The following is a 57085-nucleotide window of genomic DNA, read 5'->3' as shown; positions in this document are numbered from 1 at the left end:
CCAGTCACTCGACATCGAGATTCTCGATCATATCATCGTGACCGCCGCGCATCTGCATCATATCGTAAAAGAGCCTCTGGCCCGAACGAAGATATGTCCCGCCGACGAGCTCACGCTGCGAAGCTTCGGGCGTAAGGCCGCGCCCGATGCTGTCCTCGAGAATGTCCGCAGCACGATCCGGCGCCGTATCCTTCGCAAGCAGCTCATCGGCACGCCCGACCTGTTCGGCGAGCCCGCATGGGAAATGCTTCTCGACCTCTTCCTCCACGAATGCGAAGGCAAGGATCTCTCGATCACTTCGCTCTGCGTTACCGCCAGCATCCCGATGAGCAGCGCACTCCGGCTCGCGCAGAAGCTTTGCGATGCGCAAATTCTCGTCCGTGCTCCCGACCCGCTCGACGGCCGTCGCAGCTTCGTCCGGCTCGAGCCTGAAATCAGGCATCGCATGCTCGCCTTCTTCGGCGAGGTGTCCGAATAATCCTTGAGGGCCAGGACGATGGACTTCAAGCCAAGCTATCGCAAGCCCGGCCCCTCGGAGCCGCGATCCAGGCCCCCGCGACCGCGATGGCCCGGAAAGGCTGGTCGGCGGCAGATCGATCGGGGTGCCGCGCGGGGTCCGGCCTTCCACACCTGTTTCGCCGGGAAGTGAATTTGGCGCATTGAGGGGAGCGAAATACGGCACCCGCCAGTGGCAGCGTCCGCCGCGCGCTTTCCAACTTCCCTCTGGCCTCGATCTTTCGAACTGCTGCAAGAACGTCGATCGGCTCGATCTATCGCCGTGGCCGGCGCCCGCGCCTTGTCACCATCGCGGCGGAGCTTGTAGCAATATTCCTTCTCGATTCCGGTGAAGATGTCTTCGGCCAAGACCTTTGCACGAAGCCTTTCCCGTTTCTTTTCATAGGCGGGGTCCGTGCCCTTGGAGCGGGTAGCGGGAATCGAACCCGCCTAGCTAGCTTGGAAGGCTAGAGCATTACCACTATGCTATACCCGCGTCTCCAAGGTGAGCGGCGATTGCCATTTTGCCCGCCCGCCGTCAAGCGCCCCCGTCATCGAGACCGTGGCACGGTATTGAGAACATCTTGGCAACATGCTATACCAATGCCGTGCAAGACGGCGATGACCAAGGCCCCGACGACGCGGCGGACACCCCGGTCCGCAAGATCATCCATGTCGATATGGATGCCTTCTATGCATCGGTCGAACAGCGCGACGACCCGGCACTGCGCGGCAAGCCGGTCGCGGTTGGCGGCTCGTCGCGGCGCGGCGTCGTCGCGGCCGCCAGCTATGAAGCGCGCAAATTCGGCGTCCGCTCGGCGATGCCGAGCATCACCGCGAAACGCCAATGTCCCGACCTGATCTTCGTCCCGCCCCGCTTCGAGGCCTATCGCGAGGTTTCGCATCAGATCCGTGCGATCTTCCACGACTATGCGGACGAGGTCGAACCGCTCTCGCTCGACGAAGCCTATCTCGACGTCAGCACCGACAAGGCCGGACTCGGCAGCGCGACAGCAACTGCGAGATTGATCCGCGAACGCATCCGCGCCGAAACCGGCCTTACTGCGTCGGCAGGTGTCTCGTACAACAAGTTCATCGCGAAGCTCGCGTCGGACCAGAACAAACCCGACGGGATCACGATCATTCCGCCGGGCAAAGGCGCCGCATTTGTCCAGACGCTCTCGATACGCCGCTTCCACGGCATCGGCCCGGTAACGGCAGCGAAAATGGAGGGGCTCGGGGTCTTTTCTGGCGCCGACCTCGCGGAAAAAGACCCGATGTGGCTTGCGGCCCATTTCGGTAACAGCGCCGAGTGGCTCCATAATCTGGCGCGGGGGATCGACCATCGCCGCGTCAAGTCGAACCGGCCGCTGAAATCGCTGGGCGGCGAGCGGACCTTCTTCAACGACCTGATCACCGATATCGAAATCCGCGAGGCGCTCGCGCATGTCTGCACTGTCGTCTGGGACCGCGCCGCCAAGAAAGGCGCGCGCGGACGCACCGTGACGCTGAAACTGCGCTACGCCGATTTCAGGACGATCACGCGGGCGAAGTCGGTGCCCTTGCCCATCCTCGACGGCACCTCGCTACTCGCCGCAGGCGAAGCGATCCTCGCACCCTTGCTCCCGACCGAACAGGGCATCCGCCTGCTCGGCGTGACCCTGAGCAAGTTCGAGGGCGAAGAAGATGACGAAGACGAAGCCGTGGCGCCCGCCGATCTGCTCAGCCTGATTTGATCACCAGCGGCATGGATCGGGGCCGCCCCTGCTGCCAGCTTAGCGCATGAGCAAGAGCATCTCCCCTCATCCCCTGCCGGCTTTCGATCCGGCAACCCTGCAATATTATGCCGAGTCGGCGCCGATCTATACCGCTAGCGGGCCGGGCGGGCGAAATCGTCACCTCGACCGTTTTCTCGACGGACTCGCACCCAAATCATATATTCTGGACGCGGGATGCGGCGGTGGACTGGATGCCCGCGCGATGCTGGATCGCGGCTTTGTCGTCGATGCGATAGAAGCCTCTCCCGCCATTGCAGCAACTGCTTGCAAACGCCTCGGCCAGAGCGTAGCCGTCAGGCGTTTCGATGAAATCGACGGAATCGACGTCTATGATGCCGTTTGGGCGAGCGCGAGCTTGATTCACATCCCGCGACCGGCACTGCCCGGCGTGCTGGCGCAGATATTCAGGGCACTGAAACCGGGAGGTCTCCATTTCGCGACCTACAAGAGTGGTGGGCAGGAAGGGCGCGACGGCGCAGGCCGCTATTACAACTATCCGTCGCTCTCCGAACTGCGGGCCTTTTACCTGTCATCCGCACCCTGGAAGATTACCGCAGTCGACGAATATATCAGCGGAGGTTTTGACAACGGCACGGGCCCATGGCTGGTCATCGAGACGGTTCGACCGCATCGCTAAAGGTCAGGTTACGGGAGCGAAGCGCCGTTCCTTGGTTGCGGTAAAGCGGATCGCGGGGTGGCGCTGGGTCACATAGCCGACTTCCCACGCGTCCTTCGCCATGAATACCGGCGCACCGTCGCGGTCGGTTGCGGCGGCGCCGCGGTGATCGGCCTGGAATGCCTTGAGCGCAGCGGCATCGTCGCTTGCGATCCAGCGCGCGGTGTCCCACGGCGACTGCTCCAGCTTCGCCTCGACCTTATATTCGGCGTCGAGCCGGCTGATCAGCACTTCCAGCTGCAGCTGCCCGACGACGCCGACGATCATGTTCGCACCGATTTCGGGGTAGAAGACCTGAATGATCCCCTCCTCCGCCATGTCGTCGAGCGCTTTCCTGAGCTGCTTGGTTTTCGTCGGGTCGACGAGCGCGACGCGGCGCAGCAGTTCGGGGGCGAAGTTCGGCAGGCCGGTGATCGTGATGTCGGTCCGCTCCGACAGCGTATCGCCGACGCGCAGCGTGCCGTGGTTCGGAATGCCGATGATGTCGCCGGGGAAGGCCTCCTCGGCCATTTCGCGGTCCTGCGCGAGGAACAGCATCGGGCGGCTGATCGCAATCGCCTTGCCCGTCCCGCCCTGCATCAACCGCATCCCGCGCTCGAACTTGCCCGAGCACAGCCGCATGAAAGCGATGCGGTCGCGGTGCGCGGGGTTCATATTCGCCTGCACCTTGAACACGAACCCGGTCACCGCATCGTCGCCCGGCTGCACCGGCGCGGGCTCGGCGGGCTGCGACTGCGGCCCCGGCGCATGGTTGGCCAGCGCCGAAAGCAGGTCGATGACGCCGAATTCCTTCAGCGCCGATCCGAAATAGACCGGCGTCAGGTCGCCATTGCGGTACGCCCCGGCATCGAACGGTGCGTAGCAGGCCGAGGCCAGCTCGGTCTCTTCCCTGAGCAGCGCCAGTGCGCGGTCCGAAAGCTCGGCCGCCAGCGCCGGGTCGTCGAGCCCCGCGACTTTGGCGCGGTGGCCTTCGTACATCCGCGAGGCGTCGCCGCTGGATTTCATGATCGCCGGGTCGACCAGATCGTAGATGCCCTCGAACTGACCGCCCATGCCCGCGGGCCAGTTCATCGGGCAGACGTCGAGCGCAAGCCGGTCGGCAACCTCGTCGAGCAGTTCGAACGGCGGCAGGCCCTCGCGGTCGACCTTGTTGATGAAGGTGATAATCGGTACCGAGCGCAGGCGGCACACTTCGAACAGCTTCAGCGTCTGCGGCTCGATGCCCTTCGCGGCGTCGATCACCATCACCGCGCTGTCGACCGCGGTCAGCGTGCGATAGGTGTCTTCGCTGAAATCCTCGTGCCCCGGCGTGTCGAGCAGGTTGAAGACGAGCCCTGCATGTTCGAAAGTCATCACCGACGAGGTCACCGAAATCCCGCGCTGCTGCTCGATCTTCATCCAGTCGGAGCGCGCGCGCCGCGCTTGCCCACGCGCCTTGACCTCGCCTGCGATATGGATTGCACCGCCCGCGACGAGCAATTTCTCGGTCAGCGTCGTTTTACCCGCGTCGGGATGCGAGATGATGGCGAAGGTACGGCGGTCGGGATGCTTCTGGGACATGGCGCGGGCGGTTAGCAGGTGGCAGGGCAAGTGGAAAGGGCTGGCGTCGGCGCCGTACCGGACGCATGATCCTCCCATGCGAAGCCTTCTCCTCGCCGCCGCGCTGATCGCCGCCCCTGCCACCGCGCAGGATTCGCCCTTTGTGGGCGAATATAGCCTCGCCGAAGGTCCCGATGTCGGTGGGGGATTGCTGATCCGGAGCGACGGCCGCTTCCGATATATGCTCGCGGCCGGTGCGCTCGACGAGCGCGCGGAGGGCCGCTGGGACGTGCGCGGCGAGATGGTCTGCCTGACGACCGACCCCAAGCCGGTGCCGCCCGCCCTCGAAAAAGGCGCGCTCCTCGAGGAGGAGGGCACCGTGCCCACCCTGCTCGTCACATGGCCCAACGGCAGGGGCATCCCCGGGGTCGATTTCACGATCGGCTTCGACAGCGGCGATCCGATCGACGACTATACCCAGGTTTACGGCTGGACGATGCCCGAGGACGACAAGCGGATCCCGCGCTGGATCGAGGTGCGCGAGCCGATCTACGGCATCGCCGCGCCGCGGTACGAACTGACCGAAGCCGACGGCGGCAAGCTGCGCATGATCATCGTTCCCAACGACATCGGCGTGGTCGATTTCGAGGGCGCCTGCATCGAAAAGACCGAACGCGGCGTGACGCTCCACCGCGCCGAGGGCGATATGCGGTTCGTGCGGCTGGGCAGGGAGTAGCAGCGGCTTTGGGGCGATAAACCGCCATTGCCTTCTTTCGTCATCCCGGGTTCGATCCGGGACTCGGTCGATGCATGGACCACGTCATAATTCCAAAGTTCAGGAAAGTTCAGCCCTGTGCATCGTCCGATTTGGGCCTCGCAGCGCGCTGGACGTGCTCGGCACGCCCCGCCGTGGCCCTACCCGCACGCCTGGCAGCGCCCCCATTTACCCACCAAATCAAAGAGCCGGGATGAAGGCTGGCACAGCCGGATAATGTAGGACAGCGATTTTTTGGAGGTGCCATGTCGGCTTGGGAGCGGCTGGTCGCTTCTTTCGCTTCGTCACCGCGGACTTGATCCGGGATCCATGGCTGCACCGTCGTCATGGACCCCCGATCAAGTCCGGGGTGACGATGGTCGATAGGTAGTGGCTGGACGCTTTCGGAAGCTTCCCGCGTCCGTTCGTGTCGAGCGAAGTCGAGACACCCTTCGTCCTTGTGCCGTGCCGATGGGCATCTCGACTTCGCTCGATGCGAACGGGCAAAGAGGTCGCCTTTCGGTCGTGAGCCGCCATATTGTTCCCCGGCGAAGGCCGGGGCCCAGAGCGTTAGTAAAGCAGATGTCTGCTGGTTGCGCCCTGGACCCCGGCCTTCGCCGGGGAACAGCAACTCTTGGTCCAATTCAGACCTTCGTCATCCCGGACTTGATCCGGGATCCATAGCTGCACCGTCGTCATAGATCCCGGATCAAGTCCGGGATGACGGGGAAAGGAAGATCCGCAACCGGTCGGGACCGGACGCCTCGCCGCCCCCCCTTCCCTCTTGCGCTCCCTCTTCAAATGAGTCACAACTTTACGTGAACGTAAAGGTAAAGCTGCCGCGAGAGGATTCTTCCCCATGACCGATATTCCGACCTTCGACACGATCAAGCTCGACATCGCCGACCATGTCGCGACGATCACGCTCAACCGGCCCGACCGGCTGAATTCGATGCCGCCGGCGATGGCCGACGATATCCGTTCGGCGCTCGACTATCTGCCGCTCCTCGGCGCGCGCGCGCTGTTGATCACCGGCGAGGGTCGCGGCTTCTGCTCGGGCGCCGATCTGGGCGGCGATCGCACCGCGTCGGCGGTCGGCGGCGGCGCGAACAGCCGCAAAGCACTCCGCAACCATTACAACCCGATGCTGCTCGCGCTCGCGAACCTCGACATTCCGGTGGTCACCGCGGTGAACGGCCCGGCGGCGGGCGTCGGGTGCAGCTTCGCGCTGTCGGGCGATTTCACCATCGCGGGCAAGAGCGCCTATTTCCTTCAGGCCTTCGTCAACATCGGCCTCGTCCCCGACGGCGGTTCGTCGTGGTTGCTGCCGCGCCTGATCGGCCTGCCGCGTGCGACGCAGATGATGATGCTGGGCGAGAAAATCTCGGGCGAGCAGGCGGCCGACTGGGGCATGGTCTATAAATGCGTCGACGATGCCGATCTCCTGACCGAGGCCCGCGCGCTCGCCGCGCGCCTTGCGAACGGCCCCACAGTCTCGCTCGGCACGATGCGCAAGATCCTGCGCGACGGTCTTTCGCAAAGCTATCCGGAGACACTCGACGCCGAGGCGAAGGGCCAGTTCATCGCGGGCAACAGCGCCGATGCGGTCGAAGGCATCATGGCCTTTGTCCAGAAGCGGAAGGTCGAATTCAAGGGGAAGTAATCACTTCTCGATCCGTTCGTGTCGAGCGAAGTCGAGACACCCCTCGTCGGCGCGCACCCGATGGGCATCTCGACTTCGCTCGATGCGAACGGAATTGAGATGCGTTCCGAAGTCAGCCTATTCCGCCGCTTCCTCGACCATCACCTTCTTGTAGATGCTGGTGCGCGGATAGGAGCAAAGCCGCATCACCATCGGCTCGAAAAATTCCAGCGGTTCGCTGGCATAATCGGGGTCGAACGCCGGCGCGTCATATTTCTCGCAGAATTCGGCGCATGCCGCATAATGCGGGCTGTCACGGAACTGGTCGCGCATGTCGCGGTCGAGCCCGAGATAGTGGAAGAAATAATGGCCCTGGAAAATCCCGTGGTGCTGGACGATCCACAAATTTTCCTCGGACAGGAAGGGTTTGAGGATCGCGGCTGCGACATCGGGATGGTTAAACGCGCCCAGCGTGTCGCCAATGTCGTGGAGCAGCGCCATCACGACATATTCCTCGTCGCGGCCGTCGCGGTGCGCGCGCGTCGCGGTTTGCAGGCAATGCTCGAGCCGGTCGACCGGAAAGCCGCCATAATCGCCGCCGAGCAGCTTCAGATGATCGAGGATCCGCTTGCCATTGTTCGGCGCGAACTCCTTCTGCTCGCGCGCGATAATGTCCCAATCTTCCTGTGTTCCGTCGATCATCGACCGGAACTTGGCGTGATCGTGCGTCATCTCGTTCATGGCAGCCTCTCCTGATTTTGGGAGCGAGCCTATCCTATTCGTTGTTATTTGCAACGTTATAGGTCTTGACCTCGGCCTGTGTCAGGCACCGCCGCGTCGACTTGTCCTCGGCGTTGGCCAGCGCCTTTTGCTGGTACATGACTTCGGTCAGCAACTTGCGCGACACCCCCATGCGAATCAGGAAATCATTGTCCTCACTCGCCAGCAAGGCGGCGTCCTGCTCGATGTCGCCGATCAGCTCCTTGGTCGCATCGGTGCCCATCGCGACGCTCATGTCGATCGCGCTGCGATCGCCGGTGCGCGTGAACATATGGACGATAAACAGCCCGCCCGGATCGATCACGCGCGGCTGGCCGCCCATGAAGATGAAGTTGCACGCACTGAAACACGCCCAGCCCGCCGGGATACGCGTCGTCAGGCCAAAATTCGAACGGATGATGCGCCCTGCCGCATTGCCCGCGCGCGCGTCGCCGCCGGGCGAGCGCAGCCACACTTCGCTCACATCAGGATTGGCCGTCAGTGCCGCCTTCAACCGGTCGGGCACGCCCGCGTCGATCCGCCCCTCCGCCAGCAGCACCTTGGTGCCGCCCTTCACGACGGGGGTCAGTTGCATCGTCGTATTGGCCGACCAGTCGGGGGTCAGCGGACAGGTCGGGTTCGCCGGGTCGACCTTGACCTTTGCGGCGCCGGTCAGGCTCGCCAGCAGGCCCGCCGCCAGCGCGGCACGCGCAAGTTTACGCGGCAAGGACATAGCGCGAAGCACCCGGTTCCTTGCACATCTTCTTGCTGACGCGCGTTTCCTCGCCCTCGACAATGACGATGTCGGTGACATTCATGCAGCGCGTCCCGTCGGACAGATCGTTCCGCGCCGCAATGGTCGACGATCCGCTCACTTCGGGGCGCGTCGCGCTGGTCCAGTTAGACGTCGCACCGACCTCTTCGCCGCGGGTCACCTCTTCGGTCGCCGCCGCTGCCTGCACCTGTTCGGCGGGATCGAGCTTGCACGCGATAGCGTCGGTCAGCGTCCCGCTGACCTCCGAAATCGGCACATAGCTGTAGACGCCGGCCTTGCTGGCGGCATCGCCGACCGCATCGTTCAGCACATTGCCCAATATATTGCGGCCGATGCTGCTGCCCTTCTTGCCCTTGGGACAGCCGCCATTGCCATCCTCGCTCGGCTTGGGTGCAGGCGTCGTCACCTTGCGGAGCAAACTGCCGAACTGTGCCTGTGCCGGCGCAACCGCGAGCAGGCAGGCCGCGATCACTGCGGGAGTCGCCAATATTTTACGCATCATATTATCCACCCTTGCGGCGCCCGAAACCGGGCAATGGCGCGACCGCTATAGGGATGGTTCATGCCATCCGCTGTGATTTTCATCAACCGTGCAAGATATGTCATCCAGACAGGTTGAATTAACGCTGAATATGTCACAGTAACGCCGCATGCTTTCGCAGAAAACCCGTTATACGATCCGTGCGTTCCAGCATCTTGCCGACCATTGGGGCAAGGGGCAGGTCCAGCTTGCGGATATTGCGGACGCGCAGAATATCCCGCCGAAATTCCTGACCGTGATCCTGTCGGAAATGGCGCGCGAGGGGCTGCTCATTTCGCAGCGCGGACGCGACGGCGGCTATCAGCTCGCGCTCCCTCCGATCGACATCAGCTATGGCGACCTCGTACGCCTGACGCGGGGCTCGCTCGCGCTCGTGCCCTGCGCCGCGCGCAACGCGCACGAACATTGCAAGAATTGCCTGCCCGAATCCGAATGCCGGATGCGCAGCTTGATGCTGAAAGTCCGCGACGACACCGCATCGATCCTCGACCGCATCACGCTGGCCGACCCGATCAAGATGGAACCGCTCTTCGAAAAGGAAGACGCGGCCGAATAGCAAGGGCCGCACCGGCCAGCATCCAAGGAGCATGGCATGAAGCGGATCGTCACCGGACTGGCGCTTGCCTTGCTGGCCCTGCCCCATGCCGCCAGCGCCGTCGCCGAAACCGTCCCGCTCTACGCCCGCACGCTGAGCTTCACGCTTCCCGCCGACATGGCGCGCGCGAACGACCAGGATAACGGCACCAACCGGCTGATCGAATATGTGCCGAAGGGTGAGACGGTCGCAAACTGGACGCGGCTGGTGACGATCCAGGCCTATCGCGGGCTCGGCACCTCGCCGCTGCCGACGGCGCAGATCGCGCGGCAGGCCTTTTATCCCGCAGCGTGCAAGGTCGGGCCGATCTATCAGGACAATGGCGAAAGACCGCTCGCCGGCCAGCTCAAGCGATCGCTGGTGATCAACGGCTGCGCCTCGTTGCCCCCGGGCGCCTATCCGAAAGCGCTCGCGGGGGCGGGCGAGCAGGACTTCATCCTGATCTTTCGCGACAGCGATACGATTTACACGCTCAACTATGCGGTGCGTGGCAAGCCCTTCGCGGACAAGGCGCCGCCGATTGCGCTCGCTACCGCCGAGACGCTGCTCAAGGACATCTTTGGAGAGATACGGCTGGAGCCGTGAAGGAAATGGTGGAGCCTAGCGGGATCGAACCGCTGACCTCCTGCATGCCATGCAGGCGCTCTCCCAGCTGAGCTAAGGCCCCGTACCATTTCTGCCGATCACCCTCTGGGTGGTGCGATCGGGTTGCCGCCTTTAACAGTGCGGGCGGTCTATGCAAGGGGCCAAATGCATCTTGCGATGCCTTTTTTGGCCCCTCACGAAAAATATCAGGTTTCGACGTCGTCGTCGTCCGCCGTCGCGACACCCAGATCGTCGTCGCCGCCGAGGTCGACGTCGTTGTCGGGCGAATCATTGTCCTCGTCGACATCGACGTCCAGATCCAGATCCTCGTCGACGACGATCTCTTCCTTGACGACCTTGCCGGGCTTTTCGATCTGCTCGAACGGCATCGGCTGCTTCGATTTCAGCACCGATTCCGGGATCCAGTTATAACCGCAGTTGATGCAGTTGATCGGATCATCCTTGGTCAAATCATAGAATCGGGTGGCACATTTCGGGCAGCTACGCTTCGTGCCCCATTCAGCCTTTATCATAAATTCCTCATAACCTTCTGGAAAGAGATTAGAATTTCTGGAAAGCGACGGTTACCTGCACGGCATCCATCAAATCGGCGTGCGCCTTGCCAGATTGCAAGGCCGCTGTCAAAAGCCCCACGCCATGATCGATCAAACCGCCACGCCGCGCAGCTTTTCCGCTTCCGTTCCGCTCAAAGGCAGGATCGCGATTCCCGGCGACAAGAGCATCTCGCACCGCTCGCTGATGCTTTCGGCTCTGGCGGTCGGCGAAAGCCGCGTCACCGGGCTGCTCGAGGGGCATGATGTGCTTGCCACCGCCGCGGCCATGCGGGCGATGGGCGCGACCATCGAACGCCGCGACGATGGCGAATGGCGCATCGATGGCGTCGGGGTCGGCGGACTGCTCCAGCCACGCGAAGCGCTCGACATGGGCAACAGCGGCACCTCGACCCGCTTGCTCATGGGCCTTGTCGCGAGCCACCCGATCACCGTGACCTTTGTCGGCGACGCCAGCCTGTCGGGCCGGCCGATGGGCCGCGTGATCGACCCGCTGAGCGCGATGGGCGCCGATATCAGCGCCTCGCCCGGGGGGCGCCTGCCCCTGATGGTGCGCGGCCTCGCCCCCGCCATCCCCCTCGCCTACCGCCTCCCCGTCGCCTCGGCGCAGGTCAAGAGCGCGGTACTGCTTGCGGGCCTCAACACGCCCGGCATCACCGAAGTGATCGAGCCCGTCCCGACCCGCGACCACAGCGAGCGCATGCTGCGCGGCTTCGGCGCCGACCTCAGCGTCGAAGTCGACGCCGACGGCACGCGCCATATTCGCATCCTTGGCGAGGCAGAACTGAAGCCCCAGACGATCGTCGTTCCCGGCGACCCCTCGTCCGCCGCCTTCTTCATCGTCGCGGCATTGCTCGTCCCCGGCTCGGATGTCGTCATCGCCAATGTCGGGCTTAACCCGACGCGCGCGGGCCTCGTCGACGTTCTCAAGCAGATGGGCGGCGACATCGAACTGCAGGATGCCCGCACCGTCGGCGGCGAACCCGTTGCCGACCTGCGCGTCCGTCACAGCATGCTGAGGGGAATCGACGTCGACCCCGCGGTCGTACCGAGCATGGTCGATGAATTCCCGGTCCTTTTCGTGGCCGCCGCGTTCGCCGAAGGGCGCACCGTCACAACCGGCCTCGACGAACTGCGGGTCAAGGAAAGCGACCGTATCGCGGTGATGGCGACCGGCCTGACCGCCATCGGCGCGCGCGTCGAAGAGACCGAAGACGGTCTGATCATCGACGGCACCGGCGGCGACCCGCTTGCGGGCGGCGCAACCATCGCCGGCCACCTCGACCATCGCATCTGCATGAGCTTCGCGGTCGCCGGCCTCGTCAGCAACGCGCCGGTCACGGTCGACGACATCGCTCCGGTGGCGACAAGCTTCCCCAATTTCGAAGCACTGCTGGCGCAGTTGCAGGGAAGCCTGTGATCATCGTCATCGACGAGACGCTTCGACCATGACAGGACGCAATCTCGATTCCGAGACTATTTTAGAGGTTTACGAGCAATGACATTCAAGCCCGTCGCAGCGATAGCCGCCGCCCTGTTCCTTGGCCTTGGTAGCGGGACCGCACAGGCCGACCAACGCATCGCCGATCCGTTCGACCGCGCCGATGCCAGCTTCTCGCGCTATCCGCTGAATCTGCCGGGCACACCGCAAGCGGTCGGGCGGCTGACTAACGGCGACGTTTGCGACGACGACGAGGGCATCGCCTGCGAGTGGGAGGATGAGGCCGGAGTGCACCATATTTTCGCGGGCGATACGCTGGCGATCAAGACGGTCGACGTCGCGATGCTTGGAAACCGCAATATCGCCGCGCTGAATATCGGCACCGCGCGGGCCCGGAGCGACGTCCTGACCAAAGTGCGCGCATTCCTGCCCGAAGTCGCGATCGATTGCCTCGAACCCGGCAAGGCCGGTGAAGGCGAAGGCATCGCCTCGTGCGGCGGCACTTTCGAAAATGGCGGCTGGATCAAATTGCTGTTCGGTGCCGGTAACCGTTTGACGAGCGCGCGCATCGACGCGTTCCAGATGAACTGATGATCATCGCCGTCGACGGCCCGACCGCGTCGGGAAAGGGCACCATCGCCAAGGCGCTCGCTGCGCATTTCGGCCTGCCTGTGCTCGATACCGGCCTGCTCTATCGCGCGGTCGGCTACCAGACACAGCTCAACCATGGCGACGCCGACAAGGCCGCCGATGCGCTGGCGGCGTGCGACTTCCCCGACGCGCTGCTGGACGATCCGGCGCTGCGTTACGAAACGACCGGCGGCCTCGCCAGCCGCGTGTCGATCCACCCGCAGGTTCGCGCCGCATTGTTCCAGCGTCAGGTCGATTTCGCCAATCAGCCGGGCGGCGCAGTGCTCGACGGACGCGACATCGGCACCGTCATCGCACCGCACGCCGATGCCAAGCTGTTCGTCACCGCAAACGCCGACGAACGCGCGCGCCGCCGGCATGCCGAGATGCAAGCGCGCGGCGTCGATGTTAGCTTCGACGCGGTGCTCGCCGACATCCATGCCCGCGACGCGCGCGATACCGGCCGTGCCGACGCGCCGTTGCTGCGGGCCACCGATGCGATGCTCCTCGACAACACGAACATGGACAAGGACACCGCGCTCGCCGCCGCCATCGCCTTCGTCGAAGAGCGCCGGAAGCCCCACGCCTAGACGGGCTTTCCACCTTGCTTTCGCGGGCCTTCCTGCCTATATGCGCGCCGTCCGACGGGCTTAATTGCAGGTCGAGGCATGGACAGACCGCCGCTCAAATTCGAGCGTCGGGCGTGACGGGACGCACCCGCCGCGCCCATTTTGGTTTGTCCATGGCTTGCCGGTTAAGGGTCCGAAGGATGCCGCGCTCCGCATCCGGCGGGCATGGCAGATCGGCCATTAAGACCAGCGGAACCAACCGCTTGGCCGGAACAAATGAAGTAAGGAAACACATCTATGGCCACTACGGCTTTCCCGACGCGCGACGATTTCGCCGCGATGCTCGATGAATCGCTTGGTGGTGCCGACGGCGGCTTTGAAGGCCGCGTCGTCAAGGGCACCGTGACCGCGATCGAAAACGACCTGGCAGTGATCGACATTGGTTTGAAGAGCGAAGGCCGCGTGCCGCTTCGCGAATTCGCCATGCCGGGCCAGAAGGCCGACATCAATGTCGGCGACGAAGTCGAAGTCTATGTCGACCGCGTCGAAAACGCCAATGGCGAAACCATGCTGTCCCGCGATCGCGCCCGCCGCGAAGCCGCCTGGGACCGCCTGGAAGAAGAATTCAACAAGGAAGCCCGCGTCGAAGGCGTCATCTTCGGCCGCGTCAAGGGCGGCTTCACCGTCGACCTCGGCGGCGCGGTGGCGTTCCTTCCGGGTTCGCAGGTCGATATCCGCCCCGTGCGCGACGTTGGCCCGCTCATGGACCTGCCGCAGCCCTTCCAGATCCTGAAGATGGATCGTCGCCGCGGCAACATCGTTGTGTCGCGCCGCGCCATCCTCGAAGAAACGCGCGCCGAACAGCGCTCGGGCCTGATCCTGAACCTCGAAGAAGGCCAGATCATCGAAGGCGCCGTCAAGAACATCACCGATTATGGTGCGTTCGTCGACCTCGGCGGCATCGACGGCCTGCTCCATGTCACCGACATGAGCTACAAGCGCGTCAACCACCCGAGCGAAGTCATCAACATCGGTGACACCGTCCGCGTCCAGATTATCCGCATCAACCGCGACACGCAGCGCATCAGCCTCGGCATGAAGCAGCTCGAAAGCGATCCTTGGGAAGGCGTTGCCGCCAAATATCCCGTCGGTGCGAAGCTGTCGGGTACGGTCACGAACATCACCGATTACGGTGCATTCGTCGAACTCGAAGCCGGCATCGAAGGCCTGGTCCACGTCAGCGAGATGTCGTGGGTCAAGAAGAACGTCCACCCCGGCAAGATCGTTTCGACCAGCCAGGAAGTCGACGTCATCGTCCTCGAAGTCGACAGCGACAAGCGCCGCATCTCGCTGGGCCTCAAGCAGGCTCAGTCGAACCCCTGGGGCGCGTTCGCTGACACGCATCCGGTCGGTTCGGTCGTCGAAGGCGAAGTCAAGAACGCAACCGAATTCGGTCTGTTCGTCGGCCTGCCGGGCGACGTCGACGGCATGGTTCACATGTCGGACATCGCTTGGGGCATCTCGGGCGAAGAAGCGCTGCACCTCCACCGCAAGGGCGAGGCCGTACAGGTCGTCGTTCTCGACGTCGACGTCGAGAAGGAACGCATCAGCCTCGGCATCAAGCAGCTTGAAAAGGGTGCTCCGGCCGTTGGCGGCGGCGCCGCTGCGACTGGCTCGGTGAAGAAGAACGACGTCATCACCGTTACCGTCCTCGAAGTTCGCGACAACGGCCTCGAAGTTCAGGCTGGCGACGATGGCGCCACCGGCTTCATCAAGCGCGCCGACCTTGGCCGCGACCGCGACGAGCAGCGCGCCGAGCGTTATCAGGTCGGCCAGAAGTTCGATGCGATGGTCATCGGCTTCGACCGTTCGAAAAAGCCGAACTTCTCGGTCAAGGCGATGCAGATCGCCGAAGAGAAGCAGGCTGTCGCGCAGTACGGTTCGTCGGACTCGGGTGCCTCGCTCGGCGACATCCTCGGCGAAGCGCTGAAGGCCGGCAAGAAGGACTAATCTCCTTCCGCCGCCAGGCAAAATGAAAGGCCCGCAGAGTGTCCCTCTGCGGGCCTTTTTCTTGTCCTGATATATTTTGACCGAAACGCGATTCATGATACCTTCTCCGCGCGTTGGGAGGGGTCTCACGCAAAATGGACCGGCAACGACCGGGCGCCTGCTTCGGTGGGAGAAGCGTGATTTATAATAGGGGAAGCAGATGATCCGGTCAGAACTGGTTCAAAAGATCGCGAACGAAAACAGCGATTTGAGGCTCGAGGAAATCGAGCGGATCGTTGACACTTTCTTCGATTCCATCGTCGACCAACTCGCAGCGGGTGGCCGCGTCGAACTCCGCGGTTTCGGGGCTTTCTCGACCCGGTCGCGCGACTCGCGCACCGGCCGCAATCCGCGGACGGGTGCCTCGGTCGACGTGAAGGCGAAAAACGTGCCCTATTTCAAACCGGGCAAGGAAATGCGCGAGCGCCTGAACGACTGATCGCTCGCCCGCGTCCCGACCATTGTCCGGGCGAAAGCCGGGATCTCATAATATCGTTTTGACTGCTCGTCGGGATTTCCGCCTTCGCTGAAATCTCGACGTCAGTCCGGCTGCCTGCACGCTCAGTTCTTGAGCCGGTACCCCGTCCGGAACATCCAGAAGATCACGCCGAGGCACAGCGTCAGGAACAGCGCCACCGCGCCCATGCTGACCTCGATCCCCACGTCGCCCTTGCCAAAGAAGGTCCAGCGGAACCCGCTGATCAGATAGACGACGGGATTGAACAAAGTCACCGTCCGCCATGCGGCGGGCAGCATGTCGAGCGAATAGAAGGCGCCCCCGAGGAAGGTCAGCGGATAGACGACGAGCAGCGGGATGACCTGCAACTGCTCGAAACTCTGCGCCCAGATGCCGATGATGAAGCCGAACAGGCAAAAGGTCACCGCCATCAGGATCGTGAAGGCGACCATCAACAGCGGGTGCGCAACCTGCACGTCGACGAAGAGGTGGGCGGTGGCGAAGATGATTGTTCCAATGATCACCGACTTCGTCGCGGCGGCGCCGACATAGGCGATCACCGTTTCGAGCGGCGAGAGCGGCGCCGACAGCATCTCGTAGATCGTGCCCGTCCATTTGGGCATATAGATGCCGAACGACGCGTTGCTGATGCTTTCGGTGAACATTGTCAACATCATCAAACCGGGCACGATGAAGGCGCCATAGGGCACATCGCCGACTTCGCTCATCCGGCTGCCGATCGCCGATCCGAAGACGACGAAATAGAGCGCCGTGGTGATCACCGGCAACATCAGGCTGGTCCAGAAGGTGCGGCCGAAGCGCGCCAGTTCGAAAGCGTAGATCGCGCGCACGCCGCGCCAGTTCGCGGTCATGCGGCCTCTCCCTTGGTTTCATGCACCAGCCCGACGAAAATATCCTCGAGCGAGCTTTGCTTCGTATGCAAATCCTTGAAGGCGACGCCGATGTCGCTCATCCGCCGCAGCAGCGACGGCACGCCCGTCGCTTCGGCCTGGCTGTCGAATTCATAGACGAGTTCGTGCCCGTCGCCTGCCAGCGCGAGCTTCCAGTCGGCGAGCTCGGCGGGCACCGCGCCCAGCGGTTCGGCGAGGTTGAGCGTCAACGTCTTGCGCCCCAGCTTCTTGATCAGCGCGTGCTTCTCTTCGACGAGGATCAGCCGCCCCTTGCTGATCACCCCGACGCGGTCGGCCATTTCTTCGGCCTCCTCGATATAATGGGTGGTCAGGATGATCGTCACGCCGCGCTCGCGCAGCCCGTGCACCATCTGCCACATATCGCGGCGCAATTCGACGTCGACGCCCGCGGTTGGCTCGTCGAGGAAGAGGATTTCGGGTTCGTGCGAAAGCGCCTTGGCGATCATCACGCGGCGCTTCATGCCGCCCGACAATTCCATGATCTTCGAATCGCGCTTGTCCCAAAGCGTCAGGTCGCGCAGCAATTGCTCGATAAACGCAGGATTGCGCGGCTTGCCGAACAATCCGCGCGAAAAACTCACCGTCGCCATCACCGTTTCGAACGAGTCGGTGTGCAATTCCTGCGGCACCAGCCCGATCATCGACCGCGCGGTGCGATAGTCGCGGGCATGATCGTGCCCCGCGACGGTCACTGTCCCCACGCTCGACGTCACGATCCCGCAAACGATGCTGATCAGCGTCGTCTTGCCCGCGCCATTCGGCCCGAGCAGCGCGAAAATCTCGCCTTTGTTAATGGTCAGGTCGACATCGCTCAGCGCTGTGTGACCGCTTTTATAGGTTTTCCCGAGGCCGGAAATTTCAAGGACTGCTGTCATGTCACGCCGTCTAGCCGAGCCGCCGGACGGCGTGAAGCGGCAAACATCGCTTGACCTCCATCGGCCCATCGGCTTGACCGATTGCGCCGTGCGGACGTGGCGAAATCGGTAGACGCAGCAGACTTAAAATCTGCCATCCTCTGGATATGCGGGTTCAAGTCCCGCCGTCCGCACCAGCTTTGCAGGATAAGGCATGCCCGACACACAGCGACCGGCCAGTTGCGAGATTCGGAAACAGTGGGGGGCGGCAGCATTCGCGTTCGCCGCGCTCTGGCTCGCGACGCCCGTAGCTGCGGCAGAAGGTAATTGCACGGTTGGCGTCTATCGCCTGCCCGACGGCGAAGTGATCGATATCGCACCGTCGGGGACGGATACGCTCCGCTGGCGGAAAATCGACGGAACAAGCGGGAAGCTGGTCAAGGCCGGCGAGACATGGGCGAGCAGCACCGGCTGGACCGATCGCGCCGATGGCCTGCAGATATCCTTTGGCGATTGCGCGTCGGGCACGATGCGGTTCGGCGATCGTATCGCACGGCGGATAACGCTCGAAACGCGCGATACGAGCTTTACCAGCCACGACACCCCGCTCGTCGGCCGCCTTGTTCTGCCGCCGGGCGACGGCCCCGTTCCGATCGTCGTGCTCCTTCACGGTGCCGAACCCGCTTCGGCGCGCGAAACCAACGCGCTGCAGCGCATGCTCCCCGCCGCGGGCATCGGCGCCTTCGTCTATGACAAGCGCGGCACGGGCGCCTCGGGCGACAAATATACCCAGGTCTTTTCACTCCTCGCCGACGATGCTGTCGCCGCGCTCGCCGAAGCGCGTCGCATGGCGGGCCCACGCGGCGTGCGCTTCGGCTTTCAGGGACCGAGCCAGGGCGGCTGGATCGCACCGCTCGCGGCGACCCGCACCAAGGTCGATTTCCTGATCGTCAGCTTCGGCCTCGCCGTGTCGGTCGCCGACGAGGATCGCGAGGCGATTGCGTTCCAGATGGGCCTCAAAGGCTATAGCCCCGACGTCATTGCCAAGGCGCAGGAGATCGGCGCTGCCGCAACGCGTATTTTCGCAAGCGGCATGAGCGACGGCATCGAGGAGTTCGACGCGGTGCGCGCCCGCTATCGCGGCGAACCCTGGTACAAGGATGTGTACGGCAACTTTACCCACATCATCCTTGCCATGACTGCCGACGAAATCCGGACCAAGGGGCAGGTCTATAAATTCGGCACGCCCGTCCACTATGATCCGATGCCGACGCTCCGCGCGGTGACCGTGCCGCAGCTCTGGGCGCTCGGCGGGCAGGATATCGACGCACCGGTCGGCGAAACCGCGCGGCGGATCAACGGCCTCATCGAGAGCGGCAAACCGATCACCCTCGCCGTCTTTCCCAAAGCCGAGCACGGGATGACCGAGTTCGAAGCGACACCCGACGGCCGCCGGGTTTCGACGCGCTTTACCCCGGGCTATTTCCGGCTGCTGATCGACTATGCCAAGGGTAGCAAACTCGCCGATGCCTATGGCGATGCCCAAATTGCGCGCCCTGCGGCGGGAAAGTAACGCCCCCATCCCGCATTGACCGGATCGCGCTGGTCAGCCGCGGATGAGCGCTTTTGCTTTTGCCTTCAGCCCGAAGCGGTCGAGGACATTTTTGCCGCGTGCGGCGAGGCTGTCGATGCCGGGCATTGCCATCACCGCGGCGCGATTGCGCAACGTCGGGCGTAATATCAGCACGTCGGCACATGCGACCGATGCGCGCCCGAACTGCGCCTTGTGTGCGCCGTCGCCTTCGGTGAAATCGAAGCCGCGAAAGCGCTCCTCGGCGTAGAGCATCCGCATCGCCTCGACATGCAGCACCGTCCCCGGCGAGAGCTCGGCGAATTCGGGATCATAACCGAGATGGGCGTAGACCAATATGCCGCGTTCGACCGGCAGATAGAGATAAGCAATCGCCCGTTCCCCGGCGAACAACAGGAAGGCGCGGACATTGTCCGCAGCCGCGGCAGCGACCGCCCGCGCGATATCGGCTTCGCCGGTGGGCAGCCCGGCCTGCATCAGTCTCGCCTGATAGGTACGATCGGACAGTGCGCCCGCAATGGCCATAAATTCGGCCACTTCCCCGGCCGCCCGATAGGGTCGCACGACAAATCCGCCGTCGAACTGCTCCGACAGCCGCCGCGCCTTGCGCGACAGCGTCGAGCGCGTCTTCGATGAAAAGCCCTGCCACCAGTCGTCGAAGCCCAGCTGCTCCATCGCGATGAAATGGCGCGGATAATCCTGGCGCACCACAACCAGCCAGCCTTTCAGTCGATCGCCCAGCGTCGCCAGCCGCGCCTTCGGCAGCGAGCGCAGGAGCCAGCCATCGCGTCCGGCGGGCGGCAAGTCGCCCTGCCCGCCGGTCAGCACCGCATCGAGATCGTGCGGAACGACACGCAACCGGCGCCGGAGATGGGCGAGCGGACGCCCGGCAACCTCGATGCGCAGCGCGATGGCTTCGCCTGCTTCCTGTTCGCGCTGACTGGTCATGACCCCTCAATATATTGCGATGCACCTATTCCGGTTTCGCAGCACATGGTTATGATTGGCTTACACGATTTGGAGGACAAGGCGCATAATGACGGGTCGAGGCAGATACGGACGCACCGCCACGGTGATGGCAGCGGCGGCCGCCCTTGCGCTCACCATGTCGAGCTGCGGCCTGTTCGGCGAACGCGGCCCGGTCAAAATTGCCGCGATCGGCCCGCTCAACGCTGCGGCCAACCCGATCAACGGCGAATTGTCGGCCGCCAATGCCGCTTTGCTCGACGCGACGTCGCAAGGTCTCGTCAGCTATGACGGCGAAGGACAGATCGACACCGGCCTTGCCGACCGCTGGACCGTCACCACCGACGGGCGCAGCTATATCTTCCGCCTTCGCGAGGCCAAATGGACGAACGGCCGCAAGGTCACCGCCGAAGACGTCGCGGCCATCCTGCGCGGCTATCTCGCGCCGGCCAGCCGCCACGTCCTGAAGGCCGATTTTCCGGAAATCGAGACGATCAAGGCGATGACCGACACGGTTATCGAAATCCGCCTCGCGGTACCGCAGCCCGCGATCCTCGAGCTGCTCGCCCAACCGTCGATGGCGATCGTGAACAAGGGCATGGGATGGGGACCGATGCGCGCGCGCAAGATCGGCCGCGCGGTGCTGCTTTCGCCCGTCCCCGATCCACTCGCCGAGGATCAGGAGGCCGCCGAAGCCGCCGCCAACGACCCGGCCGCCTCGATCGAACTGGTCGCCACCTCGCCTGCGGGCGCGCTCGCGCGCTTCAAGAACGGCTATGCCGACGGCGTTGTCGGCGGCCGCTTTTCGACCCTCCCCTATTTTGCTGCGTCGAACATCGGCCGCTCGCGGCTCGTCGTCGATCCGGTCCCCGGCCTGTTCGGCCTGTCGTTCGTCCGTGCCGAGGGTTTTCTTTCAACCGATGTGAATCGCGAGGCTCTCGTGCGCGCGATCCGGCGCGAGCGGCTGATCGAAGCCTTCGGACTCACCGAATGGCAGCCGCAGGTGACGCTGCGCCCGGCGCTCTACGCCCGCGATGGCGGCCCCGCGCCGCTCGTGCCCGCATGGACGCAATATGACGAAGCCTCGCGGCTCGCGCAGGCGAAGCGCGTCGTCGATGCCTGGCGCGGTACGGGGCGCGAGATCGAACCGCTCCGCATCGCCGTCCCCGACACCCCGGGCGGGCGTATCCTTTTTGCTTATGTCTCGGCCGATTTCGCCGCGATCGGGGTGCCGAGCCGCCGCGTCGGCATGGCGGCAGCCACCGACCTCCGCCTGATCGACGAAGTCGCGCCCAACGACGACGCCCTCTGGGCGCTCCGCCGCCTGTCGTGCCGGCGCGACACCCTGTGCAACCGGGAGGTGCAGGAGTTGCTCGATCTGGCGGTGCGCAACATCGACACCGGCCAGCGCGCGCAACAAGTGAGCGAGGCGGAGGGCGTTCTCGGCCGCTATGCGCCCTTCATCCCGCTTGCGACACCGCTGCGCTGGTCGGTCGCCTCGCAGCGCCTGACGGGCCTGCGCGCCAACGGCCGCGCGCAACACCCATTGAATCATCTGATCGCCTTACCTAACTAATACAGTGGCGCTGCACCTTCGAGCGCTTTTGAAAGGACCCGAATGGCCCCTTCGTCCCCCAATCCCGACGCGATTTTCGATGCGCTGATTTCCAATCGCAACGATCCCGCGGCGCTGCGCAAGCGCGTCGAGACGCTGGAAATCCTGCTCGAACGCGCCTTCATCATCCCCGGCATCAACCGTCCGGTCGGGCTCGACGCGATCGTCGGCCTTGTCCCCGTCGTCGGCGATATCATCGCCGCGACGATGGGCGCCTATCTGATCTGGGAGGCCCGCAACCTGGGTATGCCGAAATGGAAGATCTGGCGCATGGTCGGCAACCTCGGCGTCGACACCGCGCTCGGCGCCGTCCCGCTCGTCGGCGACGCCTTCGACTTTTTCTTCCGGTCGAACACGCGCAACCTCAAGATCATCAAGAAGCATCTCGACAAGCACCACCCCGGCACGATCATCATCGACCAGTAAGCGCTTCGCCGTCTTCCCCTGCGGTGTCCAATGCTGCTAGCACAGCGCCACCACACCCCAGGGGAGACTATCGAATGATCCGCGCCAGCCTTGCCGCGCTTGCCCTCAGCTGTTCGTTCACCGCCGTCGCGGCGGCCGCACAGGATGCGAAGGACCCGTATCTCTGGCTCGAGGATATCGAGGGCAAGGCAGCGCTCGACTGGGTCCGGAAAGAGAATGCCGCGACCGACAAGCTGATCACCGGCCGACCGGGTTTCGAAGCCGACCGCAAGCGCGCGCGCGAAATCCTCGACGACGACCGCCAGATCGCCGAACCCGGCGAGGTGATGGGCGACATGATCACCAACCTTTGGCGCGACGCCGCCAATCCGCGCGGTCTGTGGCGGCAAAGCCCGCTCGATGCGTATCTCGCGGGCAAACCCGTCTGGACGACGCTGATCGACGTCGACGCGCTCGGCAAAGCCGAAAAGCAGAGCTGGGTCTGGCACGGTGCCGACTGCCTTGCCCCCGATTATAAACGTTGCCTCGTCTCGCTGAGCCCCGGCGGCACCGATGCCGACATCGTGCGCGAATGGGACCGCACGACCAAAAGCTTCGTCGACGGCGGCTTTACGCTGCCGCAGGCGAAGAGCAGCGTGACGTGGGAAAGCGCCGACGCCCTGCTCGTCGCGACCGACTATGGCGCGGGCAGCATGACCGCGTCGGGTTATCCGCGCATCGTCAAGCGCTGGAAACGCGGCACGCCGCTGTCGGCCGCGACGACGGTGGCCGAGGGCGAGCAAGCGGATGTCGGCATGAATGTCTTCGCACTCGTCGACGGCGACAAGCGCTGGCCGATGATCAGCCGCGGCAAGACCTTCTACACAACCGACTATCTGATCCGCGTCGTCGGCGGCGAAACCTATCATCCGACGATCATTCCCGACACCGCGAGCCTTCGCGACGTGCTCGGCGGACAGGCGATCGTCTTCCTCAACAAGGAGCTCGGCGAGGGTTTTCCCGCGGGCTCTCTGATCTCGCTGTCGCTGGACGACATGGCGGCCGACCGGCAGGTGGCAGTCATTCCGGTCATGGCGCCGACGAAGGCGCAGGCGATCGAGGACGTCTCGGCGACCGACAATATCCTCTGGGTCAAGGCGCTCGACGATGTCGAGGGCAAGCTCTTTGCACTGCGCCGCGACGCAAAGACCGGCCGTTGGACCCAGAAGGAGGTCCCGCTCGCTGCCAACGCCACCGTCAACATCGCGGGCGCGATCGGCAAGCGCGATACGATCTTCGCGAGCGCCGAGACAATGCTGATGCCGCCGACGCTCTACGCGGTGTCTGAAAGCGCCGCGCCGCAAGCGGTGCAGAGCCTGCCCGCGACCTTCGACGCCAAGGACATGAGCGTCGAAAAGCGCTTCGCGACGTCGAAGGACGGCACGAAAATCCCCTACTTCATCGCGCGCAAGAAGGGCACGAGCGCGCCCGTTCCCGCGCTCATCCACGCCTATGGCGGTTTTCGTTCGGCGCAAACACCCGGCTATCTCACTGGCCAGCCCTACCGCGCCGGCCCGCTCGGCCTGTTCTGGGTCGAGGACGGCAATGCTTATGTCCTCGCGGGCATTCGCGGCGGCGGTGAATATGGCCCGGCCTGGCACGATGCGGCGCTACGCGAAAAGCGCCAGAACAGCTTCGACGACCTGCACGCCGTCGCCGAGGATCTGGTGAAGACCGGCGTTAGCGCCAAGGGCAAGATCGCGATCTCGGGCCGCTCCAACGGCGGCGTGCTCGTCGGCGCGGCGATGACGCAGCGCCCCGATCTGTACGGCGCGGTGATCTCGGGATCGCCGATCAAGGACATGCGCCGTTATAACAAGATGCTCGCGGGCGCGTCATGGGTGGCCGAATATGGCGACCCCGATGTCCCGGCGGACTGGGCGTTCCTGTCGAAATATTCGCCCTATCAGGCCATCCGCAAGGGCGTGACCTACCCGCCGATCTTCCTCTATCTTTCGACCAAGGACGACCGCGTCCACCCCGGGCATGCGCGCAAATATGCCGCGCGGCTGATGGAGAATGGCAACCGCGTCTATTATCACGAATATCTGGAAGGCGGCCATTCGGTCGGCGCCGACCATGCCGAGGATGCGGTGCGCGCCGCGATGCTCCACGCCTTCCTGCTGCGCGAACTGGTGGAGAAGAAATAGCCGCGCGCGTCCGGCTCAGCGAACCTGGCGCTTTTCCAGTTTCCGCGCCAGCGTGCGCCGGTGCATGCCAAGCCGGCGCGCGGTCTCCGAAATGTTGAAGTCGGTTTCGACCAGCGTCTGGTGAATATGCTCCCACTCGACGGTCTTGATCGACGACTGGCGGTCGCCCACCGGCGTGTCGGCATTGCCTTCGGAGCGGTCGAACGCCGCCTCGATATCGTCGGTGTTCGAGGGTTTCGCGAGATAATAGGACGCGCCGAGCTTGATCGCCTCAACGGCCGTCGCGATGCTCGCGAAACCGGTGAGCACGACGATCCGCATCATCGCGTCCGCCGCGCGCAGCGTCTGGACGCACGCCAGCCCCGATGCCCCGCCCAGTTTCAGGTCGACGACGGCATAACCCGGGCGCCAGTCCTTCAGCAATTCGCCCAGCGCATCGGGACCGTGCGCGACGCGGACGTCATAGCCGCGCCGCTCGAACGAGCGCTTGAGCGTCCGGGCGAACGCCTCGTCGTCCTCGACGATCACCAATTGCCGCTGATCGGTCATGCCGTTACTCCCTCGGCGCGTGCGAGCGCCGAAATGGGCAGGAATATTCGCACCAAAGCGCCGCCCGCATCGCGGTTCGACACGCTCGCGCCGCCACCGAGCTTGCGCAGCACGTTGACGAGGAGGAACAGCCCCAGCCCACCGCCGGGGCGCCCCTTTGTCGAACGATAGGGCTGGCCGAAACCCTCCAGCATCTCCGCGCTGAAGCCCGGCCCGCGATCGGCGATCTCGATCACCACCATATCGCCGTCGCGCGATGTCGTGATGCTCGTCCAGTCGGGCGACACCTCCGCCGCATTGTCGAGGACGTTGCCGATCACCTGCCGCAGCGCCGGGTCCGACACGATCGCAACGTCGGCGCCGAAGCGATCGTTGAATTCGACCGTGCCGGGGCGGCGCACGGCGCGCGTGTGCGCGACGATTTCGTTGAACGAGGCGCGCATCGTCGTGAGTTGCGGCGCCTCGCCCCGCGCCTCGCCCGCCGACATCAGGATGCCGCTGACGATTGCCTTGCAGCGCTGGACCGCCACATCCATGTCGGCGAGGTCTTCCTGCACCTCGCGATCGCCGGCGAGCCGCGGCGCGGCCTTCCAATCGCCGATCAGCACCGACAGGATCGACAGCGGCGTCCCAAGCTCGTGCGCCGCGCCCGAGGCGAGCAGGCCCATGCGCACGATATGATCCTCCTCCGCCGCGCGCTGGCGGCTCGACGCGAGCGCGGCGTCGCGGTCGCGCAGGTTGCGGCTGATCCGGGTCACGAAGGCGACGAGCAAGACCGCGATCAGCACGAAGCAGATCAGGCTGCCGGCAAGATAGAGCCCCATCGGATCGCCCGCGTAGGGCGTGGGCAGGACCAGGGGCGTCGGATCGATGCGCAAGGCGGCGATCGCCACCAGCGTAGCGGCGACGATCATCCACGATGAACGCGGGGTCAGCAGGATGGCGCCAATCACGACTTGCAGCAGGAAAAGCGAGGCGAACGGATTGGCGAGCCCGCCGCTGTGGTGAAGCTGCCACGCCAGCGCCGCAACGTCGAACAACAGCGCCGCGGTCAGTTCGATATTGGTCACCGCGCGGCCGCGCTGGAGCAGCAGCAGGCTGATGATATTGATCGCGACAAGGATGGCGATCGCGCCGAGCAGCGGCGGGAGCGGCGGCCGGATATCCATCGCCATACGCACGGCGAAAATCGTCAGCAGTTGTCCGCCGACCGCCAGCCAGCGCAACTGGATCAGCAGCGCCATGTTGCGGCGTCCGGCGTCGGCCTCCGGCAGCCCTGTCAGCGGGAAATCGGTTTCGCTCATTCGTCCGCCATATTGGACCGGTCGGGCGCAACTTGCCATAACCGCCACGCGAAAAAGAGCGCCAGCGCCGCGAGCGCGAACCAGGTCAGCGCGTAGACGAGATGGTTGTCGGGAAAGCGGATCACGGTCAGCCCGCCGACCGGGTAGCCGCCCGGATTGGGCGCGTTGTCGGCATCGACGAAATAGGGCGCGGCCTTGTCCAGCCCCCTCGCCTTCGCAATCGCAGCGACATCGCGCGAATACCAGCGATCGGCCGCCGCATCGTTCGACCGCAGGAACCCGCCATCGGGTTCGCTGACCCGCAGCAGCCCGGTGACGGTTACCGCGCCCACGGCATTGCCCGCCGCGCGCGTCTCCGCCGCGCGCCGGTCCTTGGGCACGAAACCGCGATTGACGAGCAAGGTAAATCCGGAGGTTTCGAGCGGCGTTAGCACCCAATATCCGGCGCCGAGATCGGTCACCGCCTGAACGAGCGTCTCGCGATCGTGGCGAAACCGGCCCCTCGCGGTCACGCGGCGATAGACGTCGGTCTTCGCAGTAACGCGCGCCCATCTATCGGGACCCGGCGCAGCCACCGGCGGCGCATGGACGCGCGTTTCGACCGCCGCGACCAGTTCATGCTTCCACACGCGCCGTTCGAGTTGCCAGGCGCCGAGCGCCACAAGGCCCACCGCAACGATCAGCGACGCCGCGGCGAAACCCGCGCGGCGGGCGCGTTTCACGGTATCTGTCGCATATCGTGCGGTGCCGGCATCATGTTGGTGTTGAGATGATGCATCACCCACATCGACCCCGCCAGCATGATCACGACAACGATGATCGTGAAGACGAGCGAGGTCAGCGACCAGCCCCCCTCCGCCTTCGGCGTCATATGCAGGAAGAAAACCATATGAACGACGATCTGGACCGCCGCGAACACCATGATGATCGCGCCAATGGCACCCGCGCTGAGCGGCATCGTCATCACCAGCCAGAACGGAATGGCGGTCAGGATGACCGACAGGACAAAGCCGATGACATAGTCGCGCATCGACGCGTGCGGCATCTCGATCTCGTGGACCGCGTGAGGATCGGCGCTCATCGCAGCACTCCCATCAAATAGACAATGGTGAAGACGCCGATCCACACGACGTCGAGGAAGTGCCAGAACATGCTGAGGCACATCACCCGGCGCTTGTTCGCGGCGATCAGGCCATGCTTGCCGAGCTGGACCATCAAAGTGACCAGCCAGATGATGCCGAAGGTCACGTGCAGCCCGTGCGTACCGACCAGCGTGAAAAAGCTCGACAGGAAGGCGCTGCGTTGCGGCGTCGCCCCGATCTCGATCAGGTGGTGGAACTCGTAAAGCTCGATCCCGAGGAAGGCGAGCCCGAACAGCCCGGTGACCGCGAGCCAGATTTGCGTGCCCTTCACCTTGCCCTGCTGCATCTGCAATACCGCAAAGCCATAGGTGATCGATGAAAAGAGCAGCATCGCGGTGTTGAGCGCGATCAGCTTCAGGTCGAACAGGTCCTTGGGCGCCGGACCCGCGGCATAGCTGCCCCCCAGCACCGCATAACAGGCGAACAGGATCGCGAAGATGAGGCAATCGCTCATCAGATAGATCCAGAAGCCCAGCATCGTGCTGTGCCCCTCGGGATGCGCATGCTCGTCGAGGTCGTAGAACTGGACGGGCTGGTTTGCGATCAAAGTGTTTGCTGTCATGGTGGGGGCACTCATTGCATCAGGCTCCGGCCGCCAGCTGGCGGGTGCGCGCGTCCTCGACCGCGGCCACGGTCGCCGCGGGGATGTCGAAATCGCGCTTGTAGTTGAAGGTGTGGAAGATCGCGCCGCCGATCACCGCGACAAAGCTTGCGATGGCGAGCCACCAGATATGCCAGACGAGCGCAAAACCCATGGCCAGACAGATGCCCGAGAGGATGATCCCGGCGCCGGTGTTGCTCGGCATATGGATGTCGCGATAGCCCGTGAGCGGCCGGTCGTGCCCGCGCTGTTTCATGTCGTGCCATGCGTCGAGGTCGTGGATCACCGGCGTGAAAGCGAAATTATACTCGGGCGGCGGCGAACTGGTCGCCCATTCGAGCGTGCGGCCGCCCCACGGGTCGCCGCCACTTTCGTCGCGCAGTTCCTTGCGGCGCCAGATACTGACACCGAACTGGACGAGCATCGCCGCGATCCCGGCGCCGATCACCGCCGCGCCGAGCGCCGCGATGACAAACCAGATCTGCAGGCTCGGGTCGTCGAACACGCGCATACGGCGGGTCACGCCCATCAGGCCGAGGATATAGAGCGGCATGAAGGCCATCCAGAAACCGACCACCCAGCACCAGAAGCTGATCTTGCCCCAGAACACGTCGAGCTTGAAGCCGAAGGCCTTGGGCCACCAGTAGTTGATCGCCGCGAACAGGCCAAACAGGACGCCGGCGATGATCACATTGTGGAAATGCGCAATCAGGAACAGCGAATTGTGCAGCACAAAGTCGGCGGGCGGCACCGCGAGCAGCACGCCGGTCATCCCGCCGACGACAAAGGTCAACATGAAGGCGACCGTCCACATCATCGGCAGCTCGAACCGGATGCGGCCGCGGTACATGGTGAAGAGCCAGTTGAAGAGCTTGGCCCCGGTCGGGATCGAGATCACCATCGTCGTGATGCCGAAGAAGCTATTGACGCTCGCACCCGATCCCATGGTGAAGAAATGGTGCAGCCAGACGAGGTACGACAGGATGGTGATGCAGATCGTCGCATAGACCATCGAGGTGTAACCGAAGAGCTTTTTGCCCGAGAAGGTCGAGGTGACTTCGGAGAAGACGCCGAACAGCGGCAGCACCAGAATATAGACCTCAGGATGACCCCAGATCCAGATCAGGTTCACATACATCATCGGCGATCCGCCGAAATCGTTGGTGAAGAAATTGGTCCCCGCGTAGCGATCGAGCGTCAGCAGCGCGAGCGTCGCGGTCAGGATCGGGAAGCTGGCAACGATCAGGACGTTGGCGCACAGGCTGGTCCAGGTGAACACCGGCATCTTCATCAGGCCCATGCCCGGCGCGCGCAGCTTCAGGATCGTGACGATCAGGTTGATCCCCGACAGCGTCGTCCCGACGCCCGCTATCTGCAGCGACCAGATATAATAATCGACCCCGACATTGGGGCTGTAGGCGATGCCCGACAGCGGCGGATAGGCGAGCCAGCCGGTCTGCGCGAACTCGCCGACGAACAGCGAGACCATGCACAGCACCGCACCCGCGGTCGTCATCCAGAAGCTGAAATTGTTCAGGAAGGGAAAACTGACGTCGCGCGCGCCGATCTGCAGCGGGACGATATAGTTCATCAGGCCGGTGATGAAGGGCATCGCGACGAAGAAGATCATGATCACGCCGTGCGCGGTGAAAATCTGGTCATAATGATGCGCGTTGAGATAGCCCTCGGACCCGCCGAACGCCATCGCCTGCTGCAGCCGCATCATGATCGCGTCGGCAAAACCGCGCAGGAACATGATGAGGCCGAGGATCATGTACATGATCCCGATACGCTTGTGGTCGACAGTGGTGAACCACTCCTTCCACAAAAAGCCCCAGAGGCGATATTTGGTGATCGCCGCGAGAACCGCGATGCCGCCAAGGACGACGGCGGCAAAGGTGACGACGAGGATCGGTTCGTGCAGCGGCAGCGCGTCGAGCGACAGCTTGCCGAGGAACGGACCGGCTTCGGGGGCGGGGTGCGGGGTCATGATGATCTCGGGCTCGCGTTCAGGGCGGTCAGGACTGGGGTCGGGTAGCGGCCGCGTTGGACGCGGTCTGCGGCGGCGGCGCGTTCGGCCGCTTGAGCCCCGCGCCCGTCAGCGGCGCCGATTCGACCGGTTTGGCGTCGGGCCGGTCGTTCGACATGATCGGCGAGCTGCAATAGGCGGCGACATACCGCATGCTCCAGCGCGCGACTTCGACGCTGCCGCGCGCGGCAAATTTGTCATAGGTCATAGCGCGGACATTCTGGATGCCCGCAATCCCGGCGCCACCGGCGGCGTCGACCGACATCATGTCATGCATGCACATCTTGCCGGGTTCGACGCACATGTTCACGACGGCGTCGAACAGCTGTGGGTCGACCGAGGCGAAGCGGCGCGCCGGCTCCTTCTCGCTCGGTTTTTCGAGCTTGAGATAGGTCGGGCGATCGAGGTTGCCGCCCTGCGACGCCTTGGTTTCGGCGACCCATTTGGCGAATTCATCCGCAGGCAGGCTTTTCACGGCGAAGCGCATGTTCGAAAAACCCGCGCCCGAATAATTGGCGGAGAAGCCGTCGAAGCTGCCGGTCTGGTCGAACACGCCGTGCAGCTTGGTCTCCATGCCCGGCATCGCATAAATCTGTCCGGCAAGCGCCGGAATGTAAAAGCTGTTCATCACCGACGACGAAGAAATGCGGAAACGCAGCGGCCGGTCGACCGGGACAGCCAGCTCGTTGACCGTCGCCACGCCCTGTTCGGGATAGATGAACAGCCATTTCCAGTCGAGCGCGACGACCTGGACATCGAGCGGCCGGACCTCTGCGGCGACGGGTTTGCCCGGCCCGGTGCGCGCCAGCGGGCGATAGGGGTCGAGCAGGTGCGTCGCGACCCACGTCACCGCGCCGAGGCAGATGATGATCAGCAGCGGCGCCGACCAGATGATCAGCTCGAGCTGCGTCGAATGATCCCAGTCGGGCTTGTACGTCGCCTCCTTGTTCGACGCCCGGTAACGCCAGGCAAAGAAGATCGTCAGCGCCATCACGGGCACGATGATCAGCAGCATCAACACCGTCGAAAGGACGATCAGATCGCCCTGCTGGCGTGCAACGTCGCCGGCGGGATCGAGCACCACCAGACCGCAGCCCGAAAGCAGGGGCAGCACGGCGAGCAGCGGCAAAAGCCGCAACCGGACGGGAAAACGGGGGAGATTGCTTGGCATGATGCGCGCCTAGGCCTCCTTTGTTGCAGTGCACATAGGACATTTTGTCCAATCCCGCGACCGGTCTTGATGGCGCAGGGGCATTTTCATTGCGGGCGCTTTTGCCCTATGACCGACTCGTGCCAACGCATCTTGTCTTGCGGATGGCGCCAGCTCAAGGATTGTCACCATGGCTGCCGATACCGTGCCCACCACCGAGGTCGAACGCGACGCCCGCGCCCTCCACGGTGCCAGCGAAGATGGGGGCAGTCACCGCATCGACCCCGCCGAAATCGCGATCGGCGTCATCATCGGCCGCACCTCCGAATTTTTCGACTTTTTCGTTTATGCGATCGCATCGGTGCTGGTTTTCCCGAAGCTGGTCTTTCCGCATCTCGATCCGCTCACGGGAACCTTGTGGTCTTTTGCCATTTTCGCTCTCGCCTTTGCGGCGCGGCCGGTCGGCACGATCATCTTCACCGCGGTCGACCGCGCCTATGGCCGCGGCGCCAAGCTGACGATCGCGCTCTTCTTGCTCGGCGGGTCGACGGCGGCGATCGCCTTCCTGCCCGGCTATCATTCGATCGGCATCGGTTCGGCCCTGCTGCTCGCGCTGTTCCGCATGGGACAGGGCGTCGCGCTCGGCGGATCGTGGGACGGCCTTGCCTCGCTGCTCGCCCTCAACGCCCCCGAAAAGAAGCGCGGCTGGTATGCGATGATCCCGCAGCTCGGCGCGCCGCTGGGCCTGATCGTCGCCAGCCTGCTCTTCATGTTCCTGATCTCGGCGCTGCCCGCGGAGGATTTCCTCGCATGGGGCTGGCGCTATCCCTTCTTCGTCGCCTTTGCGATCAACGTCGTCGCGCTGTTCGCGCGGCTGCGCATCGTGGTGACGCCCGAATATGCCGAATTGTTCGAGAATCGCGAGCTCGAGCCCGCCCCGCTGCTCGAGACGGTGCGGTCCGAATGGCGCGTCATCGCGGCGGGTGCATTCGCACCGCTCGCCAGCTTTGCGATGTTCCACATGGTTACCGTCTATCCGCTGTCGTGGGTCTTCCTGTTTACCGAAGAATCCCCCGTCCGCTTCCTGATGATCGAGGCGATCGCCGCCGTCGTCGGTATCGGGACGATCATCGCGTCGGGCGCCCTCGCCGACCGGTTCGGCCGCCGCACCTTGCTGGGCGCCACCGCCGCCGCCATCGCCGCGTTCAGCGGCTTCGCGCCGCAGCTGCTCGACGCGGGCGAGTTTGGCGAAGCGGCGTTCATGGTCCTCGGCTTTGCCTTGCTCGGCCTGTCGTTCGGCCAGTCGTCGGGCGCGCTCTCGTCCAGCTTCCACCCGCGTCATCGCTACACGGGCTCGGCCTTCACTTCCGACCTCGCATGGCTGTTCGGCGCCGGTTTCGCGCCGCTGGTCGCGCTCTGGCTCTCCAGCCACTTCGGACTGCTTGCGGCGGGCGCCTATCTGTTGTCGGGCGCGATCGGCACGCTCGTCGCGCTGTGGCTCAACCGCGAACTCGCCAGCACGATCGGCTGACGATTGCGAAGCGAGGCGAGCTTGGCGGACACCGGCATTCTTGCGTGCGATGCGGAATGCCGGCGTCTATAGCCACGCCATGAACAGCAAGCGCTCCGTCCTCATCTCCCCCGAATTCACGAGCTTCGTCGGGCGCGGGCCCTGCGATTCCGGCGATCTTCCCGCTGACGCGCTGATCCTCGGATTCGGCGATATCGGCGAGCCGGCAGTCATGATGCTCGGCGAGGACGACCTCGGCGACGCCGCCACCGACCATCTGGTCGTGTTCGCGGTCAGCCGCACGGCGTGCATGTACCTGTTCGATATGCTGCCCAAGGCAGAAGGCCGCTGGTACTTGCCCGCCGACCTGCGCGGGCTCGGCCGCGCCCTCGTCGCAGTCGACGGCGACGGCCCGGCACCGACGATGCTCCGCACCGCGCGCAGCATGGAATTATTGTGCCAGCTTTTTGCCGCGCTCAAGGCGAATCGCATGGTCGAAGTCGGCGGCGCGACGACGCTCAGCGAAGACGATATCACGCGCGTTGCCGCGGCCCATCAGCTGGTCAACGAGCATTTTCAAGAGAAGCTGACCGTCAGCACCGTCGCGCGCCGCTGCGGCCTGAGCAAAGCCAAGCTGACCCACGGCTTTCGCCAGCTCTATCAATGTACCGTGCCCGAGGCGGTCAGCGCACGCCGGCTGGACCATGCCCGCCAGCTTCTGGCGCAGAGCGACCTGCCGATTTCCAGCATCGGATATCGCTGCGGCTATTTGAGCAACGCCAGCTTCACCCGCGCCTTCGCGCGCCGCTTCGGCATGGCGCCGACCGAAATGCGCCGGCTGGAAATGACGCCGATCTGAAGCCTGCCGCCTTCTAACCGTCTTGACGCAATAGCTCGTCGCGCAGCCGGCAGAGCGCAGCGCCCAGGTCGGCGACGTCGGTCTCGCTTCGCGATCCCGCAAGGATCGATGCCGAAAGGCAAAAGCCCTGCCCGATATCGGCAAGCCCGGTCGCAACCGTGCAGACCCCGCGGTGGGCCGTTTCCTGATCGATGGCAAAGCCGCGCACGGCGGCATCGCGCACTTGCCGGACATAGGCATCGAAAGACAGATCGGCTTGCCAGCGCACCGGCGCAAACCGCCGGGCGAGTTCGGCATCGTCGGCCTGCTGTACCGCAGCCAGCGCGCGCCCCGCCGCGCCTCCGCCGAGCGGCTGGCGCTGCGCGTCCGCGAGTTGAAGCCGCATCCCGGCATCGCTCGCCGCATGCGCGACAAGTTGCAGCCGCTCGCGCGACACCATTTTCCAGAGCCCCACCGCAGCCTCGGACGATTGCGCGAAGGCGGTCATCAGCGGTTGCGCACGATCGGCAAGATTGCGCGTCGTATCGCGCACGCCCTCAAGATCCGCCCAGGCGGGTGCAATGGCGAAGCGCTTGGTTCGCACATCGCGCTCGATCACCCCTTCGGCGACAAGCGTTTTGAGGAGATTGAACGCGGACGACGGACTGAGGTCGAGCGACCTGCCGATGTCCGACAAGGACAATGTCCGCGACTCCGCAAGAAGACGGAGAACCGCAAAGGCTTGGGACACGGAACGGATCGGGCCTGTCATAGCGACAATATAGTTTTCACATAAGTGAAAAACAATTCTTAATGTTGAACGGCCGCGCCAAAGCCTGTAAATCGGTAAAACAATCGAATCGGGAGGGAGACGAGCGTGAGCCGGTGTCTTGAAGGCAAGGTCGTGGCGATCACCGGCGCGGGCCGCGGCATCGGTCGCGAACTGGCGCTGCACTGTGCCGCACAGGGTGCGGCAGTTCTCGTCAACGACCCCGGCGTTGCGCAGGCCGGCGACGGCAGCGATGCGGCGCCCGCGCAGACGACCGCCGACGACATCGTCGCGGCAGGCGGCCGCGCCGCCGCCAATTTCGGAAATGTCGCCGATCCCAAGGAAGCGGCCGGCATCATCGAGGATGCCGTCGCGCGCTTCGGCCGCATCGACGCGGTCGTAAACAATGCCGGAATCCTTCGCGATACCATCTGGCACAAGATGAGCTACGAAGACTGGAAGAGCGTCATCGAGGTCAATCTGACCGGCGTCTTCAACGTGTCGAAAGCCGCGACACCCTATTTCCGCGAACAGCAATCGGGCAGCTTCGTCCACTTCACCTCGACCAGTGGCCTCATCGGCAACATCGGCCAGGCCAATTATTCGGCGGCAAAGCTCGGCGTCGTCGCGCTGTCGCAATCGATCGCACTCGACATGGCGCGCGTCGGGGTGCGCTCGAACTGCATCGCGCCCTTCGCGTGGAGCCGCATGACCTCGTCGATCCCCGCCGACACGCCCGAACAGCAACAGCGTGTCGCGCGGATGCAGGAAATGTCGGCCGACAAGATCGCGCCGCTTGTCGCCTATCTCGCCTCCGACCTGTCGAAAGATGTGACGAACCAGATTTTCTCGGTGCGCAAGAACGAGATCATGCTCTTTTCGAAACCGCGCCCCATTCGTTCGATGACCAAGGTCGAAGGCTGGACCGCCGAGACGATCGCCGACGAACTGGTCCCCGCCTTCCGCCCCAGCTTTGCGCGCGCCGATGAAGTGTCGGCGCATGTGTTTCCTTACGACCCGATTTGAGGATCAAGCCATGAGCAACCCCGGCATGGACGCCGACGTCTTCGAACAATTCATCGAACAGCTTCAGCGCTATGTGCGCGAACGCCTTCTCCCCGCCGAGAAGGAGATCATCGAGAGCGACGAGATCCCGGCGGAGATTCTGTCCGAAATGCGCGACATGGGCCTGTTCGGGCTGACGATCCCCGAAGAGCATGGCGGCGCGGGGATGAACGTCAGCCAGTATATCCGCACCATTCATACGCTGAGCTATGCCATGCCGGCGTTCCGTTCGATCATCTCGATCAACATCGGTATGTTCGCCTCGGCATTGAAGAATGGCGGGACCGAGGCGCAGAAGGCCGAGTGGCTGCCGCGCGTCGCATCGGGCGAGATCGCCGCGTTCGGTCTGACCGAACCCGGCTCGGGATCGGATTCGGCGGGGCTTCAGACGACCGCGACCCAGACCGACAATGGCTGGGTGCTTAATGGCACCAAGCGCTACATCACCAATTCGCCCTTCGCCAAGGTCGGCCTGATCATGGCGCGGACAGCCAAGGAGAATTTGCCCAAGAACGCCCATGTCTCGGCCTTCATCGTGCCGCTCGACACGGCGGGCGTGACGATCGGCAAGCCGGACAAGAAGATGGGCCAGTCGGGCAGCCATATCGCCGACATCGTGATGGACGACGTCCGGGTCGGCGGTGAGGCTTTGCTCGGCGGCGAGCTCGGCAGGGGCTTCGCGTTCGCGATGATGAGCCTCGACAATGGCCGCATGTCGGTCGGCGCCGCGGCCACAGCCTATGCCCGCCGCGCGCTCGACAGCGCGGTGCGCTATGCGACCGAGCGCAAGGCATTCGGCGAGCCGATCGCCAACTTCCAGCTGATCCAGCAGATGCTCGCGCAGAGCGAGATCGACATCTATGCCGCCGAATGCATGATGGACGATGTCACGCGCCGCGCCGACGCGGGCGAAAATGTCCTGCGCAAGGCGGCGGCGTTCAAGGTGTTCGCATCCGAAATGTGCGGACGCGTCGTCGACGCCTGCGTGCAAGTATATGGCGGCGCGGGTTATCTCGCCGAATATGATGCCGAACGCTTCTTCCGCGATGCGCGCATCTATCGCATCTACGAAGGCACGACGCAGATCCTGCAGCTCCAGATCGCGAAGCATATGCTGCGCGAATTTGCAGCGAACAGCTGATGTATCCGCTGCTGTCCGGTCTGTCCGTGATCGAGGCGTCGTCCTTCGTCGCCTCGCCGACGGCGGGGCTCTACCTCGCGCAATTCGGTGCCGACGTCATCCGCGTCGACCAGATCGGCGGCGGACCCGATTTCCGGCGCTGGCCGGTGACCGCGAACAATGACTCGCTCTATTGGGAAAATCTCAATCGCGCAAAAAAGTCGGTGGCGCTCGATCTGGGCCGTCCCGAGGGGCGCGAATTGCTGCAGCAACTCGTGCGCGCAACGGGGCAATTCGTCACCAACTTTCCCGCGGGCGGCTTCCTGTCGCACGACACGCTGGCCGAGGGCCGCGCCGACCTGATTACGGTACGCGTGATGGGCTGGGCCGATGGCTCGCCCGCGCTCGACTATACCGTCAACAACAGCGTCGGTTATCCGATGCTGACGGGCGCCGGGCCCGAACCCGTGAATCACGTACTTCCCGCATGGGATTTGCTGACGGGAAGCTATGCGGCGTTCGCGCTGCTCGCGGCGATCCAGCGGCGAACCGCGACGGGCGAAGGCGGCGAGGTTCGCCTTCCCCTATCCGACGTCGCGATCGGCACCGTCGCCAATCTCGGCGGCATCGCCGAAATCCTCTACTCGGGCGAGAACCGGCCGCGGCTCGGCAACACCGTCTATGGCCTGTTCGGCCGCGATTTCGTGACGCGCGACGGACAACGCACGATGATCGTCGTCGTCACCCCGCGCCAATGGGCGAACCTCGTCGCGGCGCTCGATCTCGGCAGCGACATTGCCGCGATCGAAGCGGCGCGCGGCGTCTCCTTCGCCCGGGACGACGGCCTGCGCTTCACCCACCGCGATGCGCTCTACCCCCTGTTCGAGCGCGCGATCGGCGCCCGCGACCATGCCGATCTCGCCGCCGCCTTCGACGCGGGCGGAATCGTGCATTCGCCGTATCGCACAATGCTCGACGCAGTGAACGACCCGGTGCTCGTTGCGAACAATCCGGTCTTCGGCACCGCCGATAACCCCAGCGGCTTTGCCTATCCGGCGGCCGGCGCCTTTGCGACGATCCCGCAGATGGAGCGTCAGCCGCCCCGGTCCGCCCCGCGCAACGGCGCGCACAGCGAAGAGATCCTCGCCGCCAGCCTTTCGCTTTCCTCGGGCGAAATCGCCCGCCTCATCGACGCCGGCATTGTCGGCACGCCTGAACCGGAGACAAATCCATGACCCTGCGCCGCGCCGCCATCGTCGCCCCGATCCGCACCGCCGTCGGCAAGTTCGGGGGCAGCCTGTCCCCGCTGACCGCCGGCGAACTCGGCGCCGTGATCCTGAAGGCGCTGGTCGAGCGCACGAAGATCGACCCGGCACGCGTCGACGATGTCGTGTTCAGCCAAGGCTATGGCAATGGCGAGGCGCCGAGCATCGGCCATTGGTCATGGCTCGCCGCCGGGCTGCCGCTGGAAGTCCCCGGATATCAGCTCGACCGCCGCTGCGGATCGGGGCTGCAGGCGGTCATCAACGCCGCGATGATGGTGCAGACGGGCATGTCCGACATGGTCGTTGCCGGCGGCGTCGAATCGATGTCGAATGTCGAACATTACAGCACAGATATCCGCAAGGGCGTGCGCGCGGGCAATCTGACGCTCCACGACCGGCTGACGCGCGGACGCCTGATGTCGCAGCCGGTCGAGCGCTTCGGCGTCATCAGCGGCATGATCGAGACTGCCGAGAATCTCGCGAAGGATTATGACATCAGCCGCGAGGTGTGCGACGCCTATGCGGCGCGCAGCCACCAGCGCGCCGCCGCCGCATGGGCGAACGGGCTGTTCGACGATGAGCTGGTGCCGGTGTCGGTGCCGCAGAAGAAGGGCGACCCGATCGTCTTCGCGCATGACGAAGGCTATCGCGCCGACGCGACCCCCGAAACGCTCGGCAAGCTACGCCCGCTCGAAGGCGGGGTCGTCACTGCGGGCAATGCGAGCCAGCAGAATGACGCCGCCGCCGCGTGCCTCGTCGTCGCCGAAGACAAGCTCGACGAACTCGGCCTCGAACCCATCGCCTGGTACCACAGCTCGGCCGCGGCGGGCTGCGACCCCAGCCGTATGGGCATCGGTCCAGTGCCCGCTGTCGAACGCCTGTTCGCGCGGAACGGCCTCGGCTGGGACGACATCGACCTGGTCGAACTCAACGAGGCCTTTGCGCCGCAGGTGCTCGCGGTGCTCAAGGGTTGGGGCTGGTCGGAGGGCGACAGCCGGAACGAAATTGTGAACGTCAACGGCTCGGGCATCTCGCTCGGCCACCCGATCGGCGCGACCGGCGGCCGTATCCTCGCCAATCTGACGCGCGAACTCGTCCGCAGGAACGGTCGCTATGGCCTTGAAACCATGTGCATCGGTGGTGGCCAAGGGATCGCCGCCATCTTCGAACGCGCCGCCTGACAAGATTGAGCCGGAGGACGCCGCGATGAGCGATTGGGATCAGTGGGTCGGGCGCGAAGAAGCGCGACAGGACCGTATCGACCCCGCAACGCTCGCGCGCTGGCTGGCAACGCTCGACCGCGCCGCACCCGGCGACGGGACCGTTCCGCAAGCCTTTCACTGGTGCCTCGCCCTGCCCGATGCACCAACCGCGACGCTCGGTGCCGACGGGCACCCCGTGCGCGACGACAGCCCGGAAAGCTTCCTCCCGCCCATCCCGCTGCCGCGCCGCATGTGGGCCGCAAGCAAGGTCGAGTTCGTGTCGCCGCTTCGTCCCGGACAGGCTGTGACACGGACCTCGCGCGTCGCCTCGATCACCGAAAAGACCGGCGGCTCGGGTCGTCTGGTCTTCGCCGACGTCGCGCATGAAACCCATGCCGATGGCGCGCTGAGCGTGCGCGAAACCCAGTCGATCGTGTTTCGCGAAGCGGCACCGGCAAACGCGCGCCCAGCCCCGCCGCCGCCCGGCAATGGTTGCTTCGACGGCGCCGCGTGGGACGCACACCGCACCCTCGTTCCGACCGAACCCATGCTGTTTCGCTATTCGGCGCTCACCTTCAACAGCCACCGGATCCATTATGATCTGCCCTATGCGACGAACGGAGAAGGCTATCGCGGCCTTGTCGTCCATGGGCCGTTGACCGCCACGCTCCTCCTCGATCTCGCCGCCCGGCATTTCGGCGACAACCGGCTGACCCGCTTTGCTTTTCGCGGCACCTCGCCCGCGATCTGCGGCGAAGTCCTGCACCTGGCGCTACGCGGCGACGGCGACGCCGTCGAGCTTGGCGCCTTCGCCAGCGACGGACGACAGGTCATGGCCGCTTCGGCCACGCTCTGATCGAACCGGTCGCTTCATCGACCCGAAGATCGCTTGGACGTCGTCAGAATTTCTTCCTCAATATCAGTCGAACGGTACGGCCAAGAGGGTCGATTTCATCGCGGCTATACCCCGCAGGCACCGTGCCGTCTCCGCGCGTCACGCGGCGATAGCCGTTGAAGAGATTATTGACGTCGACCGACAGCTTAACGTCGTTCATCAGGCCCTTCTTGCCCCGACTTTCGCCAAGACGATCGGGCTCGACAAACGCCGAAATATTGAACGTCATCGGCGGCTTGAAGGTGAAGCCTTCTTCTCCACCCCGCAGCTGGCCCCGGCTGCTCCAGTTCCCGCTCAGATTGGCTCCGATCCCCCGCTTTCCCACCGACGCCTGCAATGAGACGTTGTGGCGCGATTGTCCGCCGGCGCGAAGCTGATCGATTGCGGGCAACCCTGGCCGGGTCAATAACTCGCTCTTCAGCCGCATGCTGTGGCTGAGCGACAGGCTGAACTGCAGCGGATCAACGGCCATTTCGCTCCGCCCTTTCCCGCCCCCCGCCGGCAGCCGCAGCGCGATACTAGTGGAAAGAGCAGAATTGGTGTCTCGCGCAATGTTGATCGCACGGGCGTCGACTGCGACGAGCCGCCCCGCCGCATCGCGCGTGACTCGCTCCGGAAAGGCTGCCTCGATGGCGGGGGTCAGTTCGGGAAAGGCCGTCAGACCGCCTTTCGCGATCGACTGGCGATAACCCATATTGAGAGTCAGAGTCTGGTCGCCGAGCGGCCGGACCATGGCGGACAATGAAAGGCTCTGGCGGCGGCCACGGCGAAGATCGGGGTTGCCGCCCGTGGTCCACACCGGCTCCGCGATCTCCTGACGCACATAATCAAAAATACGGTTGATCGTGACCTCGACCGGCGCATCGAGTTGATCGAAAGACGGCGCCGTCTCGGCATAGTCGATCGACCCGCGAAGCTGAACGTCCGGCAGGGGCGACCAACCAATATTGCCCGCGAAGCGCTGTTGAGACCGGCTCTTCGACATTTTTTGCACGCTGGCAGATAGATCGATGTTCAGGTCGCCCAGCCACCCCGGGCCCGCCTTTCCCCGGCGCGAGATGGGCAGACTGAAGGATATCTCTCCGTCCACCTGACGCCGGGCGAGGCCGATATCCCGGTAAAATTCGTCCGTCGCACCGAACTGGCGGTTTCTGGAGCGGTTCTGGACGGTACCTGCCGTGATATTCCAAACCAGCGGCCCGGCCGGAAGATCGACGATCGCCTTGCGGACGTTGAGCCGGGCTCGCAGATTCTCCCCGCGTGACCGGGTGCGCGACGAAAGCAGCAAGCCGCCGTCCCAGGGACCATAGGGATTGAACCTGGGATCGCCAGCATTGATCAGTTGCTGAATCGCCGCCACGTCGACCCCGCTCTCCAAAAGACCGTCGCTCCAGCTACGCGAATAGTTGAAGCTCAAGTTCGTCTGCCACCCCTCGATACTGCCGTTCAATGTCAGCGAAGTACCGAGCGACGTTGCGCCATTGTCGTTGCGCAACGCCCGCCCGCCCGCGAATGGACGCGCGAGCACAACGTCACCTGCAAACGGCGACCAGGGATGCCCGGCAGGAATGACAAGCGAAGCCATCGCGAGCCCTCGAAGCCCCTCGCTCCGGACCCGGCTCGCGTTGGCGTTAAACGAGACGGAAAAATCGCCGATCGGGCGCGTGATGCCGATGGCAAGCGACGCCGTGCGCCGCATCGGCAGCAATGTGTCGTACCGGTTGGGATCGACGGGGCTCACGATGTTTGCGGTCGGCACGAAATCGCCGAGCGCAGGCATTCCCCACAACGCACTCGACGGGATAGGCGCGACGACCACCGGCACGCCGGCGAGGAGACTGAGCGCCGGATCGACTTCTCCGCCATCGGGCGCCGAGGCAAAACCGACGCGGTCGAATATACCGGCGCGCGGCGGAATGTTACGGGCAGATTTGAAGAAAGCGCTGTCGCCGCCGACGCGTGCCTGGACGTTCCAGCGCGTTTCGCCGCTGATCGCCGTGCGCCCGACCGACAGACCGCCGCCATATTGGCCGCCGGCGGTTGCAAAATTCACGCTCGCATCGGCGTTCAACGCCGAGAATTTCTGCTTGAGCACAAGGTTGACGACGCGCTTGCCTGCGGGCTCGCCATATTGGGCGGCCGCTTCGGGTTTCAGCACGGCGAGCCGGTCGAGCGCCTCTGCGGGATAGGACAGGATCGAGCGGTCGAACCCCGCGGGCTTGCCGTTGATCAGGATGACGGGTTCTTCGCCACTGCCGTCGATGAAAGACGTGAGGCGCGTCAGCAGGTCCTGGATGCTGTCGGCGCCCCGCGCCGCGATCTCCTCCTCGCTGAATTCGGTTTCGGCAGCAACCTTAGCTTCGCTGCGGCGATCCGCGGTGACGACAATCTCGTCGGGATCGTTCGGCAGAACGATAACGCCCGGCGGAGCGGCCTCTCGCGAACCCGACCCCGCCGAGACGTCCCCCTTATCCGTTTCGGCATGCGCTTCCATGCCATGCGCTGCGGCCACCACAATAGCCAGCGACGCCACTCTCGCGGCACAGACCATCTTCTGTCCCAGATACTCCAAAACCAGCGCCGTCACTTCCATCTGCAGGGAATGAATAACGTCTATTTTCTCCCCTAAGGAGTCGCCGGGTGATGGTCGCCTCGACGCCTCATTAACCTATAAACCCATGCTGACATCAACCGGCGAAAACAGCGAGGCCGATCGAGTAATCCGGCACGGATCGAGTCCGCCAAGACTATCGGGCACCGTCGCATTGCCTTTCCACAGGTCAGGAGCGTTCCCAAATTTCATTCGGTCCATGCGGCCAGTCATTCGGCACGGTCAGCGACACACCCATCGTGCAGGGAGAGGGGCCGACCATCCCCTTTTCCACCATCGCCGTGCCTTGAAATGCCCAGGTTCCGGGAGGGGTGAGGACTTGTGGCATTCGCAAAGCTTGCCGGAACGAGAGAAGCCAGCCCAATAAAGAGAGCACGAGAGTTGGTCATCTAACTGTCCCGAAATGGGCGGGCGCATCCATTGGATGCACCCGCTATCTTGTTAGTTGTTCACGGTACCCGAAACATAGCAGGGCAAAGTACCCGTTTCTGGGGGAAGGACATCGTCAACGGCGATGCTACCGGTGCCACCAGGATTGGTGACGGTTCCGTGCAGATCACCGAAGCAGTTGCCAAGGGTCACGGTCTCCACGCGCATGCCCACGATTGTCAGCGCACCGCCAACGAGAGTGTAATCATGCGGGTTGCTGGTGATATTCAGCGCCGCACAGGTCGCCTCCGGTGCTCCAATGGCGACGGTGGCCTTACCGGTCGTGGAATTCAAAGTGATGCTGGCCGTGCAATTCAAGGCAATGCCTTTGAAAACATCAACTGTTCCAGTGTACTGAGCCTGAGCCGGCGCCACGGCGCCAGCAAGAGCGGAGCCCATCATTGCCAAAGCTGCAAAAGCAGATGTAAGTTTTTTCATTTTAAATACCCTTTCCCAATAAGTTAATATTATAATTGAAAGAATTAATCATGCATTTATACACATTATTTTTCAATATACATTCTCCCCGTTTTCTCTCCTTGTTGCCGATATGAAATTTAGAATTTCACCGATGCGCTGAGACCAATGATGCGCGGATCTGGCGTAAACACATTGGTTGTAAGTCCATTGTCATCGCTGTTCACGAAGAAGCCGGTAATCGGGGTCTTCTTGAACAGGTTTTTTACATAGAACTGGAGCGCGAAATCGGATTCCGAACGGGCCAGCGTGACCGCCACGTTGACGTTGTCCCAAGCACGCAGCCTGTCGAATTCCGTGTTGTAAACCCGCCCATAGCTTTTCGACTGGCGATAATAGTCGCCGCGGAATGTCAGTTCCCAATCACCACCTTCGATGAAGAAAGTATATTGCGCGCCGATATTTGCTGTAAGGCGCGGAGCATTGGGTAGTTCATTGCCGGACAGATCGGCATAGAAGCCGCGACCGCCATTGGGTGCACCACTTGTTGCGCCCTTCCAGGCATTCGGATTAGCGGGGTCGTAAGGAACAATCCGCCCCACTTTGGAAGGGTCATAGGTCGCCAGCGGACTATAGGTGAGGCCGTATAATCTCCAGAAATCAGGCCCATTGGCCTTCCTGTCCGGTGCATAGCTGCCGATACGGTCGGCTCCCGGGCATAGCGCAGAAAGGGCAACCCCAGTCCCGCCCCTGGCCAGAACCTGTTCAACCACGGCGCGCGGCGCAATGCAGTTCGACGGAACCTGCAACCAGGGGCGTAGCACGACCCAGTCGGGGTCCCCCTGCGTCCGGTTCATCACGTCGATCGACTGCGCCCCCTTGCCCAGCTGGGTCTTGAGATAGCCCAGATTGCCGTCGACACGGAAAGCACGGGAGGGCCGCCAGGCCGCCTCGAATTCCAGTCCCCAGCTCGTCGCATTGAAATTCTCGTTATAGGCGATGCGATCGACGATCTGAGAAACCTGGAAATCCTTATAGTCGTAAAAGAAGCCGGTAGCATTCAATGTGAAGCGCCCGCCATCAAAACTGTTCTTCATGCCGATTTCAAAGGCATTGACATATTCCGGCCTGAAAGTTTGCGGCAGAAACTGGAACTGCACCACATTCGGATTGAAATCGATGCGGGGTGGATTGACTCCACCGCCCTTGTATCCGCGCGAGACCGAAGCGTAGATCAGCGTGTCGTCGGTGAAACTTAGATCCGGCTTCCAGTCGAGCACCGCCCGCCCGGTGAACCGGCCCCATGACTGCACGATGTCGTCCAGTGCCGGATATCCGCTATTGACGCGACCCCCGGTGATGTCCCCAATAAATGCCGGCCCCGACGGGTTGTTGACACCCCCGCCCAGCAGCAATTGACTGGGAACCTGATCTGCCCGCTTCCTGTCCTTTGTATAGCGTGCTCCAAGGGTTAATTTGAGGTCCTCATTGATGTTCCAATAGACTTCGCCAAAGCTCGCCCAGGACTTTATACGGACGCCATTCTGGCTCAGAAAATAATTGTGACCCTGATTGTTCAGGCTGTCGATCGGATTGGGATCAACATAGGGGCACTCCCTGGCTTCATTTCCCAGTTCGCAAGGGTAAAACCCGACGCCCGGAACAGAATCTGGGCCCAATGGGGGACGCCTGCTGTATTGCATCTGCGCAATAAGCGTGAACATATTATTGAATACATAATAGTCATCTTGGGATTTGAAGTCGAGATAGTTTGCTCCGACAAGGAAATTTACAGGTCCGTCAAAACTCGACTGGAGACGGAATTCCTGAGACCATTGCCTGTTTCTTGACCGGTTCAAATCCGCCGAGATCATACGATCGGAGCACCCCAATTGCGGGTCGCAATATATTCCCTTTGGCGTTGGCCCCGGATAATTCGCCGAATCAATAGGCCTGTTCCCAACGAAGAGATTGGGTTGCGACGAATCTTCGAACAATGGAGCGGTAACAAATCGATTATAATCTTGGGACGAGAAGAAACGGTCCCGAGAATAAGCTGTTTGTGAAATAAACTGCAGCGCCTCCGACGGCTTGAATTCCAAATTGAACTGGACGACATCATTCTTCGCCCGGAATATCGGGTCATAATTTGATGAAATTTCGCGCAAATTTCGCGATTGTGTCACGCCCCCGAGCGAATCGCGGAGCTTTACCACGGATAATACCCGATTGGGCTGGCCCGGCTGTCGCAAGGTGCCTACATTCAGACCGTCGCTTGGATGATACAGATACACGAGCGCCGAACTGTTGGGCGTACCGAACGCAGCATCGTCATAGAGTGATCCAGGAAGACAGCCTTGGCCTATGCGCCCGCTAAGGCCGGGATAGGTAACCGCCACATTGCCAACTTTTGCCGCGCCCGGATCTGGGGTGCAGAGTTGCTTGCCCGTGCGCAGACGGTTGTCGTCTTCCTCGAAATGCTGCCAGATCACATTCGCGCGAAAACTGTCGCTGGGCTCCCAGGCCACGGTGGCCCGCGTCGACCACAGATCGCGGCCATTTACGCGGGTTTGAAAAAAGCTGTTATAGTCAAATCCATCGCGCTTGGTCATCGTGCCAGCAACACGGACCCCCAATGTATTGGTCAACGGGACGTTGAGCATGCCGCTCAAACGCCTTGTTGAATAATTTCCGACCTCACCCTTTATTTCGCCGCCGAAGTCAGCCTCGGGCAGCGCGGGAATCATGTTCACCACGCCCGCGGTCGCATTACGGCCATAAAGCGTGCCCTGTGGACCACGGAGCACTTCAACGCGCTGCAAATCAAAAAATTCGGCTTCGAACAGGCGATTACGGACGAGCGGGGTCGAATTGAAGCTCACCGCCACGGCCGGATCGCTGGACGCCGAAATCGACTGCGTTCCGATCCCGCGGATCGAGAAATTATACATGCTGAAATTGGTCTTGGAGAAGCTGACGTTGGGGACCGCGCGCAACAGTTCCGATCCGCCCTCTATTTTGCGATCTTCGAGCGCATCGCCCGACAGCGCCGTCATCGCGATCGGCACGTCGGTGATCTTCTCTTCCTTCCTCTGCGCCGTCACGATGATTTCGTTGCCGTCGCTGATCTCGCGGGCCAGCGCCTCGGGAGGCGCCGCTGGCACAGCGCTCGCCGCCTCAACCGGTGCCAGCGCGATCTTTCGCGCCGGACTGATGACGAAAATCTTTCCATCGCGGCGGTAGGTCAGCCCCGTTCCACGGAGCAATTCGCGAAGCGCTTCCTCGGCGCCCGATCGGGACCGCAGCGTCTCGCTGCGCTTGCCACGCACCGCTTTGCCGTCGAAAATCACTTGCGCACCCGAGGCCCGTGCAAAGGCACGCAGCGCACCGCCAAGGTCCTGGGCCGGAATATCGAACTGCTGGACCTGGCGCGCTTCGGCGTACGCGGGCGCCGACATGGCGACAAGCGCGCCGAGCGCAAGACTCGACAACAAACAGTGACGTTTGGACATAAACTCTCCCCCAATGTGCGAGGGATCGATATTGTAGCCCCTCTATTCTTAAAACGAGCCAGGCTCCTGATTGCGCCCCTGTTTTTTACATCACCTTTTCTTTTTCTTCCGAACTATCGGAATTCACCGTTTTGATGATGATCTGGCCGCCTTCCTCGCGCGCAGCCAGCGGATAGAGCGACGTCACGCCCTTGACGAAACTGTCGGTGTCACCGGCGTTGAACACCCCGTTTACAAGATGCCGGCCGGCGGCGGCATCGCCGATGACGATCGGCGATGTTCCGTAACGATTGATCCGCTCGACCGCGTCGGTCAGCGGCATATCGACGAAATCGACCCGTCCGCCTTCCCATCCCAGCGAACGCTCTGCGTCCACGGGGAGGATTTCTGCTGCGCCCGACGAAAGGCTGGCCACCAACTCCTGCCCGGGCAAAAGCTGGGTCGTCGTTTGTGCCACCGGCTGGCGCGCCTTGATATGGCTTGCGGCAGCGGCACGCGGGACGACCGCCACCTGTCCCTCGAACAGCAGGACCCGAAGCTGATCCCGCAGCAGTTCGACGCTGAAACTCGTCCCGATCGCCACCACCGATTGCGAGCCGGCCGTCACGGTAAACGGCCGCAGCGGATCCTTCGATACATCGAATTTGGCCCGGCCGCGATCGAGCACAATCGCACGTCGCTGGTCGGTAAAGGACACCGATATCTGGCTGACCGCATCCAGTGAGACGGTTGACCCGTCGTCGAGCTGGACGATCCGTCGCTCACCCACGTCGGTGGAATAGACATGGGGGGCTTCGCTCCAGTACCAGGCTCCCATGCCCGTCATCAGCGCGAGCGCAGCCATTGTCGCAAAGGCGCGGCGACGGGTCGGGAAAGACGATTCGGCACCGCGGCGCGCCTTTTCCATCGTGGTCAGGGCCTTGGCGCGGAGCGACAGAAAACCGGGCATTTCGGCGATGGCGTCGGTTCCCTGCCACACCGCCACCATCTGGTCGAAATGCTGGGCATGACGCTCGTCGGCGGCCAGCCATGCGTCGAATTCCGTTTGTTCGCGGATCGTCAGCGCGCGGTCGGCGATGAGCAGGCACCAGGCAGCGGCCTGCTCTTCCGGATCGGCAATGCTGTCATTGTCATTCTGCGGCGTCATCATGTCCGCCGCTCCATGCGGCGCGCAAGGAAAACCAGCGCGCGCGAAATATGTTTGTCGACCGTCCGGAGGTGAAATCCGAAATTGTCGGCGATCGTCTGCTTGGGAATATTCTCTACCCGATATAATATGAAAATCTGTTGCGTGGGTTCCGGAAGCGCCTGGATCGCAGCCCACAGAACCGAGATGGATTCGCGCGCGGAGGCGATCCGGAAAGGATCGAAACCGTCGACACCGGCACCCGGCTCGCTTCTTGCCGCGTCCGCGAAATTCCGGCGGACGCCATCGTGACGCGCCCGATCGGTGACCAGGTTGGCCGCAATCCGGAAAATATAGGCAGCGCTTGTCTCTTCGCTGTTCCCTTGCGCGTTCATTAGCCGCAAAAAAACCTCCTGAGTCATGTCTTCGGCTTCCGCGAGCCCCCCGACACGCCGGGAAAAAAAGGCGATCAGCGGCGGCCGGAACTTCCGGGTCAACCGCTCCAGTTCGGAAATAGGTTCCGCTCTCACGCCTCTCCCTTTTTTATGTCTCTAATCTAGAACGGATATCGAAGCGAAATGCGCCCCGTTTTTTTCGCGCAGACATGGTGCCCTGAAAGAGGGTGCCATGACAGACCGGACAATCAATGCAGGAGGCCGCTATAAACACGAGCCTGCAGCTCTATAAGCCGGTCCGGATCGACCGGCCGCGTTATCGCCGTCGCCGCGTCGGCGGCGCGGCATTGACGCTCTCCTCCGCGGTCAGCTTTTGCCAGCGGTCGAAACGTGCCGACGCGAGCCTACCCTCGGCAATCGCCGCCCGCACCGCGCAACCGGGTTCGCCACCATGCGCACAATCGGAAAAGCGGCAATTCTGCGCCGCCTCGATGAAGTCGTCGAACAACTCCGATATTCCGGCGGCGGCGTCGGACAGCTGCAGTTCACGCATCCCGGGTGTGTCGAGCAGCCAGCCGCCCCGATCGAGCCGATGCATTTCGCGCACGGTGGTGGTGTGGCGGCCTGTATCGTCGCCGCGACGGATCGCCTGCGTGGCGATGCTGTCCGAACCGCGCAACGTGTTCACCAGGGTCGATTTTCCGACACCCGAGGATCCCAGCAGCGCAACGGTCTGCCCCTTGCCACACCACGCGGAAAGCGGCGCAACGCTGGCGGGATTGCGTCCATTGACAGCTTCGACGCGTAATCCCGGTTCGATCGCGCGAACCGCCGCCGCGAAGGTTTCCGGCGTTTCTGTGAGATCGGTCTTGGTCAGAACCACAACCGGCTCTACCCCTACCTCGCGGGCCAGCACCAGATAGCGCTCGATCCGGGCTACGCTGAAATCCTGATTGCACGATGCGACGATGAACAGCGTATCGACATTGGCGGCGATCATCTGCTCCTTGCGCGGATCGCCCGGCGCGCGCCGTTTGAACAGATTCAGTCGTTCGAGAACACGTACCGGCTCCAAGGTCTCGCGACCGATCAGCAGCCAGTCGCCCACGGTGGGATGATCGTCCGACGGACCGGCGCCAGGAATATAGGGCGAAATGAAGCGCTGGAACCCTGCCCCCGCAACGGCAATCTTTCCGCGATGAACCGCCATCACCCGCACAGGAAGGCTTTGCCGGGCTTCCTCGCCCACGAGCTGCTCGCTGAACCAGGCTCTCCAGCCGAGGTCTTCCAAAGTCTCACCGGGTGATTTCATAGGCGCTGCAGAAACATCTTTCCATTTGCCCAGGCGAACCGTCTCGCCGCACCGGGAGACTCCCGGACCATGCCGATACAGGGCACGGCGGGCTAAACATATAGAGGCGACAATTGCTACCGTCGATCGCGCCGAGCAGGCGTTCAATTTCGTCGGCGGTGCCGCGCCGAATCTGCACGATATCGCCAAGCTCGGTTCGCATCGCAACGCAAGATCGGAATATGGCGCGAGCCGGCGGCCATTTCACGCGGGATTGAACAGAAAACAGGCGCGAATGATTTCATCCAGCGAAACCCGGACCGCGGATCCAACCCCGGCCGGCGTTCGCTGCGCATATCCATGTACCGCGACCACGCACGGGTCGCGTCAATTATTGCGACGCACCTGCGAGCAAGGTCGTACGCAACCGGTCGATCTCTGCATCATTCAGGCCCAGCCCCTCGCGCACATAGCGATCGAACGAGCCATAGCGTTTATCGACTTCGGCAAAGGCCGCCTCGATATAGGCGGCGCGCACGGTCAATACCGGTTCCAGATTTTCGCGTGTTATCGGGGTCGGCAATGCGCCGAGCATGGCCATCGTGGCCTCATTCTTGGCGCGCAGATAGTCGTTGCTTGCAAGATAATCGGCCATCACCGTTTCGCGCGGCACACCGAGCAGGGTCAGTATCACCGCGCTGGCCCAACCCGTGCGATCTTTACCCGCAGTGCAGTGATACAGCGTCGGCCCGGCGGCTTCCGCGCCGATCCGGCTGAGCAGCGTGTGATAGGCGCTGCGCGCGCTGTTCAGCGAGACAAAATCGCGATTGGCCTCGATCAGCATCTCCGCGCCTTTGCCTGCAGCAATCGTCGCCATCGCCTGACGCATATCGCCGCCAAGGCTGCCCTTGCTGTCCGCCGCGACGTCGAGCACGAGATGCTCGGCGCCCGCGGGCACGCGATCGGGCTCATGGCTGCGTTCGCTTGCCGTGCGCAGGTCCGCGACGAGCGCGAGGCCAAGATCGCCCATCGCGCCGAGGTCGTTGTCGCTCAACCGGTCGAGCTGATCCGAACGGTAGAGCAGTCCCATCTTCACCCAGCGGCCGTCGGCCGTGCGATAGCCGCCGATGTCGCGCAAATTGGGGACCGTCTTGAGGTGAAGCCCATGGTCCGCGACGATCAGCGGCGCGCCCCGATTGGGAACGAGCGCAAAAAACCAGCGTTTGCCGGGCGCAAGACCCGAAACCCGGATGCTGCCCGTCGCATCCCCCTGCCCCACCGGTTTCGCCCGTTCGCTCACCGAGGGATCCGTGCCGGCATAAACCGTAACCCGGCCGGCACCCGGTGCGGACCAGTTGATTGTACCATCTGCCGACACGGTGGCGGAAGCGAAGGGAATGACACCGGCTTGCCCGGCAACCGCACCGACAACCGGCTGTTTGTCGATCGTCGCACATGCCGGCAGCGTCAGGACCAATATTGCGGCAAGGGTGGCTCGCCACATCGGGTGATCGCGATTCCTCATTTTCAGATACCTTCCTGCGCTCAGCCGCGTTGTGACGAGATATTGCCACCGTCGACGACGAATTCGGCGGCGGTAATATAGCTCGCTTCGTTCGAGAGCAGGAAGCGGACGACGCGTCCGATCTCTTCGGGAACGCCGATGCGTTCGAGCAAGATGCGCTTTTCAAAAAAGCCCTCGGGCAAATTGTCGACCGCCGGCTTCATCATCGGTGTCATGATCTGGCCGGGCGAAACCGAATTGATCCGGATATTGTCGCGCGCCAGCCGGTCGGCGAGCGATCGCACGAGCGAGAGCATGCCGCCCTTCGCCGCGCTGTAGATGGGGTTCATCGCGTTGCCGAGCGTCGCGTTGATCGATGTGATCGCGACCACCGCCGACCCCGGATTGGCGGCGAAGTCGCCATGGAGCTGCTGCGTCAGCAGCGCGAGCGGGCGCAGATGCGTGTTAATGCCCGCCGCCCAGCTTTCCGGCGTGATTCCCTCAAGCGAGCCGGTGTCGACGATGCCCGCGGCGTGAACCAGCCCGCCGAGCGCGCCGAGTGCATCGCGGCTGGAAGCAATCGCGGCCGGATAGGCGTCCAGATCGGTGAGGTCGACGCCGATGCCGATCGCCTTGACGCCGAATTCCTGCGCGATCGTAGCGGCTTCGCCCGCGACCTTGCCCGCATTGATATCCCAGAGCGCCACCGCCCGGCCGACCGCGGCCAGCGCGCGCGCCGAGGCGAGCCCGATCCCCGACGCCCCCCCGGTAACGATGACAGCGGTTCCGGGGGCGCCGAGCGCGGGCGAAAGATCGGTGAAATTCATTGCGGAACAATCTCCATGATTGGGGTCATTTTTGCTGGTCGGGCCGGACAATCGGGGCGGGCCCCTCTTTTCCGAAAAAACCGTCGAGCTTCAAATTGCTGACGCGCGGCGCGCCATCGGCGACCGAGACCCACATGACATGATCGACCGCTGCCGGGTCTTCGGGTCCGGCGCCGGGCATACCGCCCGTGGTGCCGAGCTGGATATAGTCGGCCCCCTCTCGCGTCTCATACGCATATTTGTGATAATGCCCCGCGAGCATGGTGTGCGGACGCCCCTTCAGCATGCCCTCAATCTCGCGAAACATGGGCGAATCAACCTTCCATGCCGGCCGGTGCATCAGCACGAAGGTCCAGCGCACCCTGGGATTTTTGGCGAGCGCAGCGCGGGCCATCTTCACCTGACCCGCGCTGAACGCGACATTTTCCGACCCGCGGATTTTCGCGGCCAACTCGGCGAGCTTGGCGTCGCTGGCGAACAGCGCCTCGGCTTTTGCCGGATCGCCCTGAAGCGCCGCGAACACCCGCTTCATCGCGTCGGCGCCATATTCCTGAAACAGCTTCATCCGCGCGATCTTGGGCTGCGGCGGATCTTCGGTATTGAGGACGAGAAACAGCGCATTCTTGTATGTGAAGCTGTAATAATCCGCGCCCAGCCGCTTGCGCCAGTCGCTCCGCTGAACCTCATTGGTCAGGTCATGATTGCCGGGCACATAAAAGAACGGGACGCTCAGCCGGTCGATCGCGGCGTTGACCTCTCCCCATTCGCGGTCGAGCTGCGCCTGATCCTCGGTATTGCCCTCGATCAGATCGCCGATGTTGATCACAAAGTCGGGGCGAAGCCGTTCGACCTTGTCCATCGCATCCTCGAAGACGCCCGGCCGATGCTGGCCGGTGCGATCGCCGATGACGACGAAGCGAAACTCGTCGCGGCCGCCCGCAAAATCTTTTGACGTGCGCGCGACATCGGCGCCGCCGGGGCGATAGTCCTTTGCCCCCTGTCCAGCGCCGGTCGCGACGTTGGACAGGGACAGGGCGAGAGCGCCAAGCGCGATTGCGGAAGCCCTCATCGCGAGTCCTCTCTAAAACTCGGCCGTCAGATCGACGCCATAGGTGCGCGGTTCGCCGAACAACGCGCCCGGGCGCCCGATGTTGAACTGCATGATGTAATATTCCTTGTCGGTGAGGTTGCGCCCCCACAGGCCAAGACGCACACCCTTCACGCCCGGAATTTCGGCGAGGGTCAACCGCGCGTTGAGCAGACCGTAATCGCCGGTGATATATTTGCCGCCGGAGATGGTCGAGCTGGTGAACTTGTCGCTCTGCATCGTGTAATTGACGTTGGCCGACAGCGTCCCGACCGGCAGTTCGGGCAGGTCATAGTTGAAATCAAATGCCAGCGTATGCTTCGGCGCATTGTTGAAGCGATAGCTCGCCGAGATGTCCTTGCCCGTGGCATCGATGATCTCGTCATATTGCGCATCGAGATAGCCGTAGTTGACGGTAAAGCGCAGGTCTCGCGTAGGGGCCAGCGTCAGATCGGCCTCGACCCCTTTCACCGTGGCCTTGCCCGCGTTGAGCACGTCGGTGATCCGGATATTGGTCGGGTCCGACTGGACGTTGATCTGGATATCCTTGTACTTCGACTGGAAGGCGGCGACGTTGAAGCGCAGGCTGTTGTCGAGCCACTGGCTCTTCATGCCGAGTTCGTACGACCAGAGCGTTTCCGAACCGAAACCCTCGTTGAAGCGCGCGATCGAGCTGGCGCGGATGTTGTAGCCGCCCGACTTATAGCCCTTCACCGCCTTGGCGTAGAGATTGACATTTTCGGCAACGTCATAGGCCAGCACGACGCTGGGGCTGAAATCGGTGAACTTGCGGCTGCCGTCGCCGAAACCGGGAACCGACACGATCGGTCCTTCATTGACCTGGGTTTGCCGCGCGAGCGTCGCTTCGCGCTTGTCCCAGCTCTGGCGCAAGCCGACCGTCAGGTGGAACCGGCGATCGAGCCATTCGGGGCTGTAGGTCGCCTGACCGAAAACCGCCCAGCTTTCATTCGCGATCGTCGCGGTGGTAAAGCTGCGCGTCCGCGTCGGGGGGCTATAGCTGTTGGAAAAATTGCTGCCGTCTTCCGAGAAATAATAGACGCCGGCGACATATTCGAGCTGGCGATCGAGCGTATCGCCGACCAGTTGCAGTTCCTGGCTCCACTGGTCCTGCTTCGCGAGGCTGCTGTTTTTCTGCAACGGATTGGGGCCGGTGGCGCCCGTCAGATAATCCTGATTCTGGAAATTCTTCAGCTTGCGATAGCCGGTGATCGACCGGAGCGTGAACGAGTCCGACGCATTCCATTCGGCGGTCAGGCTGTGCCCCTGCGACGTCACATCATTGGGCAACAGGTCGCGAACCAGCGGACTGCCTGCCTTCGGACGCGGCACGGTCAGCGGAAAGAGCGGCGAAAGCGTCACATAGATCGGCGTGTCGTCGATCTGCGAACGATCATAGCTGTACCGCAGGCTGAAGGCGTCGGCCGGCTTCCACAGCACATCGGCGCGCATCGCCTGACGATCCTTGTCACCCCAGCGCTTCGCGCCGGTGCCGGGATTTTTCACAAAGCCATCCTGCGTCGCGTTCATGTACGAGAAGCGCGCGGCGAGCGTGTCGCCGATCGGCACATTGACCGCCGCCTTGAAGCGGCGATTGTTGAAATTGCCGAGCGTCACCTGCCCCTTGAAGCCGAATTCGCCGAGGTCGGGCTTGCGCGTGATGAAGTTGATCGCGCCGCCCGTCGCATTCCGCCCGTAAAGCGTGCCCTGCGGACCGCGCAGCACTTCGACGCGCTCCAGCTCGGCTACCTCGAGCGCCTGCCCCTGGCTCCGCGCGACATAGACGCCGTCCATGTAGACGGCGACGCCGCCGTCCTGCGTGATCTGGTCGTCGCTCAAACCCACGCCGCGCATGAAGATCTGCGTCGTCGCGGCGCTGTTCGGATGCGGAGTGAGCTGAAGGTTCGGTACATTGGCGCGAAGGTCGGTCAGCCCGCTGATGCTCTTGATCTCGAGATCCTCGGCGGTGAAGGCCGCGATCGAGATCGGCGTATCCTGGAGCGATTCGGCGCGTTTCTGCGCGGTGACGACGATTTCACCAAGGCCGTTCGCCTCGTCGGCGGCGGCGCCGGCATTCTGTGCGAGTGCGGGATGCGCAGCGGTCATCGCGAGCGTGCAAAGCAACAAGCGGGCCTGTGGCCCGGAAATCTTTTTCATCGTCGTCCCCTCCATGGAAATATTTGGGCGAGAATATTAGCCCGCCGCTTTTGATTCTACCTTCATGTAGGTAGATTTCTACCGTCATGAAGGTAGATTGCAAGCGCGATTTGATTGCGCCAATAGGAGAGCGCGCCCGAGAGGCCCGGTACGGAAGGTTTTGAGCATTGAACGTGAAGCCCATCAGGCACGCGCGCGGCGAAGCGACGCGCCAGGCAATTCTGGAGGCGGCCGAGACGGTTTTCGCCGAGGTCGGCTTCACCACAGCACGGCTCGAGGACGTCGCCGCCGCGGTCGGAATCCGCCGTCCCTCGATCGTCTATTATTTCTCCAACAAGCAGGAGCTGTATGACGCGGTCGAGGAGGATATCTTCGCCTCCATGCACCGCGAAGCACTCGGCCGCATCGCACAGCACGACAAGCCGATCGACAAGCTACTTGCGCTGCTCGACGGATGGCTCGACTTCCTCGTCGCGCGGCCATCGGCGGCGCGGATCATCCAGCGCCTCGTCGCCGACGTCACGCCGCGCGGCGGCGATCCCACCCAATTCTCGAACGTGCTGCTGCGCGATGTCGAGATTGTGGTGAACGAAGGCGTTGCCGCCGGGGACTTTCGGCCCTTGCCGCCGATGCATGTCGTCAACGCGGTCGGATCAAGCTCGCTCTTCTATGTCTGCAACAGCAAACAGCTCGGTTCGAACCGCAGCTATGACGCCGCCGACCCCCGCGAACTCGAAAGCTTTCGCGCGCTCCTCCACCTGCTGGCACGCGCCGCCGTCGCCCCTGTGTAGGCCGGCCACTTCATCATCGCCCGGCGCCATGCATCGGCGCTTGCGATGTCCTCAAGGCGATCAGACAATCCGCCCGATCCCGCGCAGCGTGACCGTCCTCGGCTGATGCGCCCCCAAAAGGGGGTGGCGGCGCGCGGTCCAAAGCCGCAATCCGGACGTCCTATCTAGTCCAATTGAGCGATGCGCGGCCGGGGCCGGGCGATAGGATCGATATATACCCGCCCATCAGACGCGGCCGGATGAGGAGCAAAAAGGTCATGGCCGCCAATCCCGATGCCATCGCATATCGGAGCGCGCTCGGCGCCTTCGCAACGGGGGTCACGATCGTCACGACGCGGACCGGCGCGGGCGAGGATTGCGGGCTGACTGCCAACAGCTTCAACTCGGTCTCGCTCGATCCGCCGATGGTGCTGTGGAGCCTCGCGCGCACGTCGAAAAGCATGGACGCGTTCCGCAATTCCACGCATTTCGCGGTGCATATCCTCGCCGCCGATCAGGAGGCGCTGTCCAACGGCTTCGCCAAGCGCGGCGCAGACAAGTTCGCCGGGGCCCAGATCGAGCGCGGCGAAGGCGATGTACCGCTGCTCACCGGCTGCACCGCGCGGTTTCAGTGCCGCACCGCCTATCAATATGAGGGCGGCGATCACATCATCTTCGTCGGCGAGGTCATCGCCTTCGATCATGAGGATCGCGCGCCGCTGCTTTTTCATGGCGGCCGCTATGCGCTGGCCGCGCGCAAGGCCGCGACCCTCACCGCCAGCGACACCGGCGCGCAGCCCGCGGGCAGCTTTGGCGAGGATTTTCTCGGCTATCTGCTCGGCCGCGCGCATTTCCAGCTCTATGGGCGGATGCAGGAAAGTTTGCACGATCACCATCTCGACGCCACCGATCACTTCATCCTGAGCGTGCTCGGCATCAATGACGGGCGCACCCTTGCCGAGATCGAAGGCGTGATCGGCTATACCGGTACGCACATCACCCCCGAACGCATCGCATCGCTGGCGGCGCGGGGCATTGTCCGGACCGATCCTGATACGCCCGACCGGCTCTG

General features: G+C 63.4%; 52 protein-coding genes and 3 tRNA genes (2 of these 55 only partly in view). 26 read left to right on the top strand and 29 right to left on the bottom strand.

All coding sequences use genetic code 11. The annotated features are described in order from the left end of the window. On the top strand, window positions 1-478 hold the 3' portion of the coding sequence (locus tag AC07NV_RS16080) for a JAB domain-containing protein (protein ID WP_495167391.1). 329 nt of this gene lie to the left of the window's left edge; only the last 478 of its 807 coding nucleotides appear in the window; its start codon lies off the left edge, out of view; the stop codon is at window positions 476-478. A gap of 25 nt (window positions 479-503) precedes the next feature. On the opposite strand, the gene AC07NV_RS16075 is transcribed toward AC07NV_RS16080, so the two are convergent. Next, window positions 504-734, bottom strand: a complete 231-nt coding sequence (locus tag AC07NV_RS16075; protein WP_495167651.1) for a hypothetical protein — start codon at window positions 732-734, stop codon at window positions 504-506. Between the two features lie 183 nt (window positions 735-917). After that, window positions 918-991, bottom strand: a tRNA-Gly gene (locus AC07NV_RS16070). Between the two features lie 112 nt (window positions 992-1103). Here AC07NV_RS16070 and dinB point away from each other — a divergent pair. After that, window positions 1104-2231, top strand: a complete 1128-nt coding sequence (gene dinB, locus AC07NV_RS16065; RefSeq protein WP_495167390.1) for a DNA polymerase IV — start codon at window positions 1104-1106, stop codon at window positions 2229-2231. 46 nt (window positions 2232-2277) lie between these two features. After that, window positions 2278-2910 (top strand): class I SAM-dependent methyltransferase, encoded by a 633-nt coding sequence (locus AC07NV_RS16060; protein WP_495167389.1) that lies wholly within the window; start codon window positions 2278-2280, stop codon window positions 2908-2910. 3 nt (window positions 2911-2913) lie between these two features. On the opposite strand, the gene AC07NV_RS16055 is transcribed toward AC07NV_RS16060, so the two are convergent. Beyond that, on the bottom strand, window positions 2914-4509 hold the full coding sequence (locus AC07NV_RS16055; protein ID WP_495167388.1) for a peptide chain release factor 3: 1596 nt from the start codon (window positions 4507-4509) through the stop codon (window positions 2914-2916). A 76-nt stretch (window positions 4510-4585) separates the two neighbouring features. Between AC07NV_RS16055 and AC07NV_RS16050 the strand changes: the two genes are divergently transcribed. Together AC07NV_RS16050 and AC07NV_RS16045 are read left to right on the top strand one after the other, a co-directional pair. Then, on the top strand, window positions 4586-5224 hold the full coding sequence (locus AC07NV_RS16050; RefSeq protein ID WP_495167387.1) for a hypothetical protein: 639 nt from the start codon (window positions 4586-4588) through the stop codon (window positions 5222-5224). 877 nt (window positions 5225-6101) lie between these two features. Continuing rightward, the gene (locus AC07NV_RS16045) at window positions 6102-6905 is read left to right on the top strand and encodes an enoyl-CoA hydratase-related protein (RefSeq protein WP_495167386.1); all 804 of its coding nucleotides are present in this window, start codon (window positions 6102-6104) and stop codon (window positions 6903-6905) included. A gap of 117 nt (window positions 6906-7022) precedes the next feature. On the opposite strand, the gene AC07NV_RS16040 is transcribed toward AC07NV_RS16045, so the two are convergent. From AC07NV_RS16040 to AC07NV_RS16030, 3 genes are read right to left on the bottom strand one after another with little or no spacing between them, the layout of a single operon-like run. Beyond that, window positions 7023-7625: an HD domain-containing protein gene (locus AC07NV_RS16040; protein ID WP_495167385.1), complete on the bottom strand. Its 603-nt coding sequence runs from the start codon at window positions 7623-7625 to the stop codon at window positions 7023-7025. Between the two features lie 34 nt (window positions 7626-7659). Beyond that, window positions 7660-8376 carry a COG3904 family protein gene (locus AC07NV_RS16035; protein WP_495167384.1) on the bottom strand — a complete coding sequence of 239 codons (717 nt, stop codon included), beginning with the start codon at window positions 8374-8376 and terminating at the stop codon, window positions 7660-7662. Continuing rightward, the gene (locus AC07NV_RS16030) at window positions 8360-8920 is read right to left on the bottom strand and encodes a hypothetical protein (protein ID WP_495167383.1); all 561 of its coding nucleotides are present in this window, start codon (window positions 8918-8920) and stop codon (window positions 8360-8362) included. The genes AC07NV_RS16035 and AC07NV_RS16030 overlap by 17 nt, the downstream gene beginning before the upstream one ends. A 148-nt stretch (window positions 8921-9068) precedes the next feature. Here AC07NV_RS16030 and AC07NV_RS16025 point away from each other — a divergent pair, with 148 nt between their 5' ends. Together AC07NV_RS16025 and AC07NV_RS16020 are read left to right on the top strand one after the other, a co-directional pair. After that, on the top strand, window positions 9069-9515 hold the full coding sequence (locus tag AC07NV_RS16025; protein ID WP_495167382.1) for an RrF2 family transcriptional regulator: 447 nt from the start codon (window positions 9069-9071) through the stop codon (window positions 9513-9515). A gap of 36 nt (window positions 9516-9551) precedes the next feature. Then, window positions 9552-10139: a hypothetical protein gene (locus tag AC07NV_RS16020; RefSeq protein ID WP_495167381.1), complete on the top strand. Its 588-nt coding sequence runs from the start codon at window positions 9552-9554 to the stop codon at window positions 10137-10139. Window positions 10140-10145: 6 nt separating this feature from the next. Here AC07NV_RS16020 and AC07NV_RS16015 read toward each other — a convergent pair. Continuing rightward, window positions 10146-10221, bottom strand: a tRNA-Ala gene (locus AC07NV_RS16015). A gap of 124 nt (window positions 10222-10345) precedes the next feature. Then, window positions 10346-10672 (bottom strand): TIGR02300 family protein, encoded by a 327-nt coding sequence (locus AC07NV_RS16010; protein WP_495167380.1) that lies wholly within the window; start codon window positions 10670-10672, stop codon window positions 10346-10348. Window positions 10673-10796: 124 nt separating this feature from the next. Between AC07NV_RS16010 and aroA the strand changes: the two genes are divergently transcribed. The 5 genes from aroA to AC07NV_RS15985 all read left to right on the top strand — a co-directional run bounded on the left by aroA (window position 10797) and on the right by AC07NV_RS15985 (window position 15839). Further along, window positions 10797-12131: a 3-phosphoshikimate 1-carboxyvinyltransferase gene (gene aroA, locus AC07NV_RS16005; protein WP_495167379.1), complete on the top strand. Its 1335-nt coding sequence runs from the start codon at window positions 10797-10799 to the stop codon at window positions 12129-12131. Window positions 12132-12209: 78 nt separating this feature from the next. Further along, window positions 12210-12743 carry a hypothetical protein gene (locus AC07NV_RS16000; protein ID WP_495167378.1) on the top strand — a complete coding sequence of 178 codons (534 nt, stop codon included), beginning with the start codon at window positions 12210-12212 and terminating at the stop codon, window positions 12741-12743. Further along, the gene (locus AC07NV_RS15995) at window positions 12743-13372 is read left to right on the top strand and encodes a (d)CMP kinase (protein WP_495167377.1); all 630 of its coding nucleotides are present in this window, start codon (window positions 12743-12745) and stop codon (window positions 13370-13372) included. Before AC07NV_RS16000 ends, AC07NV_RS15995 begins: the two co-directional genes overlap by 1 nt. A 276-nt stretch (window positions 13373-13648) precedes the next feature. Continuing rightward, window positions 13649-15361, top strand: coding sequence for a 30S ribosomal protein S1 (rpsA, locus tag AC07NV_RS15990; RefSeq protein WP_495167376.1), 1713 nt, complete (start codon window positions 13649-13651; stop codon window positions 15359-15361). Window positions 15362-15560: 199 nt separating this feature from the next. Further along, window positions 15561-15839: an integration host factor subunit beta gene (locus AC07NV_RS15985; RefSeq protein WP_495167375.1), complete on the top strand. Its 279-nt coding sequence runs from the start codon at window positions 15561-15563 to the stop codon at window positions 15837-15839. A gap of 122 nt (window positions 15840-15961) precedes the next feature. Here AC07NV_RS15985 and AC07NV_RS15980 read toward each other — a convergent pair whose 3' ends face one another. Both AC07NV_RS15980 and AC07NV_RS15975 read right to left on the bottom strand, forming a co-directional pair. Next, on the bottom strand, window positions 15962-16729 hold the full coding sequence (locus AC07NV_RS15980) for an ABC transporter permease (protein ID WP_495167374.1): 768 nt from the start codon (window positions 16727-16729) through the stop codon (window positions 15962-15964). After that, a complete protein-coding gene (locus AC07NV_RS15975; protein ID WP_495167373.1) occupies window positions 16726-17664 on the bottom strand; it encodes an ABC transporter ATP-binding protein in 939 nt (312 codons plus the stop codon). The genes AC07NV_RS15980 and AC07NV_RS15975 overlap by 4 nt, the downstream gene beginning before the upstream one ends. Before the next feature lie 90 nt (window positions 17665-17754). Here AC07NV_RS15975 and AC07NV_RS15970 point away from each other — a divergent pair. After that, window positions 17755-17840, top strand: a tRNA-Leu gene (locus AC07NV_RS15970). A gap of 17 nt (window positions 17841-17857) precedes the next feature. Then, on the top strand, window positions 17858-19216 hold the full coding sequence (locus AC07NV_RS15965) for an alpha/beta hydrolase family protein (RefSeq protein ID WP_495167372.1): 1359 nt from the start codon (window positions 17858-17860) through the stop codon (window positions 19214-19216). A gap of 33 nt (window positions 19217-19249) precedes the next feature. On the opposite strand, the gene AC07NV_RS15960 is transcribed toward AC07NV_RS15965, so the two are convergent. Further along, a complete protein-coding gene (locus AC07NV_RS15960) occupies window positions 19250-20182 on the bottom strand; it encodes a GNAT family N-acetyltransferase (protein WP_495167371.1) in 933 nt (310 codons plus the stop codon). Window positions 20183-20270: 88 nt separating this feature from the next. Between AC07NV_RS15960 and AC07NV_RS15955 the strand changes: the two genes are divergently transcribed. The 3 genes from AC07NV_RS15955 to AC07NV_RS15945 all read left to right on the top strand — a co-directional run bounded on the left by AC07NV_RS15955 (window position 20271) and on the right by AC07NV_RS15945 (window position 24430). After that, window positions 20271-21776 (top strand): ABC transporter substrate-binding protein, encoded by a 1506-nt coding sequence (locus AC07NV_RS15955; RefSeq protein ID WP_495167370.1) that lies wholly within the window; start codon window positions 20271-20273, stop codon window positions 21774-21776. Window positions 21777-21818: 42 nt separating this feature from the next. Beyond that, window positions 21819-22241, top strand: coding sequence for a DUF4112 domain-containing protein (locus tag AC07NV_RS15950; RefSeq protein WP_495167369.1), 423 nt, complete (start codon window positions 21819-21821; stop codon window positions 22239-22241). A 74-nt stretch (window positions 22242-22315) separates the two neighbouring features. Further along, a complete protein-coding gene (locus tag AC07NV_RS15945) occupies window positions 22316-24430 on the top strand; it encodes a prolyl oligopeptidase family serine peptidase (RefSeq protein WP_495167368.1) in 2115 nt (704 codons plus the stop codon). 15 nt (window positions 24431-24445) lie between these two features. Here AC07NV_RS15945 and AC07NV_RS15940 read toward each other — a convergent pair whose 3' ends face one another. The 7 genes from AC07NV_RS15940 to cyoA are packed head-to-tail and all read right to left on the bottom strand — an operon-like array spanning window position 24446 to window position 31226. After that, window positions 24446-24979 (bottom strand): response regulator transcription factor, encoded by a 534-nt coding sequence (locus AC07NV_RS15940; RefSeq protein WP_495167367.1) that lies wholly within the window; start codon window positions 24977-24979, stop codon window positions 24446-24448. Continuing rightward, entirely contained in the window at window positions 24976-26283 is a 1308-nt protein-coding gene (locus AC07NV_RS15935; protein WP_495167366.1) for an ATP-binding protein, read from the bottom strand. The genes AC07NV_RS15940 and AC07NV_RS15935 overlap by 4 nt, the downstream gene beginning before the upstream one ends. Then, window positions 26280-27005 carry an SURF1 family protein gene (locus AC07NV_RS15930; RefSeq protein WP_495167365.1) on the bottom strand — a complete coding sequence of 242 codons (726 nt, stop codon included), beginning with the start codon at window positions 27003-27005 and terminating at the stop codon, window positions 26280-26282. The genes AC07NV_RS15935 and AC07NV_RS15930 overlap by 4 nt, the downstream gene beginning before the upstream one ends. Continuing rightward, window positions 27002-27364 carry a cytochrome o ubiquinol oxidase subunit IV gene (gene cyoD / locus AC07NV_RS15925; protein WP_495167364.1) on the bottom strand — a complete coding sequence of 121 codons (363 nt, stop codon included), beginning with the start codon at window positions 27362-27364 and terminating at the stop codon, window positions 27002-27004. Before cyoD ends, AC07NV_RS15930 begins: the two co-directional genes overlap by 4 nt. After that, window positions 27361-27987, bottom strand: coding sequence for a cytochrome o ubiquinol oxidase subunit III (gene cyoC, locus AC07NV_RS15920; RefSeq protein WP_495167363.1), 627 nt, complete (start codon window positions 27985-27987; stop codon window positions 27361-27363). The genes cyoD and cyoC overlap by 4 nt, the downstream gene beginning before the upstream one ends. A gap of 19 nt (window positions 27988-28006) precedes the next feature. Then, window positions 28007-30016: a cytochrome o ubiquinol oxidase subunit I gene (gene cyoB / locus AC07NV_RS15915; protein ID WP_495167362.1), complete on the bottom strand. Its 2010-nt coding sequence runs from the start codon at window positions 30014-30016 to the stop codon at window positions 28007-28009. A gap of 28 nt (window positions 30017-30044) precedes the next feature. Beyond that, window positions 30045-31226: a ubiquinol oxidase subunit II gene (gene cyoA / locus AC07NV_RS15910; RefSeq protein WP_495167361.1), complete on the bottom strand. Its 1182-nt coding sequence runs from the start codon at window positions 31224-31226 to the stop codon at window positions 30045-30047. Window positions 31227-31395: 169 nt separating this feature from the next. Here cyoA and AC07NV_RS15905 point away from each other — a divergent pair, with 169 nt between their 5' ends. After that, entirely contained in the window at window positions 31396-32736 is a 1341-nt protein-coding gene (locus tag AC07NV_RS15905) for an MFS transporter (RefSeq protein WP_495167360.1), read from the top strand. Between the two features lie 79 nt (window positions 32737-32815). After that, the gene (locus AC07NV_RS15900; protein WP_495167359.1) at window positions 32816-33574 is read left to right on the top strand and encodes a helix-turn-helix domain-containing protein; all 759 of its coding nucleotides are present in this window, start codon (window positions 32816-32818) and stop codon (window positions 33572-33574) included. Window positions 33575-33587: 13 nt separating this feature from the next. On the opposite strand, the gene AC07NV_RS15895 is transcribed toward AC07NV_RS15900, so the two are convergent. Beyond that, a complete protein-coding gene (locus tag AC07NV_RS15895; RefSeq protein WP_495167358.1) occupies window positions 33588-34325 on the bottom strand; it encodes a helix-turn-helix domain-containing protein in 738 nt (245 codons plus the stop codon). 105 nt (window positions 34326-34430) lie between these two features. Between AC07NV_RS15895 and AC07NV_RS15890 the strand changes: the two genes are divergently transcribed. The 5 genes from AC07NV_RS15890 to AC07NV_RS15870 are packed head-to-tail and all read left to right on the top strand — an operon-like array spanning window position 34431 to window position 39830. Next, on the top strand, window positions 34431-35348 hold the full coding sequence (locus AC07NV_RS15890) for an SDR family NAD(P)-dependent oxidoreductase (protein ID WP_495167357.1): 918 nt from the start codon (window positions 34431-34433) through the stop codon (window positions 35346-35348). 10 nt (window positions 35349-35358) lie between these two features. Next, window positions 35359-36528 carry an acyl-CoA dehydrogenase family protein gene (locus AC07NV_RS15885; RefSeq protein ID WP_495167356.1) on the top strand — a complete coding sequence of 390 codons (1170 nt, stop codon included), beginning with the start codon at window positions 35359-35361 and terminating at the stop codon, window positions 36526-36528. Next, on the top strand, window positions 36528-37742 hold the full coding sequence (locus AC07NV_RS15880) for a CoA transferase (protein ID WP_495167355.1): 1215 nt from the start codon (window positions 36528-36530) through the stop codon (window positions 37740-37742). Before AC07NV_RS15885 ends, AC07NV_RS15880 begins: the two co-directional genes overlap by 1 nt. Continuing rightward, a complete protein-coding gene (locus tag AC07NV_RS15875; protein ID WP_495167354.1) occupies window positions 37739-38953 on the top strand; it encodes an acetyl-CoA C-acetyltransferase in 1215 nt (404 codons plus the stop codon). The genes AC07NV_RS15880 and AC07NV_RS15875 overlap by 4 nt, the downstream gene beginning before the upstream one ends. A gap of 25 nt (window positions 38954-38978) precedes the next feature. After that, window positions 38979-39830: an HTD2 family dehydratase gene (locus AC07NV_RS15870; protein WP_495167353.1), complete on the top strand. Its 852-nt coding sequence runs from the start codon at window positions 38979-38981 to the stop codon at window positions 39828-39830. 43 nt (window positions 39831-39873) lie between these two features. Here the strand turns inward: AC07NV_RS15870 and AC07NV_RS15865 are convergent, their stop codons facing one another. The 10 genes from AC07NV_RS15865 to AC07NV_RS15820 all read right to left on the bottom strand — a co-directional run bounded on the left by AC07NV_RS15865 (window position 39874) and on the right by AC07NV_RS15820 (window position 55243). Beyond that, window positions 39874-42456, bottom strand: coding sequence for a porin family protein (locus AC07NV_RS15865; protein ID WP_495167352.1), 2583 nt, complete (start codon window positions 42454-42456; stop codon window positions 39874-39876). A 465-nt stretch (window positions 42457-42921) separates the two neighbouring features. Beyond that, window positions 42922-43347, bottom strand: a complete 426-nt coding sequence (locus tag AC07NV_RS15860) for a hypothetical protein (protein WP_495167351.1) — start codon at window positions 43345-43347, stop codon at window positions 42922-42924. A 119-nt stretch (window positions 43348-43466) separates the two neighbouring features. Then, window positions 43467-46838 carry a TonB-dependent receptor domain-containing protein gene (locus tag AC07NV_RS15855; protein WP_495167350.1) on the bottom strand — a complete coding sequence of 1124 codons (3372 nt, stop codon included), beginning with the start codon at window positions 46836-46838 and terminating at the stop codon, window positions 43467-43469. Between the two features lie 85 nt (window positions 46839-46923). Further along, window positions 46924-47988 (bottom strand): FecR family protein, encoded by a 1065-nt coding sequence (locus tag AC07NV_RS15850; protein WP_495167349.1) that lies wholly within the window; start codon window positions 47986-47988, stop codon window positions 46924-46926. Further along, window positions 47985-48494, bottom strand: coding sequence for an RNA polymerase sigma factor (locus AC07NV_RS15845; protein WP_495167348.1), 510 nt, complete (start codon window positions 48492-48494; stop codon window positions 47985-47987). The genes AC07NV_RS15850 and AC07NV_RS15845 overlap by 4 nt, the downstream gene beginning before the upstream one ends. 181 nt (window positions 48495-48675) lie before the next feature. Next, complete coding sequence (rsgA, locus tag AC07NV_RS15840) at window positions 48676-49818, bottom strand: ribosome small subunit-dependent GTPase A (protein ID WP_495167347.1); 1143 nt, start codon at window positions 49816-49818, stop codon at window positions 48676-48678. A 223-nt stretch (window positions 49819-50041) separates the two neighbouring features. Further along, window positions 50042-51175 carry a tyrosine-protein phosphatase gene (locus AC07NV_RS15835; RefSeq protein WP_495167346.1) on the bottom strand — a complete coding sequence of 378 codons (1134 nt, stop codon included), beginning with the start codon at window positions 51173-51175 and terminating at the stop codon, window positions 50042-50044. A 20-nt stretch (window positions 51176-51195) separates the two neighbouring features. Beyond that, window positions 51196-51981, bottom strand: coding sequence for an SDR family NAD(P)-dependent oxidoreductase (locus AC07NV_RS15830; RefSeq protein WP_495167345.1), 786 nt, complete (start codon window positions 51979-51981; stop codon window positions 51196-51198). A 25-nt stretch (window positions 51982-52006) separates the two neighbouring features. Next, a complete protein-coding gene (locus AC07NV_RS15825) occupies window positions 52007-53050 on the bottom strand; it encodes a metallophosphoesterase family protein (protein ID WP_495167344.1) in 1044 nt (347 codons plus the stop codon). Between the two features lie 12 nt (window positions 53051-53062). Next, window positions 53063-55243, bottom strand: coding sequence for a TonB-dependent receptor (locus AC07NV_RS15820; RefSeq protein ID WP_495167343.1), 2181 nt, complete (start codon window positions 55241-55243; stop codon window positions 53063-53065). 173 nt (window positions 55244-55416) lie between these two features. Here AC07NV_RS15820 and AC07NV_RS15815 point away from each other — a divergent pair, with 173 nt between their 5' ends. Further along, window positions 55417-56034, top strand: coding sequence for a TetR/AcrR family transcriptional regulator (locus AC07NV_RS15815; RefSeq protein WP_495167650.1), 618 nt, complete (start codon window positions 55417-55419; stop codon window positions 56032-56034). A 257-nt stretch (window positions 56035-56291) separates the two neighbouring features. Beyond that, a protein-coding gene (locus AC07NV_RS15810) for a flavin reductase (protein WP_495167342.1) crosses the window boundary here: on the top strand, window positions 56292-57085 show its 5' portion. Its footprint extends 184 nt past the window's final position; only the first 794 of its 978 coding nucleotides appear in the window; it begins with the start codon at window positions 56292-56294; its stop codon lies beyond the right edge, outside the window.

This window comes from Sphingopyxis sp. GW821-FHT10B01, assembly GCF_059415685.1.
Note: the sequence above shows the minus strand (reverse complement) of the source record. Positions and strands in the feature narration are given on the sequence as shown.

Bases quoted from the DNA above. Each gene is read 5' to 3' on its own strand.
- AC07NV_RS15940 (WP_495167367.1), bottom strand. From the start codon at position 24,979: ATGACCGATCAGCGGCAATTGGTGATCGTCGAGGACGACGAGGCGTTC.
- AC07NV_RS15885 (WP_495167356.1), top strand. From the start codon at position 35,359: ATGAGCAACCCCGGCATGGACGCCGACGTCTTCGAACAATTCATCGAA.
- AC07NV_RS16045 (WP_495167386.1), top strand. From the start codon at position 6,102: ATGACCGATATTCCGACCTTCGACACGATCAAGCTCGACATCGCCGAC.
- AC07NV_RS16035 (WP_495167384.1), bottom strand. From the start codon at position 8,376: ATGTCCTTGCCGCGTAAACTTGCGCGTGCCGCGCTGGCGGCGGGCCTG.
- AC07NV_RS15855 (WP_495167350.1), bottom strand. From the start codon at position 46,838: ATGTCCAAACGTCACTGTTTGTTGTCGAGTCTTGCGCTCGGCGCGCTT.
- cyoA (WP_495167361.1), bottom strand. From the start codon at position 31,226: ATGCCAAGCAATCTCCCCCGTTTTCCCGTCCGGTTGCGGCTTTTGCCG.
- cyoC (WP_495167363.1), bottom strand. From the start codon at position 27,987: ATGACAGCAAACACTTTGATCGCAAACCAGCCCGTCCAGTTCTACGAC.
- AC07NV_RS15950 (WP_495167369.1), top strand. From the start codon at position 21,819: ATGGCCCCTTCGTCCCCCAATCCCGACGCGATTTTCGATGCGCTGATT.
- AC07NV_RS15835 (WP_495167346.1), bottom strand. From the start codon at position 51,175: ATGAGGAATCGCGATCACCCGATGTGGCGAGCCACCCTTGCCGCAATA.
- AC07NV_RS15955 (WP_495167370.1), top strand. From the start codon at position 20,271: ATGACGGGTCGAGGCAGATACGGACGCACCGCCACGGTGATGGCAGCG.
- AC07NV_RS16055 (WP_495167388.1), bottom strand. From the start codon at position 4,509: ATGTCCCAGAAGCATCCCGACCGCCGTACCTTCGCCATCATCTCGCAT.
- AC07NV_RS15830 (WP_495167345.1), bottom strand. From the start codon at position 51,981: ATGAATTTCACCGATCTTTCGCCCGCGCTCGGCGCCCCCGGAACCGCT.
- AC07NV_RS15980 (WP_495167374.1), bottom strand. From the start codon at position 16,729: ATGACCGCGAACTGGCGCGGCGTGCGCGCGATCTACGCTTTCGAACTG.
- AC07NV_RS16000 (WP_495167378.1), top strand. From the start codon at position 12,210: ATGACATTCAAGCCCGTCGCAGCGATAGCCGCCGCCCTGTTCCTTGGC.
- cyoD (WP_495167364.1), bottom strand. From the start codon at position 27,364: ATGAGCGCCGATCCTCACGCGGTCCACGAGATCGAGATGCCGCACGCG.
- AC07NV_RS15935 (WP_495167366.1), bottom strand. From the start codon at position 26,283: ATGAGCGAAACCGATTTCCCGCTGACAGGGCTGCCGGAGGCCGACGCC.
- AC07NV_RS15960 (WP_495167371.1), bottom strand. From the start codon at position 20,182: ATGACCAGTCAGCGCGAACAGGAAGCAGGCGAAGCCATCGCGCTGCGC.
- AC07NV_RS15985 (WP_495167375.1), top strand. From the start codon at position 15,561: ATGATCCGGTCAGAACTGGTTCAAAAGATCGCGAACGAAAACAGCGAT.
- AC07NV_RS15880 (WP_495167355.1), top strand. From the start codon at position 36,528: ATGTATCCGCTGCTGTCCGGTCTGTCCGTGATCGAGGCGTCGTCCTTC.
- AC07NV_RS15975 (WP_495167373.1), bottom strand. From the start codon at position 17,664: ATGACAGCAGTCCTTGAAATTTCCGGCCTCGGGAAAACCTATAAAAGC.
- AC07NV_RS16025 (WP_495167382.1), top strand. From the start codon at position 9,069: ATGCTTTCGCAGAAAACCCGTTATACGATCCGTGCGTTCCAGCATCTT.
- AC07NV_RS15875 (WP_495167354.1), top strand. From the start codon at position 37,739: ATGACCCTGCGCCGCGCCGCCATCGTCGCCCCGATCCGCACCGCCGTC.
- rpsA (WP_495167376.1), top strand. From the start codon at position 13,649: ATGGCCACTACGGCTTTCCCGACGCGCGACGATTTCGCCGCGATGCTC.
- AC07NV_RS15965 (WP_495167372.1), top strand. From the start codon at position 17,858: ATGCCCGACACACAGCGACCGGCCAGTTGCGAGATTCGGAAACAGTGG.
- AC07NV_RS15895 (WP_495167358.1), bottom strand. From the start codon at position 34,325: ATGACAGGCCCGATCCGTTCCGTGTCCCAAGCCTTTGCGGTTCTCCGT.
- AC07NV_RS16030 (WP_495167383.1), bottom strand. From the start codon at position 8,920: ATGATGCGTAAAATATTGGCGACTCCCGCAGTGATCGCGGCCTGCCTG.
- AC07NV_RS15850 (WP_495167349.1), bottom strand. From the start codon at position 47,988: ATGATGACGCCGCAGAATGACAATGACAGCATTGCCGATCCGGAAGAG.
- AC07NV_RS15860 (WP_495167351.1), bottom strand. From the start codon at position 43,347: ATGAAAAAACTTACATCTGCTTTTGCAGCTTTGGCAATGATGGGCTCC.
- AC07NV_RS16060 (WP_495167389.1), top strand. From the start codon at position 2,278: ATGAGCAAGAGCATCTCCCCTCATCCCCTGCCGGCTTTCGATCCGGCA.
- AC07NV_RS15900 (WP_495167359.1), top strand. From the start codon at position 32,816: ATGAACAGCAAGCGCTCCGTCCTCATCTCCCCCGAATTCACGAGCTTC.
- AC07NV_RS15820 (WP_495167343.1), bottom strand. From the start codon at position 55,243: ATGAAAAAGATTTCCGGGCCACAGGCCCGCTTGTTGCTTTGCACGCTC.
- cyoB (WP_495167362.1), bottom strand. From the start codon at position 30,016: ATGACCCCGCACCCCGCCCCCGAAGCCGGTCCGTTCCTCGGCAAGCTG.
- AC07NV_RS15870 (WP_495167353.1), top strand. From the start codon at position 38,979: ATGAGCGATTGGGATCAGTGGGTCGGGCGCGAAGAAGCGCGACAGGAC.
- AC07NV_RS15995 (WP_495167377.1), top strand. From the start codon at position 12,743: ATGATCATCGCCGTCGACGGCCCGACCGCGTCGGGAAAGGGCACCATC.
- AC07NV_RS15945 (WP_495167368.1), top strand. From the start codon at position 22,316: ATGATCCGCGCCAGCCTTGCCGCGCTTGCCCTCAGCTGTTCGTTCACC.
- aroA (WP_495167379.1), top strand. From the start codon at position 10,797: ATGATCGATCAAACCGCCACGCCGCGCAGCTTTTCCGCTTCCGTTCCG.
- AC07NV_RS16040 (WP_495167385.1), bottom strand. From the start codon at position 7,625: ATGAACGAGATGACGCACGATCACGCCAAGTTCCGGTCGATGATCGAC.
- AC07NV_RS15825 (WP_495167344.1), bottom strand. From the start codon at position 53,050: ATGAGGGCTTCCGCAATCGCGCTTGGCGCTCTCGCCCTGTCCCTGTCC.
- AC07NV_RS15905 (WP_495167360.1), top strand. From the start codon at position 31,396: ATGGCTGCCGATACCGTGCCCACCACCGAGGTCGAACGCGACGCCCGC.
- AC07NV_RS16010 (WP_495167380.1), bottom strand. From the start codon at position 10,672: ATGATAAAGGCTGAATGGGGCACGAAGCGTAGCTGCCCGAAATGTGCC.
- AC07NV_RS16020 (WP_495167381.1), top strand. From the start codon at position 9,552: ATGAAGCGGATCGTCACCGGACTGGCGCTTGCCTTGCTGGCCCTGCCC.
- AC07NV_RS16050 (WP_495167387.1), top strand. From the start codon at position 4,586: ATGCGAAGCCTTCTCCTCGCCGCCGCGCTGATCGCCGCCCCTGCCACC.